The 56,137-nt window shown below is 66.5% G+C and carries 56 protein-coding genes, 1 tRNA gene and 1 pseudogene (1 of these 58 running past the window's edge); 14 read left to right on the forward strand and 44 right to left on the reverse strand.

The genetic code is table 11. The features are described from left to right. Positions 1 to 173: 173 nt before the first annotated feature. The 4 genes from panB to BACI71_RS11235 form a co-directional block, all read right to left on the reverse strand. Positions 174 to 1,052, reverse strand: coding sequence for a 3-methyl-2-oxobutanoate hydroxymethyltransferase (gene panB, locus BACI71_RS11220; RefSeq protein WP_159758640.1), 879 nt, complete (start codon positions 1,050 to 1,052; stop codon positions 174 to 176). A gap of 23 nt (positions 1,053 to 1,075) precedes the next feature. Next, positions 1,076 to 1,513, reverse strand: a complete 438-nt coding sequence (locus BACI71_RS11225; protein WP_159758642.1) for a hypothetical protein — start codon at positions 1,511 to 1,513, stop codon at positions 1,076 to 1,078. A 3-nt stretch (positions 1,514 to 1,516) separates the two neighbouring features. Further along, complete coding sequence (locus BACI71_RS11230; RefSeq protein WP_159758645.1) at positions 1,517 to 2,257, reverse strand: Crp/Fnr family transcriptional regulator; 741 nt, start codon at positions 2,255 to 2,257, stop codon at positions 1,517 to 1,519. A 185-nt stretch (positions 2,258 to 2,442) separates the two neighbouring features. Then, positions 2,443 to 2,519: transfer RNA gene (locus BACI71_RS11235), tRNA-Pro, on the reverse strand. Positions 2,520 to 2,659: 140 nt separating this feature from the next. Here BACI71_RS11235 and yajC point away from each other — a divergent pair. From yajC to BACI71_RS11255, 4 genes are all read left to right on the forward strand, one after another. After that, positions 2,660 to 2,998, forward strand: coding sequence for a preprotein translocase subunit YajC (gene yajC, locus BACI71_RS11240; protein ID WP_159758646.1), 339 nt, complete (start codon positions 2,660 to 2,662; stop codon positions 2,996 to 2,998). Between the two features lies 1 nt (position 2,999). Beyond that, a complete protein-coding gene (gene secD / locus BACI71_RS11245) occupies positions 3,000 to 4,601 on the forward strand; it encodes a protein translocase subunit SecD (RefSeq protein ID WP_159758648.1) in 1,602 nt (533 codons plus the stop codon). Positions 4,602 to 4,662: 61 nt separating this feature from the next. Continuing rightward, a complete protein-coding gene (gene secF / locus BACI71_RS11250) occupies positions 4,663 to 5,637 on the forward strand; it encodes a protein translocase subunit SecF (protein ID WP_159758650.1) in 975 nt (324 codons plus the stop codon). Positions 5,638 to 5,659: 22 nt separating this feature from the next. Next, positions 5,660 to 6,046 (forward strand): Mth938-like domain-containing protein, encoded by a 387-nt coding sequence (locus tag BACI71_RS11255; protein ID WP_159758652.1) that lies wholly within the window; start codon positions 5,660 to 5,662, stop codon positions 6,044 to 6,046. A 118-nt stretch (positions 6,047 to 6,164) separates the two neighbouring features. On the opposite strand, the gene BACI71_RS11260 is transcribed toward BACI71_RS11255, so the two are convergent. The 20 genes from BACI71_RS11260 to BACI71_RS11355 form a co-directional block, all read right to left on the reverse strand. Continuing rightward, entirely contained in the window at positions 6,165 to 6,578 is a 414-nt protein-coding gene (locus BACI71_RS11260) for a DUF983 domain-containing protein (protein ID WP_159758654.1), read from the reverse strand. Between the two features lie 44 nt (positions 6,579 to 6,622). After that, entirely contained in the window at positions 6,623 to 6,901 is a 279-nt protein-coding gene (locus tag BACI71_RS11265; RefSeq protein WP_159758656.1) for a DUF1467 family protein, read from the reverse strand. A 25-nt stretch (positions 6,902 to 6,926) separates the two neighbouring features. Then, positions 6,927 to 8,567 (reverse strand): ribonuclease J, encoded by a 1,641-nt coding sequence (locus BACI71_RS11270; RefSeq protein ID WP_159758658.1) that lies wholly within the window; start codon positions 8,565 to 8,567, stop codon positions 6,927 to 6,929. Between the two features lie 84 nt (positions 8,568 to 8,651). Continuing rightward, on the reverse strand, positions 8,652 to 9,440 hold the full coding sequence (locus BACI71_RS11275; protein WP_159758660.1) for a type III pantothenate kinase: 789 nt from the start codon (positions 9,438 to 9,440) through the stop codon (positions 8,652 to 8,654). A 13-nt stretch (positions 9,441 to 9,453) separates the two neighbouring features. Continuing rightward, positions 9,454 to 10,215, reverse strand: coding sequence for a biotin--[acetyl-CoA-carboxylase] ligase (locus BACI71_RS11280; protein WP_328804090.1), 762 nt, complete (start codon positions 10,213 to 10,215; stop codon positions 9,454 to 9,456). After that, a complete protein-coding gene (gene nuoN / locus BACI71_RS11285) occupies positions 10,178 to 11,638 on the reverse strand; it encodes an NADH-quinone oxidoreductase subunit NuoN (protein WP_159758662.1) in 1,461 nt (486 codons plus the stop codon). The genes BACI71_RS11280 and nuoN overlap by 38 nt, the downstream gene beginning before the upstream one ends. Beyond that, positions 11,638 to 13,191: an NADH-quinone oxidoreductase subunit M gene (locus BACI71_RS11290; RefSeq protein WP_159758664.1), complete on the reverse strand. Its 1,554-nt coding sequence runs from the start codon at positions 13,189 to 13,191 to the stop codon at positions 11,638 to 11,640. Before BACI71_RS11290 ends, nuoN begins: the two co-directional genes overlap by 1 nt. A gap of 16 nt (positions 13,192 to 13,207) precedes the next feature. Continuing rightward, on the reverse strand, positions 13,208 to 15,325 hold the full coding sequence (nuoL, locus tag BACI71_RS11295) for an NADH-quinone oxidoreductase subunit L (protein WP_159758666.1): 2,118 nt from the start codon (positions 15,323 to 15,325) through the stop codon (positions 13,208 to 13,210). A gap of 6 nt (positions 15,326 to 15,331) precedes the next feature. Beyond that, positions 15,332 to 15,646 carry an NADH-quinone oxidoreductase subunit NuoK gene (gene nuoK, locus BACI71_RS11300; protein WP_037489584.1) on the reverse strand — a complete coding sequence of 105 codons (315 nt, stop codon included), beginning with the start codon at positions 15,644 to 15,646 and terminating at the stop codon, positions 15,332 to 15,334. Between the two features lie 8 nt (positions 15,647 to 15,654). Further along, positions 15,655 to 16,266 carry an NADH-quinone oxidoreductase subunit J gene (locus BACI71_RS11305; protein ID WP_159758668.1) on the reverse strand — a complete coding sequence of 204 codons (612 nt, stop codon included), beginning with the start codon at positions 16,264 to 16,266 and terminating at the stop codon, positions 15,655 to 15,657. An 85-nt stretch (positions 16,267 to 16,351) separates the two neighbouring features. Further along, positions 16,352 to 16,837, reverse strand: coding sequence for an NADH-quinone oxidoreductase subunit NuoI (gene nuoI, locus BACI71_RS11310; RefSeq protein WP_159758670.1), 486 nt, complete (start codon positions 16,835 to 16,837; stop codon positions 16,352 to 16,354). A gap of 1 nt (position 16,838) precedes the next feature. Next, positions 16,839 to 17,885 carry an NADH-quinone oxidoreductase subunit NuoH gene (gene nuoH / locus BACI71_RS11315; protein ID WP_159758672.1) on the reverse strand — a complete coding sequence of 349 codons (1,047 nt, stop codon included), beginning with the start codon at positions 17,883 to 17,885 and terminating at the stop codon, positions 16,839 to 16,841. After that, complete coding sequence (gene nuoG / locus BACI71_RS11320) at positions 17,882 to 19,876, reverse strand: NADH-quinone oxidoreductase subunit NuoG (protein WP_159758674.1); 1,995 nt, start codon at positions 19,874 to 19,876, stop codon at positions 17,882 to 17,884. The genes nuoH and nuoG overlap by 4 nt, the downstream gene beginning before the upstream one ends. Beyond that, positions 19,876 to 21,180: an NADH-quinone oxidoreductase subunit NuoF gene (gene nuoF / locus BACI71_RS11325; protein ID WP_159758676.1), complete on the reverse strand. Its 1,305-nt coding sequence runs from the start codon at positions 21,178 to 21,180 to the stop codon at positions 19,876 to 19,878. Before nuoF ends, nuoG begins: the two co-directional genes overlap by 1 nt. After that, positions 21,177 to 21,872, reverse strand: a complete 696-nt coding sequence (locus tag BACI71_RS11330; protein ID WP_159758678.1) for a complex I 24 kDa subunit family protein — start codon at positions 21,870 to 21,872, stop codon at positions 21,177 to 21,179. Before BACI71_RS11330 ends, nuoF begins: the two co-directional genes overlap by 4 nt. Further along, positions 21,872 to 23,152, reverse strand: coding sequence for an NADH-quinone oxidoreductase subunit D (locus tag BACI71_RS11335; protein ID WP_159758680.1), 1,281 nt, complete (start codon positions 23,150 to 23,152; stop codon positions 21,872 to 21,874). The genes BACI71_RS11330 and BACI71_RS11335 overlap by 1 nt, the downstream gene beginning before the upstream one ends. Continuing rightward, positions 23,149 to 23,997, reverse strand: coding sequence for an NADH-quinone oxidoreductase subunit C (locus BACI71_RS11340; protein WP_159758682.1), 849 nt, complete (start codon positions 23,995 to 23,997; stop codon positions 23,149 to 23,151). Before BACI71_RS11340 ends, BACI71_RS11335 begins: the two co-directional genes overlap by 4 nt. Continuing rightward, positions 23,994 to 24,563, reverse strand: coding sequence for a NuoB/complex I 20 kDa subunit family protein (locus BACI71_RS11345; RefSeq protein WP_443018466.1), 570 nt, complete (start codon positions 24,561 to 24,563; stop codon positions 23,994 to 23,996). The genes BACI71_RS11340 and BACI71_RS11345 overlap by 4 nt, the downstream gene beginning before the upstream one ends. Then, a complete protein-coding gene (gene ndhC / locus BACI71_RS11350; RefSeq protein ID WP_159758684.1) occupies positions 24,554 to 24,928 on the reverse strand; it encodes an NADH-quinone oxidoreductase subunit A in 375 nt (124 codons plus the stop codon). The genes BACI71_RS11345 and ndhC overlap by 10 nt, the downstream gene beginning before the upstream one ends. 105 nt (positions 24,929 to 25,033) lie before the next feature. Then, positions 25,034 to 25,498, reverse strand: a complete 465-nt coding sequence (locus tag BACI71_RS11355; RefSeq protein ID WP_159758686.1) for an NUDIX domain-containing protein — start codon at positions 25,496 to 25,498, stop codon at positions 25,034 to 25,036. A gap of 109 nt (positions 25,499 to 25,607) precedes the next feature. Between BACI71_RS11355 and dcd the strand changes: the two genes are divergently transcribed. Beyond that, the gene (dcd, locus tag BACI71_RS11360) at positions 25,608 to 26,162 is read left to right on the forward strand and encodes a dCTP deaminase (protein ID WP_159758688.1); all 555 of its coding nucleotides are present in this window, start codon (positions 25,608 to 25,610) and stop codon (positions 26,160 to 26,162) included. Between the two features lie 153 nt (positions 26,163 to 26,315). Here the strand turns inward: dcd and BACI71_RS11365 are convergent, their stop codons facing one another. The 5 genes from BACI71_RS11365 to BACI71_RS11385 all read right to left on the reverse strand — a co-directional run bounded on the left by BACI71_RS11365 (position 26,316) and on the right by BACI71_RS11385 (position 29,363). Further along, on the reverse strand, positions 26,316 to 26,666 hold the full coding sequence (locus BACI71_RS11365; protein ID WP_236552960.1) for a tetratricopeptide repeat protein: 351 nt from the start codon (positions 26,664 to 26,666) through the stop codon (positions 26,316 to 26,318). A 183-nt stretch (positions 26,667 to 26,849) separates the two neighbouring features. Next, a complete protein-coding gene (locus BACI71_RS11370; protein WP_201297360.1) occupies positions 26,850 to 27,278 on the reverse strand; it encodes an ExbD/TolR family protein in 429 nt (142 codons plus the stop codon). 16 nt (positions 27,279 to 27,294) lie between these two features. Continuing rightward, positions 27,295 to 27,765, reverse strand: a complete 471-nt coding sequence (locus BACI71_RS11375; protein WP_159758690.1) for an ExbD/TolR family protein — start codon at positions 27,763 to 27,765, stop codon at positions 27,295 to 27,297. A 112-nt stretch (positions 27,766 to 27,877) separates the two neighbouring features. Then, entirely contained in the window at positions 27,878 to 28,675 is a 798-nt protein-coding gene (locus BACI71_RS11380; protein ID WP_159758692.1) for a MotA/TolQ/ExbB proton channel family protein, read from the reverse strand. Positions 28,676 to 28,745: 70 nt separating this feature from the next. Next, the gene (locus tag BACI71_RS11385) at positions 28,746 to 29,363 is read right to left on the reverse strand and encodes an energy transducer TonB (protein WP_443018506.1); all 618 of its coding nucleotides are present in this window, start codon (positions 29,361 to 29,363) and stop codon (positions 28,746 to 28,748) included. Here BACI71_RS11385 and BACI71_RS11390 point away from each other — a divergent pair. Continuing rightward, a pseudogene (locus tag BACI71_RS11390) lies at positions 29,247 to 30,116 on the forward strand (dihydrolipoamide acetyltransferase family protein); the annotation flags it as partial. The gene BACI71_RS11385 and the pseudogene BACI71_RS11390 overlap by 117 nt on opposite strands. A 108-nt stretch (positions 30,117 to 30,224) precedes the next feature. Continuing rightward, positions 30,225 to 31,049: a hypothetical protein gene (locus tag BACI71_RS11395; RefSeq protein WP_159758694.1), complete on the forward strand. Its 825-nt coding sequence runs from the start codon at positions 30,225 to 30,227 to the stop codon at positions 31,047 to 31,049. 252 nt (positions 31,050 to 31,301) lie between these two features. Here BACI71_RS11395 and BACI71_RS11400 read toward each other — a convergent pair whose 3' ends face one another. Together BACI71_RS11400 and BACI71_RS11405 are read right to left on the reverse strand one after the other, a co-directional pair. Next, positions 31,302 to 33,473: a primosomal protein N' gene (locus tag BACI71_RS11400; RefSeq protein WP_159758696.1), complete on the reverse strand. Its 2,172-nt coding sequence runs from the start codon at positions 33,471 to 33,473 to the stop codon at positions 31,302 to 31,304. Positions 33,474 to 33,632: 159 nt separating this feature from the next. Next, on the reverse strand, positions 33,633 to 35,078 hold the full coding sequence (locus tag BACI71_RS11405) for a diguanylate cyclase domain-containing protein (protein WP_159758698.1): 1,446 nt from the start codon (positions 35,076 to 35,078) through the stop codon (positions 33,633 to 33,635). A gap of 80 nt (positions 35,079 to 35,158) precedes the next feature. On the opposite strand from BACI71_RS11405, the gene BACI71_RS11410 reads away from it, so the two are divergent. Further along, entirely contained in the window at positions 35,159 to 36,052 is an 894-nt protein-coding gene (locus tag BACI71_RS11410; RefSeq protein WP_443018507.1) for a tyrosine recombinase XerC, read from the forward strand. A 90-nt stretch (positions 36,053 to 36,142) separates the two neighbouring features. On the opposite strand, the gene BACI71_RS11415 is transcribed toward BACI71_RS11410, so the two are convergent. Together BACI71_RS11415 and gshB are read right to left on the reverse strand one after the other, a co-directional pair. Continuing rightward, entirely contained in the window at positions 36,143 to 36,742 is a 600-nt protein-coding gene (locus tag BACI71_RS11415; RefSeq protein ID WP_201297361.1) for a DedA family protein, read from the reverse strand. A gap of 19 nt (positions 36,743 to 36,761) precedes the next feature. Further along, positions 36,762 to 37,733, reverse strand: a complete 972-nt coding sequence (gshB, locus tag BACI71_RS11420) for a glutathione synthase (RefSeq protein ID WP_159758702.1) — start codon at positions 37,731 to 37,733, stop codon at positions 36,762 to 36,764. A gap of 153 nt (positions 37,734 to 37,886) precedes the next feature. Here gshB and BACI71_RS11425 point away from each other — a divergent pair, with 153 nt between their 5' ends. Next, complete coding sequence (locus tag BACI71_RS11425; RefSeq protein WP_159758704.1) at positions 37,887 to 38,846, forward strand: hypothetical protein; 960 nt, start codon at positions 37,887 to 37,889, stop codon at positions 38,844 to 38,846. Between the two features lie 37 nt (positions 38,847 to 38,883). Here the strand turns inward: BACI71_RS11425 and BACI71_RS11430 are convergent, their stop codons facing one another. From BACI71_RS11430 to BACI71_RS11445, 4 genes are all read right to left on the reverse strand, one after another. Then, positions 38,884 to 39,264 (reverse strand): YraN family protein, encoded by a 381-nt coding sequence (locus BACI71_RS11430; protein ID WP_159758706.1) that lies wholly within the window; start codon positions 39,262 to 39,264, stop codon positions 38,884 to 38,886. Between the two features lie 110 nt (positions 39,265 to 39,374). Next, positions 39,375 to 40,439: a LacI family DNA-binding transcriptional regulator gene (locus BACI71_RS11435; protein WP_159758708.1), complete on the reverse strand. Its 1,065-nt coding sequence runs from the start codon at positions 40,437 to 40,439 to the stop codon at positions 39,375 to 39,377. A gap of 281 nt (positions 40,440 to 40,720) precedes the next feature. Continuing rightward, on the reverse strand, positions 40,721 to 41,158 hold the full coding sequence (locus BACI71_RS11440; protein WP_159758710.1) for a hypothetical protein: 438 nt from the start codon (positions 41,156 to 41,158) through the stop codon (positions 40,721 to 40,723). A gap of 596 nt (positions 41,159 to 41,754) precedes the next feature. Next, positions 41,755 to 42,708, reverse strand: a complete 954-nt coding sequence (locus tag BACI71_RS11445) for a ferritin-like domain-containing protein (protein ID WP_159758712.1) — start codon at positions 42,706 to 42,708, stop codon at positions 41,755 to 41,757. Positions 42,709 to 42,938: 230 nt separating this feature from the next. On the opposite strand from BACI71_RS11445, the gene BACI71_RS11450 reads away from it, so the two are divergent. Then, positions 42,939 to 45,770, forward strand: a complete 2,832-nt coding sequence (locus tag BACI71_RS11450) for a TonB-dependent receptor (RefSeq protein WP_159758714.1) — start codon at positions 42,939 to 42,941, stop codon at positions 45,768 to 45,770. An 87-nt stretch (positions 45,771 to 45,857) separates the two neighbouring features. Here BACI71_RS11450 and BACI71_RS11455 read toward each other — a convergent pair whose 3' ends face one another. Beyond that, on the reverse strand, positions 45,858 to 47,780 hold the full coding sequence (locus BACI71_RS11455; RefSeq protein ID WP_159758716.1) for a beta-N-acetylglucosaminidase domain-containing protein: 1,923 nt from the start codon (positions 47,778 to 47,780) through the stop codon (positions 45,858 to 45,860). Positions 47,781 to 47,945: 165 nt separating this feature from the next. Next, the gene (gene rsmI, locus BACI71_RS11460; RefSeq protein ID WP_159758718.1) at positions 47,946 to 48,800 is read right to left on the reverse strand and encodes a 16S rRNA (cytidine(1402)-2'-O)-methyltransferase; all 855 of its coding nucleotides are present in this window, start codon (positions 48,798 to 48,800) and stop codon (positions 47,946 to 47,948) included. Here rsmI and BACI71_RS11465 point away from each other — a divergent pair. Then, a complete protein-coding gene (locus BACI71_RS11465; protein WP_236552961.1) occupies positions 48,799 to 50,001 on the forward strand; it encodes a penicillin-binding protein activator in 1,203 nt (400 codons plus the stop codon). The two genes, rsmI and BACI71_RS11465, sit on opposite strands and share 2 nt — an antisense overlap. A 47-nt stretch (positions 50,002 to 50,048) precedes the next feature. Next, positions 50,049 to 50,567 (forward strand): phosphoribosyltransferase, encoded by a 519-nt coding sequence (locus BACI71_RS11470; protein WP_159758720.1) that lies wholly within the window; start codon positions 50,049 to 50,051, stop codon positions 50,565 to 50,567. 51 nt (positions 50,568 to 50,618) lie between these two features. On the opposite strand, the gene BACI71_RS11475 is transcribed toward BACI71_RS11470, so the two are convergent. Together BACI71_RS11475 and BACI71_RS11480 are read right to left on the reverse strand one after the other, a co-directional pair. Next, complete coding sequence (locus tag BACI71_RS11475) at positions 50,619 to 50,861, reverse strand: polymer-forming cytoskeletal protein (RefSeq protein ID WP_159758722.1); 243 nt, start codon at positions 50,859 to 50,861, stop codon at positions 50,619 to 50,621. Beyond that, the gene (locus tag BACI71_RS11480; RefSeq protein ID WP_159758724.1) at positions 50,858 to 51,826 is read right to left on the reverse strand and encodes an isopenicillin N synthase family dioxygenase; all 969 of its coding nucleotides are present in this window, start codon (positions 51,824 to 51,826) and stop codon (positions 50,858 to 50,860) included. The genes BACI71_RS11475 and BACI71_RS11480 overlap by 4 nt, the downstream gene beginning before the upstream one ends. Positions 51,827 to 51,946: 120 nt before the next feature. On the opposite strand from BACI71_RS11480, the gene BACI71_RS11485 reads away from it, so the two are divergent. Together BACI71_RS11485 and BACI71_RS11490 are read left to right on the forward strand one after the other, a co-directional pair. Next, the gene (locus BACI71_RS11485) at positions 51,947 to 52,285 is read left to right on the forward strand and encodes a DNA primase (RefSeq protein ID WP_201297362.1); all 339 of its coding nucleotides are present in this window, start codon (positions 51,947 to 51,949) and stop codon (positions 52,283 to 52,285) included. A 57-nt stretch (positions 52,286 to 52,342) separates the two neighbouring features. After that, positions 52,343 to 52,840: a hypothetical protein gene (locus BACI71_RS11490; protein ID WP_159758726.1), complete on the forward strand. Its 498-nt coding sequence runs from the start codon at positions 52,343 to 52,345 to the stop codon at positions 52,838 to 52,840. 128 nt (positions 52,841 to 52,968) lie between these two features. Here BACI71_RS11490 and BACI71_RS11495 read toward each other — a convergent pair whose 3' ends face one another. The 3 genes from BACI71_RS11495 to BACI71_RS11505 form a co-directional block, all read right to left on the reverse strand. Further along, positions 52,969 to 53,991: a LacI family DNA-binding transcriptional regulator gene (locus tag BACI71_RS11495; RefSeq protein ID WP_159758728.1), complete on the reverse strand. Its 1,023-nt coding sequence runs from the start codon at positions 53,989 to 53,991 to the stop codon at positions 52,969 to 52,971. Positions 53,992 to 54,083: 92 nt separating this feature from the next. Next, complete coding sequence (locus BACI71_RS11500) at positions 54,084 to 55,763, reverse strand: GMC family oxidoreductase (protein WP_159758731.1); 1,680 nt, start codon at positions 55,761 to 55,763, stop codon at positions 54,084 to 54,086. A 26-nt stretch (positions 55,764 to 55,789) separates the two neighbouring features. Beyond that, positions 55,790 to 56,137 carry the end of a sugar phosphate isomerase/epimerase family protein gene (locus BACI71_RS11505; protein ID WP_159758733.1) on the reverse strand. 489 nt of this gene lie beyond the right edge of the window, so 348 of the gene's 837 nt are visible here — the last part of the coding sequence; its start codon lies beyond the right edge, outside the window; its stop codon occupies positions 55,790 to 55,792.

A 56,137-nucleotide genomic window follows, 5' to 3' on the forward strand; every position in this document is an offset into this window, starting at 1 on the left:
GCTTCACGGAAAAACGCCCGGCGTGTAGCGGTTCGCCGGGATAAACGAAAGGGCTGGCTTCGGTTAAGGAATCGCTTGGTTCGTCGCCCCGGACTTAATCCGGGGCCTCGCTTCTTTGCAGCCGGGTGAGAAGCAGGATCCTGGATCAGGTCCGGGATGATGTCGATATGAGGTCAGTCCTTGGGCGGGTACAATTGCTCCGGTCCCGGGAAGGCACGCGCGCGAACCTCGGCGGCATATCGCTCCGCCCGCTCGGCAACGAAGGTCGCCATGTCGCCATACCGCTTGACGAAGCGCGGCGTGCGCTCGAACAGCCCCAGCATATCCTCGGTGACCAGCACCTGCCCGTCGCAGCTCGCCGAGGCGCCGATGCCGATCGTCGGGATGTCGATCGTGCGCGTGATCTCGACCGCGATCGGCTCGACGACGCCCTCGATCACCAGCGCGAAGGCGCCCGCCCCGGCGACCGCGCGGGCGTCGGCGACGATCTTGCGCGCCTCGGCCGGGCTGCGCCCGCGCGCGCCATAGCCGCCCAGCGCGTTCACCGCCTGTGGCGTGAGTCCGATATGCCCGACGACCGGGATGCCGCGCTCCGACAGGAATTGCACGGTCGGCGCCATGGCCATCCCGCCCTCCAGCTTCACCGCCGCCGCACCGGTTTGCTTCATCAACAGCGCCGCACTCTCGAATGCCTGCGCCGGCGACGCCTCGTAGCTGCCGAACGGCATGTCGATCACCACCGTCGCATGATGGCTGCCGCGCACCACCGCCGCGCCGTGCGCCGCCATCATCTCGAGCGTGACCGGCACCGTCGAGGGCAAGCCGTAGATCACTTGCCCGAGACTGTCGCCGACCAGCAGCAGATCGCAATACGGGTCCATCAGTTGCGCCATCCGCACCGTATAGGCGGTCAGCATGACAAGCGGCTCGCCCTTGCCGGCCGCGATCGCCGCCTTGCGCGCCCGGATCGCCGGGACGGTCAGCCGCTTCATCGGCGCGGCGACCGGAGTCGCGCGGCTGGTGGCGGTGTCGATGGTGAAGGTCGTGGACATCGCGCTTTGCTACGCCACGCGCGTCAAACGATCCAGCCGCGTCGGCGTGCGACATGCGCCAGTTGCAGCGCCAGCGCGCCGATCGCCATGATGAGCAAAGGGAAGTAGAGCGTGTACGGCCCCTTCACCGCCAGAATGTCGGTCATCGCGAACATCCAGCCGAACTGGATCAGCACCGCTACCAGCGACACCGTCAGCAGCGTGACCGCGTGGCGCGAGCGGATCAGCAACGCCACCGCCCCCGCAAGCATTGTGGCGGTCGCGATCGCATAATCGGCGCGGTACCAGAGCGGCAGACTCGCGAACAGCGCGCGGTCGTAATCGCTCGCCGCACCCATCGCGTCGGCACCCTGCGTTAACTGGCTGACGCAGGCCGCGACCCCCGTCATCCCCCACGCCATCAGCACCAGCGCCGCCAGACGGAACCAGCGCGGTGCACGCTTCCTTGCCGCGTCGTCCATCGCTCAGCGCATAGCGACCAAGGGAGCGGGCGGCGACGGATAATCCGCCATTCGCGCCAGCTCGCCCGGCGACAGCAGCGTCACCGCCCGCCCGGCCAGCTCGATCAGCTGTTGCTGGCGCATCATCTGCAGCGTGCGGTTCACATGCACGCTGGTCAGCCCCAGCGTGTCGGCGAGCATCTCCTGCGTCAGCGGCATCCGGAAATGGGTATCACTCGCCAGCCCGACCGCACGCAGCCGGTCGCGCAGCTCGAGCAAGAGATGCGCGAATCGCTCGATCGCCACCTGCCGCCCCAGCCGCGCAGTAGCGTCGAGCAGGTGATGGACCGTTGCCATCGTATGCCGCCGCAGCGCGAGGTCGAGCAGCGTCGCGTCCGCCAGCCACGGCCCTTCGACGTCGACCAGCGTCACCGGCGTCAGTGCCATGATCGTCGCGGGATAGGGCGAGTCGCGATCGAGCGGCAGGGGGTCGCCGGGCAGAAGCAGGTGCTCGATCTGGCGCCGGCCGTCTGCGAAGTGACGCATGAGCGCGGCCCAGCCAGCACGCAGCATCCAGACGCCGCTCACCGTTTCGCCATCGTGGACGATCTCCCGGCGGGAGCGGACGACGCGCGGCGTGAAGCGTCGGCTGTGCAATCCGATCGTCACGGCAAGGCCGGGGGCGAGCTGTTCCAGCCGGCGATGCACGGGATCGCTGCGGTCGATCGTCACCCGCGGCGGGGCGGGGCCGGACGGCGTGCTCATGGCGGCGGGCGCGCGTGATCCGCGCTGGGAGCGAGAACGGGTTCCGCGGCTGGCGCCATCTAACCTCCACGCGCCGGATGCGCGGGCGGCGGGGCAGGAGGCCCGGAGTCGCGCCGAACGGTGCAACACGGATCGTACCAGCCGCAGCGAGGCGACGGAACGAAAATCATGCGATTGTAAATGATTGGTCGGGGCGACAGGATTCGAACCTGCGACCCCCACACCCCCAGTGTGATGCGCTACCAGGCTGCGCTACGCCCCGACCGAGGGGGCGCCTCTACGCCCGGTCGCGGCGCGATGCAAGCGGGTTGGCCGCATGTTGCGTGCAAGGCGCCGCAATGATAGCGGCAGCGACTTCGCGCGGCCGTATCCCGGCCGCCCAACGGTCATGCACGGAAACCGATGCTCATCTCTCCCGCTTATGCGCAGACCGCCAGCGGCGCCGCCCAGGGCGGCGGCCTTGCCGGCTTCATCAGCTTCGCGCCGCTGCTCCTCGTCTTCGTCGTCTTCTATTTCCTGATGATCCGCCCGCAACAGCGCCGCATGAAGTCGCTCCAGACCGCGGTCGCCGGCGTGAAGAAGGGCGATTCGGTCGTCACCGCCGGCGGGCTGATCGGCAAGGTGACGCGCGTCGAGGATGATGCCGTTGAGGTCGAGATCGCGCCTAACACTCGCGTGCGCGTCGTCAAGGCGACGCTCGCCGAGGTCACGCCGCTCGGCGGCAAGCCGGCGAACGACTGACATGCTGGACTTTCCCCGCTGGAAGGTCGCCGGCATCTGGCTGCTGCTCGCGGCATTGGTGTCGCTGTCGATCCCGACCTTCATCCCCGAGAGCGTGACGCAGTCGTGGGGGATCAACCTTCCTCGCGTCAACAAGGGGCTGGATCTGGCCGGCGGCAGCTATCTGCTGCTCGAGGCCGATACCAACGACGTCGCCGCGACTCGCGTCGAGGCGATGCGCGAACAGGTGCAGACTGAAATGCGCCGCCAGAACCCGCGGATCGAGATCGGCGAAATCTCCAGCCGCGGCGGACAGCTGTCGTTCCTGCTGCGCGATCCCGCGCAAGTCGACGCCGCGCGCGAACGGCTGCTCCAGATCACCGGCACCGGCGCGGGAATGACCGGGCAGCGCCAGTGGGACATCCAGGTCGTCGACACCAGCCGCTTCGTGCTGACGCCGACCGCCGAGGGGCTGAAGCAGGCGGTCGAGACCGCGATGGGCGACGCGACCGAGGTCGTGCGCCGCCGCATCGACGAAATGGGCACGCGCGAGCCGACGATCGTCCGGCAGGGCAGCAACCGGATTGTCGTGCAGGTACCGGGTCTTCAGGACCCGCAGGCGCTCAAGGACCTGCTCGGCAAGACCGCCAAGCTCGAGTTCAAGCTGGTTGACGTCAACGCCGACCCGCAGGCGCTCGCCAAGGGTCAGGCGCCGGCTGGCGACCAGATCCTGCCCTATCCGAACAATCCCTCGGGCATCCCGCTGATCGCGGTGAAGCGGCAGGCGATCATCACCGGCGACATGCTGAGCGACGCGCGGCAGGAGTTTGAGCCACAGACCAATCAGCCACAGGTGTCGATGACCTTCGACAGCCAGGGTGGCCGCCGCTTTGCGCGCACGACGCAGGAAAACGTCGGCAAGCCGTTCGCGATCATCGTCGACAACAGCGTGATCTCGGCACCGAACATCAACGAACCGATCATCGGCGGTCGCGCGGCGATCAACGGCGGGTTCACGGTCGAGAGCGCCAACCAGCTCGCGATCGCGCTGCGCTCGGGCAAGCTGCCGGTCGATCTGAAGATCGTCGAGGAATCAACGGTCGGGCCGGACCTCGGCGCCGACTCGATCCGCGCCGGCATCCTCGCTTCCGCGGTTGCGGTCGCGCTGGTCGTCGCGTTCATGCTGGTCACCTACGGCCGGTTTGGCGTCTATGCGAACCTTGCAGTCGTCATCAACGTGTTCGTCATCCTCGGCGTGATGGCGCTGCTCAAGGGAACGCTGACGCTGCCCGGCATCGCGGGTTTCGTGCTGACGATCGGTACCGCCGTCGACGCCAACGTGCTGATCAACGAGCGCATCCGTGAGGAGCGCCATCGCGGGCGCAACGTGGTGCAGGCGGTCGAGCTGGGCTATAAGGAGGCCAGCCGCACGATCTTCGAGGCCAACGTGACGCACGCGATCTCGGGCATTATCATGTTCGTGCTCGGCTCCGGCCCGGTGAAGGGCTTTGCGGTCGTGCTGCTGATCGGCATCGCCACCAGTGTGTTCACCGCCGTCACCTTCACGCGGATGCTGGTCGCCGGCTGGCTGCGCCGCACCAAGCCGAAGACGATCAACATATGATCGCCCCGTCCCTTCTCTCCCCTAACCGGACCCCGGCCGCGGCCGGGGCGGCGAGGCCGTCATGAAACTGCTCAAGCTCGTCCCCGACGACACCAATATCGACTTCGTTCGGCTGCGCGGGCTCGCGTTCGGCCTGACCCTGCTGCTCAGCGTGCTCGCGGTGGGGCTGACCCTCTACAAGGGCCTGAACTTCGGCGTCGATTTCGAAGGCGGCCTGATGATCGAGGAGCGGTTCGCGCAGGCGCCCGACCTCGGCCGCGTCCGCGAAGTCGTCGATGCGCAAGGCGTCGGCGAGGCCGCGCTGCAGCCGTTCGGCGACAAGCGCAACATCACGATCCGCCTGCCCGTCCAGCAAGGCGGCGACGAGGGCGCGACCAACACCGCCGTCCGCAAGATCGAGGGTGCGCTCGCGAAGGCGTTCCCGGGCACCGAGTTCCGCCGCTACTCGACCGTGTCGGGCAAGGTGTCGGGCGAGCTGATCCGCAACGGCGTGCTCGCGGTGGTGCTTGCGATCCTCGGCATCGGCCTGTTCGCAATCTTCCGCTTCGAATGGCAGTTCGGCGTTTCGACGATCGTCGCGATCGTCCACGATCTGCTGATGACGCTCGGCTTCTTCGCGTTGACCCAGTTCGAGTTCGACCTGAACATCGTCGCCGCGGTGCTGACGATCATCGGATATTCAATCAACGACAAGATCGTGATCGACGATCGTATCCGCGAGAACATGCGCCGCTATCGAAAGATGGACATGCGCGAGATCATCAACCTGTCGGTCAACGAAACCCTTCCCCGGACGGTGATGACCTCGGTGACGATCCTACTCGCGCTGCTCGCCTTGCTGTTCCTCGGCGGGCACGTGCTGCGCGGCTTCACCGCCGCGATGACGCTGGGCATCATCGTCGGCACCTATTCGTCGATCTACGTCTCGTCATCGCTGCTCATTTCGCTCGGCCTGCGTGCGCAGCCCGAGAACGAGAAGCCGGCGCGCGGCAACAGCATCGCCGATAATGCGGAGCGCGTCGGGCCGCGCGCCTGACCCGCGCCGGGGAGCACGCACGATGAGGATGGACCGTGAGCGCGACGCCGCAGGCCCGCTGGTGCGCGGCTTCGGCCCGGCCGGGTTCAAGGTCGATGCGCCCGACGGGACGATGGGCGTCTATCCGGCGCTGTTGCTCACCGCGGCGCGCGCCGACGGCTGGACACCGCCGCCGTTCGACACACTTGATGAAGCCGCGCTGGCGCCCTTGCTGAGTGATTCGATCGAATTCGTGCTGCTCGGCACCGGCGCCGACCTTCGTCGTCCGCCGCGCGCGCTCGTCGCCGCGCTGGAGAAGCGCGGGATCGGAATCGAGGCGATGGACAGCCGCGCCGCGGCGCGCGCCTGGGGTGTGTTGCGCGCGGAGGAACGCCGCATCGCGGCGGCGCTCTACCCGCTGGAAGGGTGAGCGGGGCGGCGAAAGCTCCATCCTTGCGAGCGTAGCAAAGCAATTCAGCGCGTCCTGCTCCGTCCGTCACCGGGTCGCTTCGCGCTTCGCGCAATGATGAACCCGGCCGAGCCCGCGCTTATTCTTCCTTCACCAGCCGCCCTTCGCGTGCCTTGAAGTAGAATTGGCTGGCCACCAGCCAGCCCTTGATCGGCCGCAGCGGCAGCACGGTGCTGACCAGCAGCACCGGCAGGCTGACCAGCACATGCATCCACCACGGCGGATCGGCGAGGATCTGCAACATCAGCGTAAAGATCACGCCGGGCAGGCACGCGAACAATTGCACGAACACCGCCGGCCCGTCCGCCGGATCGGCATAGGAATAATCAAGCCCGCATACCGGGCAACACTCCCGGATCGACAGGAAGCCACGGAACAGCGGCCCCTTCCCACAGCGCGGGCAGCAGCCGCGTACGCCGGTTGCGAGCGGCGACAGCCGCGGCCAGACATGGCCGGCATCGTCGACGAGGCGCGGATCACTGGCGTCGGTCATCATCATCCCCTGCGCCGCCCCGCGCTGCGCCGCCACAACCCGCGTCAGTTGATTGCGTTCGCCACATCCATGACGTCGAGCGACTGCGCCGTGACCCAGCCGAATTCATAGTTGGCGACGAACAGCGCGAACAGCGCCGTGGCAACGATCGTCGTCCGCACGATGACCCGTTTCAGCGAGAATTCGTGCGGCGCGCTCTCGGCGGTGCCGGGCATGTGCGCCTCCCCCGCCTCGGCGGAAGTACGTACCCCGAACGGCAGCACCAGAAAGACCGAGAACGCCCAGAAAAGGATGTAGATCGCCAGCAGCGATGTCCAGCGCATCCCGGTCCTCCCTCTGTGCTGCCGGTCAGACCTGCACGATCACGACATCGACGATCGGCTTCTTGCCGGTCCATCGCGTCGCGACCTTGCGCACCGCCATCCGCACGTCCTCGCGCAGCCGCTCGCGATCGCGCGGACGCCCGGCCATCGCCTCGGCCGCTGCCTCGATCGCTTCGGCGAGGAACGGCTCGCGCTCCTCCTCGACCGGCACGCCCTGCACGCGCACCTCCGGGGTGCCACCCGCGCGACCGTTGCGATCGACCGCGATCCCGACCGAGATCTGGCCGTTGACCGCCACACGCCGCCGCTCGTTGATCGTGCTGCCATCCGCCGGCAGGATCACGTCACCGTCGAGCACCAGCCGACCGACCGGCACGTTGCCGATCTTCTTCGGAGCCCCCGGTGCCAGCCGCACCATGTCGCCGTTAGTCTGCACCACGGCGTTGGCGATCCCCTGCGACAGCCCGTAACGCGCATGCTCCATCAGGTGTCGCATCTCGCCATGTACCGGGATCAGCGAGGTCGGGCGCAGCCACCCGTACATCTTCGCGAGCTCCGGCCGTCCGGGGTGCCCCGAAACGTGCACGTGCGCCTGCTTTTCGGTCACCATCTCGACGCCCTTGGCAGCAAGCTGGTTCTGGATGCGCCCGATCGCGACCTCGTTGCCGGGGATCTGCTTCGCCGAGAAGATCACCATGTCGCCCATGTCGAGCGCGACCGGGTGATTGCCCGCTGCGATCCGCGCCAGCGCCGCGCGCTCCTCGCCCTGCCCGCCGGTCGCGACGATCAGCACACGGTTCTTCGGCAGCCGCATCGCCGCATCGACATCGATTGTCTGCGGAAAGTTCTTGAGATAGCCGGTCGCCTTGGCGACGCGGATGATCCGGTCGAGCGAGCGCCCGGTCACGCACAGCTTGCGCCCGGTCTCCTCGGCGACCTGCCCCAGCGTGTGGAGCCGCGCGGCATTCGACGCAAACGTCGTCACCACCACCCGACCGCGCGCGCGCGCGACGCTCTTGGCAAGCCCTTCGCGCACGCTGGCCTCGCTGGGCGAGGCTTCGGCATTGAACACATTGGTCGAATCGCAGACCAACACGTCGATGCCCTCCGCCCCGATCTCGGCGAGTTCCTCAGGGGTCGCCGGCTGGCCGATCACCGGGGTCGGATCGAGCTTCCAGTCGCCGGTGTGGAACACCTTGCCGGCCGGAGTGCCGATCACCAGCGCGTTCGCCTCGGGAATCGAGTGCGACAGCGGCACGACCTCGACCTCGAACGGGCCAACCTTGAAGGACTTGCGCGCCTCGACCAGCCGGATCTTGACGCGATCCTCGATCCGCTCCTCTTCCAGCTTGCCGCGCACCAGTCCGGCGGTGAACGGCGTGGCATAGATCGGGACGCCGAGGTCTTCGGCCAGATACGGCAGCGCGCCGATATGGTCCTCATGACCGTGGGTCAGCACGATCCCGACCAGATCGTCGATGCGCTCCTCGATGAAGCGCAGATCGGGCAGGATCACGTCGATCCCGGGATAATGCGCATCCGCAAAGGTCACGCCACAATCGACCATCAGCCATTTGCCGGCGTGGCCATAGAGGATGACGTTCATGCCGATTTCGCCGGACCCACCCAGCGCGCAGAAAAGCAGCTCGTTATTCTTCGGTGTCATTATATTCCCTTGAGTGCCGGCACCGCGGCCCGCCCGCATCACAGCGGCAGGCATGGAAGACGGACGATCGCGCCGGCAAAGCGGTCATGCGTCAATATGGGCGCGCGCGAACATGATCGCCAGACCCTGGATCGTCAGGTCGGGTTCGATCGCGTCGAACGCGTCGGTATGTTGCTCGAAAAGCGTGGCGAGGCCGCCGGTGGCGATCACCTTCACGGGCCGCGCGATCTCGCGCTTCATGCGCGCGACCAGCCCCTCGATCATCGCGATATAGCCCCAGTAGATGCCGATGTTCATCTGATCGACCGTGTTACGGCCGATCACGCTCTCGGTCGCGGGCGCCTCGATCGCGATCCGCGGCAACTTGGCGGCAGCCATCACCAGCGCGTCGAGCGACAGATTGATCCCCGGTGCGATGATCCCGCCCTTGTAGGCACCGTCGAAATCCGAATGGTCGAAGGTCGTCGCCGTCCCAAAGTCAATCACGATCAGGTCGCCGGCATGAAGCGCATGCGCCGCAATCGTGTTGACGGCGCGGTCGGCACCGAGGCTGCGCGGCTCGTCGACGTCGACCGATAGTTGCCAATCGACCGGCGCGCGGCCGGCGATCAGTGCGTCGGTGCGGAAATATTTGCTGGCGAGCACTTCGAGATTGTGGAGCGCACGTGGCACGACCGTGGAGATGATCACCGCGCTGACGTCCTCGCGCGTATACCCCTCCAGCTGGAGCAACTGACTGAGCCACACCGCATATTCGTCGGCGGTGCGCCGCGGGTCGGTCGCGATCCGCCAGCGTGCGCGAATCTCGCGCGTCGCCGGCTGGATCAGCGCGAAGACGATATTGGTGTTGCCGGCATCGACCGCGAGCAGCATCGCCTTCCTCTCCCTAGACCACGAACACGTCGCCGGCATGGATGACATGCCGCGCACCGTCCGCCAAGCCGAGCAGCAACGCGCCGCTGGCGTCGAGCCCGATAAACTGCCCTTCCAATGTGGTCTGGTCGGGCAGCCGAACGCTCAGCATAGTACCGACCGGGTGCGCACGCTCACTCCAGCGCGCGGCCACTGGTCCCATCCCCTGCCCGCGCCAGACCGACAGCCACTCAGCGAACCGCCTGGCGAGCTGGTCGAGCAACGTCGCGGCATCAATTGTGGCACCGGCCGCGCGCAGGCTCGTGGTGGCGCGGTCGCCGAGCACCGGATGATGCGCGACGTTGACCCCGATCCCGACCACGACATGCGCCGCGCCGCGCTCGAGGAGGATGCCCGAGAGCTTCGCGCCGTCCAGCAAGAGGTCGTTTGGCCATTTCAGCCGCAAGGCTGTGGCGACGGGCAGCACGCCGCGCACCGCCCCCTCCAGCGCGACCGCGGCGACCAACGCCAGCCCCGCGGCCGGCGGATCGTCAGGACGGATCGCGACCAGCGTGCTCGCGGAGAGATTACCGGCCGGCGAGTTCCAGACACGCCCCTGCCGCCCGCGCCCGGCGGTCTGCTGCTCGGCGCGCAGCCACGTCCCCTCGTCGACCACCCGATCTTCCGCGAGCGCCAGCAGGTCGGCGTTGGTCGACCCGGTCGCCGGTACCGTTACGATCCGGGGCAGCGCCGCCGCCTTAGAAGAGGCTGTTGGCAGCAGCGAGCGTCCAGGCAGACAGCGCCGGGATGGCGAGATAGCCGAGCGGCGAGACGAACACCGCCGCAACCGCGATCAACCCGCCCTCGAGCTTGTCGCCCTCGCCAAATGCCCCCGTCGGCTCGTCGAAGTACATCGTCTTGACGAGACGCAGGTAATAATAGGCACCGATTACGCTAAACACGACGCCGACCACCGCCAGCGGGAACAGCCCCGCCTGCACCGCGGCGTAGAAGACCGCAAACTTGGCGTAGAAACCGAACAGCGGCGGGATGCCGGCGAGCGAGAACATGAAGATCGCCAGCGCCGCCGCCAGCCCCGGCCGCGTCCGCGACAGGCCGGCGAGGCTGTCGATCGTCTCGATTGGCTGCCCGTCGGCGTCGCGCATCTGCAGCACGACGAGGAAGCTACCCAGCGTCATCGCCAGATAGATCGTCATATAGGTCATCACCGACGCCACGCCTTCCGGCGTCCCGGCGGCGAGACCGATCAGCGCGAAGCCGACGTTGTTGATCGACGAATAAGCGAGCAGGCGCTTGACGTTCTGCTGCCCGATCGCTGCGACCGCGCCGAGCAGGATCGAGGCGAGCGACGCGAAGATCACGATCTGCCGCCACTGGACCTCGGCCGGCCCCATTGCCTCGATCGCGACGCGCACCGCGAGCGCGATCGCCGCCACCTTGGGGGCGGAGGCGAAGAAAGCGGTCACCGGAGTCGGCGCGCCTTCGTAAACGTCGGGGGTCCACATGTGGAACGGCACTGCCGAGATCTTGAACGCCAGCCCTGCGAACACGAACACCAGCCCGAACAGCAACCCCAGCGAACGCCCGCTGCCCGTCAGCGGCGCGGCGGCATAGGCCCCCGCGATCTCGTTGAACAGCGTCGAGCCCGTAAAGCCATAGACGAGGCTGATCCCGTACAGCAGGATGCCGCTCGCCAGTGCGCCGAGCACGAAATACTTGAGACCCGCCTCCGCCGAGCGCGTATCCTGCCGCATGAAGCTCGCCAGCACATAGGCGGCGAGGCTCTGCAGCTCGAGCCCGACATACAGCGTCAGCAGGTCGCCCGCCGACACCATCATCCCCATGCCGCACGCCGACAGCAGGATCAGCACCGGATATTCCGGGCGCAGGTCCGCACCCGCCGTGCGCCGGAAGAAGTCGGGCGCCATCAGGATCGCAACCGCGGCGCCGACGTAGATCAGCACCTTGGCAAAAGCCGCGAACGCATCTGCGCGGTACAGGCCATAGAAGGCATCGCCGCCGGACGAGGCCGGGCCGGTCAGCGCGATCAGCGCCCCGCCCAGCACCGCGACCGACACCCACGACACCGCTTTGGTCGAGGTCGGACCGCCCCAGGCGGCGACCAGCATCAACGCGATCGCTCCGACCGCGAGCACCAGCTCGGGCAGCGTCATCGCCAGATTGGCGGCGTAATCCATCAGTGCGCGCTCCCATGCGCAGAAGTTTCGGCATGTGCGGCCGGTACGATCCCGGTGGCCCCACGACCCTTTCCGGCGGTCGGCAGCGAGTCACCCGCCGGCTTCGCGCGGTCGATGCGCGCCAGCAGGATCTGCGTATCCTTGCGCATCGGCGCGAGGAAGCTTTCGGGATAGACGCCCATCCACAGCACCGCTGCCGCGATCGGCACCAGCAGCCACAGCTCGCGCGGGGTCAGGTCCGACATCGCGCGGACCTCCTCAGACTTGATCTCGCCGAACACCACGCGACGGTAGAGGTACAGCATGTACGCGGCACCGAGGATGATGCCGGTGGTGCACAGCAACGCGACCGTCGTCGAAACCTGATAGGTGCCCATCAGGCTCAGCAATTCGCCGACGAAGTTGCTCGTGCCCGGCAGGCCGATCGACGCCATCGTGAACAGCAGGAACAGGATCGCATAGCGCGGCATGTTGATCGCCAGCCCGCCGTAACGGCTGATCTCCCGCGTGTGCAGCCGGTCGTAGATCACGCCGACGCACAGGAACAGCGCGCCCGACACCAGGCCGTGGCCCAGCATCACCATCATCGCGCCCTCGATCCCCTGCGCGTTGAACGCGAACAGACCGATCGTCACGATCGCCATATGCGCGACCGACGAATAGGCGATCAGCTTCTTCATGTCGGACTGCACCAGCGCGACGAGGCTGGTGTAGATCACCGCGACCGCGCTCAGCCCGAACACCAGCCACACGAGGCTCGCCGAGGCTTCGGGGAACATCGGCAGGCTGAAGCGCAGGAAGCCATAGCCGCCGAGCTTGAGCAGCACGCCCGCGAGGATCACCGACCCGGCGGTCGGCGCCTGCACGTGCGCATCGGGCAGCCAGGTGTGGACCGGCCACATCGGCATCTTGACTGCGAACGACGCGAAAAACGCCAGCCACAGCCATGTCTGCACACTCGCCGGGAAGTCGTAGTTGAGCAGCACCGGGATGCTGGTCGTTTCCGCGGTGATGCTCATGTAGAGCATCGCGATGAACATCAGCAGCGAGCCGAGCAGCGTGTACAGGAAGAACTTGTACGACGCGTAGATGCGGTTCGCCCCGCCCCAGATGCCGATAATCAGGAACATCGGGATCAGGCCGGCTTCAAAGAAGATATAGAAAAGGAACAGGTCCTGCGCGGCGAAGGTGCCGATCATCAGCACCTCCGTGAACAGGAACGCCGCCATATATTCCGGCACGCGCTTTTCGATCGCTTGCCAGCTCGCCCCGATGCAGATCGGCATCAGGAACACCGACAGCACGATCAGCAGCAGCGCATAGCCGTCGATGCCGAGCGCCCAGCCGAAACGGCCGAACAGCGGGGCATATTCGACGAACTGCCACTGCGCGCCACCGACATCGAACGACGTCCACAGCACCACGCCGAGCGCGAGATCGATCAGCGTCGCGACCAGCGCGGTGAGGCGCGCCGCGGGAGCGGAGAGGAACAGACACGCAATGGCGGCGACCGCGGGGACCGCCAGCATCAGCGAAAGGATCGGGAACGACATCTTCCTTCTCCCCCGCTCAGCCCGCGATCGCCCAGGTGATCGCGGCGGTAAGCCCGATCAGCATGACGAAAGCATAAGTATAGACATATCCGGTCTGGAGACGAACCGCCGCGCGGCTTCCTACCTGCACCAGCCACGCCGAGCCGTTCGGCCCGAAGCGGTCGATCGTCCCCTCGTCGCCACGGTGCCACAGCAGGCGACCGATCGCGAACGCCGGGCGCACGAACAGGAAGTGGTAGAGCTGGTCGAAATACCATTTGTTGAGCAGGAAGCGGTACAGCGGCTGGAACGTGTCCGCGAACTTCGCGGGCGCGTCCGGCGAGCGGATGTAGGTCAGGTAGGCGATCAGCAGCCCCGACAACATCACGATCGTTGCCGCCAGCTGCACCAGCAGCGGGACCTGATGCATTTCGTGCATCAGATGCTCGTTGAAGAACAACGCACCCTTCCAGAACCCGCCGGCGCTCTCCGGATCGATGAACCAGCGATGGAACACGAACCCGGCCGCGACCGCGCCGACCGACAGCACGATCAGCGGGATCAGCATGACGATTGGACTTTCGTGCGGATGATAGCCGCCGGTGCCCTTCGGAATCTCGTTGAACCCGCGCGATTCGACGAGCGGCGCATGGCCGGCGTCCTCGCCCGCGGGATCGGGATGATGCGCGTCGTCATGACCGTGCGCATGCGCGTCGCCATGGTCGTGCGCGTGATCGTCATGGCCGTGCCCGTGCGCGTCATGGAGCGCGTGCTGGATATGCTCCGACGCCGCCCAGCGCGGTTCCCCCCAGAAAGTGAGGAACATCAGCCGCCATGAATAGAAACTCGTCAGCAGCGCCGCGAACACCCCGACCATCGACGCGACCGGCGAGCCGGCGGCCCACGCCACCTCGATGATCGCATCCTTCGAGTGATAGCCGGCGAATCCGCCGATGCCGTAGATGCCCACGCCGGTGATCGCGAGCGTCCCCAGCAACATCGCCCAGAAGGTGACCGGGATCGCCTTCCGCAGACCGCCGTAGAAACGCATGTCCTGCTCATGGTGCATCGCATGGATCACCGAGCCAGCCCCGAGGAACAGCAGCGCCTTGAAGAACGCGTGCGTGAAAAGGTGGAACATCGCCGCGCCATAGGCGCCGACACCCGCCGCGAAAAACATATAGCCGAGCTGCGAACAGGTCGAATAGGCGATCACGCGCTTGATGTCGGTCTGCGTCGTGCCGATCGTCGCCGCGAACAGACAGGTCGCGGCACCGATGAAGGTCACGAAGCCCATCGCGGTCGGCGAGGTCTCGAACATCGGCGACAGGCGGCACACCATGAACACGCCCGCGGTCACCATCGTCGCGGCGTGGATCAGCGCCGACACCGGGGTCGGGCCTTCCATCGCGTCCGGCAGCCAGGTGTGCAGCCCGAGCTGTGCCGACTTGCCCATCGCGCCGACGAACAGCAGCAGGCACAGCACCGTCATCGTGTCGGCGCGGAACCAGAGGAAGCCGATCGTCGACCCCGCCATCGACGGCGCCGCGGCGAGGATCGCCGGGATCGAGACGGTGTTGAAGACCAGGTAGGTGCCGAAGATCCCGAGCATGAAGCCGAGATCGCCGACGCGGTTGACGACGAAGGCCTTGATCGCCGCGGCATTGGCGCTCGGCTTGCGGAACCAGAAACCGATCAGCAGATAGCTGGCGAGGCCGACGCCTTCCCAGCCGAAGAACATCTGGATCAGATTGTCGGCGGTCACCAGCATCAGCATCGCGAAGGTGAACAGCGACAGATAGGCGAAGAAGCGCGGCTGGTCCGGGTCCTCGCTCATATAGCCCCAGCTATAGAGGTGGACGAGCGCCGAGACGCTGGTGATCACCACCAGCATCACCGCGGTCAGCGCATCGACGCGCAGCGCCCAAGAGACGTCGAACGTGCCCGAGGTCATGAAGTGCAGCACCGGCGTCACCGACGCCTCGCTGCTGCCCATCAGGAAGCCAATGAACACCGGCCATGACAAGGCGCTCGACAGGAAAAGCCCGCCGGTCGTGATCGCCTTGGGGAAAGTCGCGCCGAACGACTTGTTCGCGAACCCGGCGACGATCGCCGCGACGAGCGGGACGAAGACGATGAAGAGGATCGAATGCACCGGAATTTATCCCTTCATCCGGCTGGGATCGTCGACCGAGATCGAGCCGCGGCCGCGGAAGAAGATGACGAGAATGGCGAGCCCGATCGCCGCCTCACCGGCGGCGACGGTCAACACGAACATCGCGAACACCTGCCCGACGAGATCCTGCAGCGCCGCCGAGAAGGCGACTAGGTTGATGTTCACCGCCAGCAGGATCAGCTCGATCGCCATCAGGATGACGATGATGTTCTTGCGGTTGAGGAAGATCCCCAGCACGCCCATCGTGAATAGGATCGCCGCGACGACCAGATAGTGGACGAGGCCGACGCCCCCCGACATGGCCGCGTTCACAGCTGTACCCCCTGACCGATCTCCGGCCGCACGTTGCGCGTCGCGTCCTGTGGTCGGCGCGCATTCTGCCGCGCGATATTCTGGTAGCGCGACCCCGACCGCTCGCGGTGGGTCAGCACGATCGCGCCAATCATCGCGACCAGCAGCACCAGCCCCGCGCCCTCGAAGATGAACAGATAGCGCGTGTAGAGCAGGTTGCCGATCTGGACGATGTTCGGGACGACATGGTCGGTCGGCGCCGCGCGACGCGCGAGGTCGATCCCGCCCGCGCTCCATGCGCCAACGCCAATGAGGATTTCGGCGACCAGTGCCACCGCGAGCACCAGCCCGATCCCGAAATAACGGACGAACCCGGCACGCAGCTCGGCAAAGTCGATGTCGAGCATCATGACCACAAACAGGAACAGCACCGCGACCGCGCCGACATAGACGATGACAAGCAGCATCGCGATGAACTCGGCACCGACCAGCACCATCAGCCCGGCGGCGTTGAAGAACGCGAGGATCAGCCACAGCACCGAATGCACCGGATTGCGCGAAGAGATCGTCATCGCGCCGGACAGCAGCACGACGAGCGCGAACAGATAGAAGGCGATGGCCTGGATCATAGCGCCTTCCCCGCGTCCGCACGCCCGCGGCGCGCGCTGAATGAAACCGTCAAAATCATCTCGACCCCTGATGTCACGCGAGCGCCTACCGGTATGGCGCGTCGGCGGCAAGGTTCGCGGCGATCGCGCGCTCCCACCGGTCGCCGTTGTCGAGCAGCTTGGCCTTGTCGTAGATCAGTTCCTCGCGGGTCTCGGTCGAGAAATCGAGGTTCGGCCCCTCGACCACCGCGTCGACCGGGCAGGCTTCCTGACACAGGCCGCAATAGATGCACTTGGTCATGTCGATGTCGTAGCGCGTCGTGCGGCGGCTGCCGTCATCGCGCGGCTCGGCCTCGATCGTGATCGCCTGCGCCGGGCACACCGCCTCGCACAGCTTGCACGCGATGCAGCGCTCTTCGCCGTTCGGATAGCGGCGCAGCGCATGTTCGCCGCGGAAGCGCGGGCTCAGCGGGTTCTTCTCGTACGGATAGTTGATCGTCGCCTTCGGCTTGAAGAAATACTTCAGCGTCAGCGCATGTGCCTTCACGAACTCGTAAAGCGTGAACGCCTTGATCGTCTGCGCGATACCCATCTTACACTCCCACGCGCATGAACATCAGCACGCCCGACACCAGGAATACCCAGAACAGCGACAGCGGCAGGAACACCTTCCAGCCCAGCCGCATCAGCTGGTCGTACCGGTAGCGCGGCACCGTCGCCTTGATCCACGAGAAGACGAAGAAGAAGAACAGGATCTTGGCAAACAGCCAGATGATCCCCGGCACGACATACAGCGGCGCCCAGTCGAACGGCGGCAGATAGCCACCCCAGAACAGCGTCGCATTCAGCGTGCACATCAGCAACACGTTGGCATATTCACCGAGCCAGTAGAGCGCGAACGCCATCGACGAATATTCGGTTTGATACCCCGCGACCAGCTCGCTCTCCGCCTCCGTCAGATCGAACGGCGCGCGCTGCGTCTCCGCGAGCGACGAGATCAGGAACACGACGCTCATCGGGAACAGCAGGGGATTGAACCCGAAGCCGTTGATGAAGCCGTACAGCCCCTTCTGCGCCTCGACGATCGTCGTCAGGTTGAACGACCCGGCCCACATCACCACCGAGATCAGCACGAAGCCGATCGCGACTTCATAGCTGACCATCTGCGCCGCGGCGCGGATCGCCGAGAAGAACGGATATTTGGAGTTCGACGACCAGCCGGCAAGGATGATCCCGTACACGCCCAGCGACGATGCCGCGAGCACGTAGAGCAGCCCGACGTTGATGTTCGCGAGCACCACGCCCGGCTGGAACGGCACCACCGCCCAGACGATCAGCGCGACCGTGAAGGTGATGATCGGCGCGAGCAGGAACAGCCCGCGGTTCGCCGCCGACGGAACGATCGTCTCCTGAAGGAAGACCTTCAGCCCGTCCGCGAACGACTGCAACAGCCCGAACGGGCCGACCACGTTCGGCCCGCGGCGCAACGCCATCGCCGCCCAGATCTTGCGGTCGGCATAGATGATCATCGCCACCGACAGCATCAGCGGCAAGGCGATCGCCAGGATCCCGACGATCGTCGCAAGGAACCACGCCCAGCCATAAGGAAGGCCGATCGTATGATTGAAGAAGTCGGTCACTCCGCCGCCTCCGCGAAGCTTTCGCCATGCACCAGCTCCGCCGAGCAGCGCTGCATCGTCGGTGACGCCCGGCAAATAGCGTTGGTGAGATAGAAGTCCTTGATCGGATAACCCTCGAGCACGCCCTCCGCAGTCGTGCCGAGCGCGGGCGCGTGCCACGCGAACGTCTTGAGCCCCGGCGTTGCCAGCTCCGGACAGTCGAGCGCCATCGCCGCGCGCAGCTCATCGAGCGTGTCGAACGGCAGCGTCTGGCCGATGCGCTCGCTCAACGCGCGGAAGATCGTCCAGTCCTCGCGCGCGTCACCCGGCGGGAACACCGCGCGCTCGCCACGCTGGACGCGGCCTTCGAGGTTGACGAACGTCCCCGACTTTTCGGCATAGCTCGCCCCCGGCAGGATCACGTCGGCATGATGCGCGCCGCGATCGCCATGGTGACCGACATAGACCTTGAAGCCGGTGAAGCGCGCATGGTCGCACTCGTCGGCCCCGAGGAAGAAGGTCAGCTTCGCGTCATACAGTGAGGAAATACCGGCCTTTTGCGCATAGCCGAGCATCAGCCCGCCCATCCGCGACGCCGCCATGTGGACGACGTTGAAGCCGTTCCAGCCATCCTTGACCAGCCCCAGCGTTTCGACCAGCCCGAGCGCCGCACCATGCGCGCCCTTGAGAGCCGCACCCCCGACGATCACCATCGGCTTGCTCGCCTTGCCGAACGCCTCGGTCACGCGCTCCGGCAGCTTGCCGAGCACCGACAGGTCCGCGCCCAGCCACTCGACCTTGTAGGTCAGCTCGGTCTCCGGCCCGATCGCAAAGACCTTCGCGCCCTTCTTGATCGCCTTGCGGATGCGCGTGTTCACCAGCGGCGCCTCCCAGCGCAGGTTGGTGCCGACCAGCAGGATCGCATCCGCCTCTTCGGTGCCCGCGATCGTGGTGTTAAAGTTCACCGCGGCGAGGCTGGACGTATCATAGTCCATGCCCGTCTGCCTCCCTTCGAGCAGCGACGAGCCGAGCCCCTTGAGCAGCGCCTTGGCCGCGAACATCGTCTCGCAATCGACCAGATCGCCCGCGACCGCCGCGACCGAGCCACCGTGATCGATCGCCGCGATCGCCGCGAACGCCTCGTCCCACGTCACCGCGTGCAGCTTGCCGTCGCGGCGCACATACGGCCGGTCGAGCCGCTTGCGCACCAGCCCGTCGACCGCATGGCGGGTCTTGTCGCTCGCCCACTCCTCGTTGACATCGTCGTTGACGCGCGGAACCGCGCGCAGCACCTGCCGGCCACGGCTGTCGAGACGAATGTTGGTGCCGACCGCGTCCATAACGTCGATCGTCAGCGTCTTGCGCAGCTCCCACGGGCGCGCCTCGAACGCGTAGGGCTTGCTGGTCAGCGCACCTACCGGACACAGGTCGACGACGTTGCCCGATAGTTCGGACGTGACCGCTTCCTCCAGATAGGAGGTAATCTGCATGTTCTCGCCGCGATAGATCGCGCCGATTTCCTCAACGCCCGCGACTTCCTCGGCAAAGCGGATGCAGCGCGTGCACTGGATGCAGCGGGTCATGACCGTCTTGACGATCGGCCCCATATATTTCTCGGTGACCGCGCGCTTGTTCTCGTCGAAGCGCGAATGGCCGCGGCCATAGGCGATCGACTGATCCTGCAGATCGCACTCGCCGCCCTGATCGCAGATCGGGCAATCGAGCGGGTGGTTGATGAGCAGAAACTCCATGATGCCTTCGCGGGCATGCTTCACCATCGGCGTGTTGGTGAAGATCTCCTGATTTTCCGCGGCCGGCAGCGCGCAGCTCGCCTGCGGCTTGGGCGGCCCCGGCTTCACCTCGACCAGACACATCCGGCAATTGCCGGCGATCGACAGCCGTTCGTGGTAGCAGAAGCGCGGGATCTCCTTGCCGGAAAGCTCGCACGCCTGCAGCACGGTGGCGCCCTGCGGCACCTCGATCTCGACTCCGTCGACTTTGACCTTGGGCATTATTCAGCAGCTTCCTGCATCGGGGCGACGTTGCCGCCACGCTCGTTGATGCGGCGTTCCAGCTCGGGGCGGAAATGCTTGATGAGCCCCTGGATCGGCCACGCCGCCGCGTCACCCAGCGCGCAGATCGAATGGCCCTCGACCTGCTTGGTCACCTGCTGGAGCATGTCGATCTCGCCCAGCTCGGCGTCGCCGGTACGCAGCCGTTCCATCACGCGCCACATCCAGCCGGTGCCCTCCCGGCACGGCGTGCACTGGCCGCAGCTCTCGTGCTTGTAGAAGTACGACAGCCGCGCGATCGCCCGGACCACGTCGGTCGACTTGTCCATGACGATCACCGCCGCGGTACCGAGCCCCGAACCGACCGCCTTGAGGCCGTCGAAGTCCATCGGCGCGTCCATGATGTCCTTCGCCGGCACCAACGGCACCGACGACCCGCCCGGGATCACCGCGAGCAGATTGTCCCAGCCGCCACGGATCCCGCCGCAATGCTTCTCGATCAGTTCGCGGAACGGGATGCTCATCGCCTCTTCGACGACGCACGGCGTGTTCACATGGCCCGAGATCTGAAAGAGCTTGGTGCCCTTGTTGTTCTCCGCGCCGAAGCTGGAGAACCACGCCGCCCCGCGCCGCAGGATCGTCGGCGCGACCGCAATCGACTCGACATTGTTGACGGTCGTCGGGCAACCATACAGACCCGCGCCGGCCGGGAACGGCGGCTTGAGACGCGGCTGGCCCTTCTTGCCTTCGAGGCTTTCGAGCATCGCGGTTTCTTCGCCGCAAATGTACGCGCCCGCGCCGCGGTGGACGAAGACGTCGAAGTCATAGCCCGAGCCGCAGGCGTTCTTGCCGACGAGTCCCTTGTCGTATGCCTCGGCAACCGCTGCGAACAGCACCTCGGCCTCGCGGATATATTCGCCGCGAATGTAGATATATGCCGCGCGCGCGCGCATCGCGAAGCCCGCGACCAGCGCACCCTCGATCAGCTTGTGCGGATCGTGGCGGATGATCTCGCGGTCCTTGCACGACCCCGGCTCGGATTCGTCGGCGTTGATGACGAGGAAGTTCGGCCGGTCCGGCTTCGGCTCCTTGGGCATGAACGACCATTTGGTGCCGGTCGGGAAGCCGGCCCCGCCACGCCCGCGCAACCCCGACGCCTTGACGACGTCGATGATCTTGTCCTGACCAAGCTCCAGCAGCGCCTTGGTATTGTCCCAGTCGCCGCGCGCCATCGCCGCATCCAGCCGCCACGACTGATAGCCGTAAAGGTTGGTGAAGATCCGGTCCTTGTCGAGCAGGCTCATGCGTCCGCTCCCTGTGTCGCGACGGTCCATTCGTCGCGATAATCATGGTTCTCGGTCACCATCGCGGTCAGCGAGGTCGGTCCGCCCTTCGGCTCGACCGTGTGGCGGCCCGGCTCCTGCGTGCCCGGCTTGGGCGCGCCGCCGTTCGCCAGCGTCTCGATGATCGCGATCGTGCGATCGTAGTCGAGGTCCTCGAAATTGTCGTCGTTGATCTGCACCATCGGCGCCGACGAGCAATTACCCATGCACTCGACCTCGGTCAGCGTGAACAGGCCATCGGGCGTGGTCTTGCCCTTGATGAGGCCCTTGTTCTTGCACGCCGCCAAGACGTCGTCCGACCCGCGCAACATGCAGGGCGTCGTGCCGCACACCTGCACGTGGAAGCGCCCGACCGGTGCGAGGTTGAACATCGTGTAGAAAGTCGCGACCTCGTACACGCGCATATAGGGCACGCCAATCTCGCGCGCGACGAACTCGATCACGGGGACCGGTAGCCACCCCTGTGTCTGCGTCTCAGCCCCGACCTGGCGCTGCGCCAGATCGAGCAGCGGGATCGACGCCGATTGCTCGCGCCCGGCGGGATAACGCGACAGGATCGCGTCACGCTTCGCCTTGCTCTCGCCGTTCCACTGGAACGCGCCCCAGCGCGCGCGGACCTCGGCCTCGTCGGGGATGATAGGTGCGTCAGCCATCAGCGGTCACATTCGCCAAAAACAATATCCATCGCGCCCAGAATGGCGGTGGTGTCCGCCAGCATGTGCCCGCGGCTCATGAAATCCATCGCCTGCAGGTGCGAGAAAGCGGTCGGGCGTATCTTGCAGCGATACGGCTTGTTGCTGCCGTCGCTCACCAGATACACGCCGAACTCACCCTTCGGGCTTTCGGTCGCGACATACACTTCGCCCGCCGGGACATGATAGCCTTCGGTGTACAGCTTGAAGTGGTGGATCAGCGCTTCCATCGAGCGCTTCATCTCGGCGCGCTTCGGCGGCACCACCTTGCGGTCGAGCGAGGCGATCGGCCCCTCCGGCATTTCGGCGAGGCACTGCTTCATGATCCGCGCCGACTGGCGAACCTCCTCGACGCGCACCATGAAGCGGTCGTAGCAATCGCCGCGCGTGCCGACCGGCACGTCGAAGTCCATCTTCGCATAAACATCGTACGGCTGCGACTTGCGAAGATCCCACGGGATCCCCGCCGCGCGAATCATCGGGCCGGAGAAGCCCCATTTGATCGCATCCTCGCGGCTCACCGTCGCGATATCGACGTTGCGCTGCTTGAAGATGCGGTTGTCGGCGACAAGGCTGATCGCATCCTCGAACAGGCGCGGGAGCCGTGTGTCGAGCCAGTCGGCGATGTCGGTCAGCAGCTTGAGCGGTACGTCCTGATGGACGCCGCCGGGGCGGAAATAATTATGGTGCATCCGCGCGCCGGTCGCGCGCTCGAGGAAGCCGTAGCAATCCTCGCGAATCTCGAACATCCACAGGTTCGGCGTCATCGCGCCGACGTCCATGACGTGCGACCCGAGATTGAGCATGTGGTTCGAGATGCGCGTCAACTCGGCGAAGAACACCCGCAGATATTGCGCGCGGATCGGTACTTCGAGATCGAGCAGCTTCTCGATCGCGAGCACAAAGGTGTGCTCCATGCACGCGGGCGAGCAATAATCGAGCCGGTCGAAATACGGGATCGCCTGCGCGTAGGTCTTGTATTCGATCAGCTTTTCGGTGCCGCGATGCAGCAACCCGACGTGCGGATCGATCCGCTCGATGATTTCGCCGTTCAGCTCCATGACGAGCCGCAGCACGCCGTGCGCCGCGGGATGCTGCGGGCCGAAATTGATCGTGTAATTCTGGATCGCCACGTCGCCCTCGGTCGGGTGCGCGGCGTCGGTGGCGTGCAGGATCTTCTCGATCGCGGGATCGACCTCGCGATCGACCGCCTGCTCCTTCTGGACGTACGTGTCGGTCATTGGTTCTGCCCTCCGCCCTTCGACGGCACGACATCGGGGTCGACCGGCTTCGGCACGGCATCGCTTTCGGACCGGCCCGCGCCGGTCTCGGCGGTGCTCGTCGTGTCCTTCTTGGCGTACGGCTGGCTCGGCGCCGGTGCGTCCTGCTTCGGCGTCTGTGCGGCGCCGGCTTTCTGCGCCTCGGTCGCGGTCACTGGAGTCGGCGCGCCCTTGGCCTCGGGCAGCTTCGCCTTCTCGTCGCCCGGCAGCACATATTGCGCGCCTTCCCACGGGCTCTCGAAATCGAACGTGCGGAAGTCCTGCGCCAGCTTCACCGGCTCATAGACTACGCGCTTCTGCTCCTCGGAATAGCGCAGCTCGACGAACCCCGTCAGAGGGAAGTCCTTACGGAAGGGATGCCCGCGGAAGCCATAATCAGTCAGGATACGGCGCAGGTCACGGTTGCCCGAGAACAGCACACCGTACATGTCGTAGATCTCGCGCTCCAGCCAGCCCGCGACCGGCCAGATATCAGTCACCGACGGCACCGGCGTGTCTTCGGTCGCGCCGACGTGGACGTGCAGCCGATGATTGCGCGTCAGCGACAGCAAGCAATAAACAACCTCAAAACGCTCTGGGCGCTCGGGATAGTCGACGCCCGCGATTTCCATCAATTGCTGGTATTCGAGCCCCGGCGTGTCGCGCAGCGCGATCAGCGCGGCAACGAGGCCGTCACGCGTGACGTGCAACTGCACCTCACCCGCGATCTCGACCGCGTCGATCAACGCACCACCGATCGCTGCACGCGCCGCGTCGATCGTCGCATCGTTGAGCTGCGCCGCCCAGGCAGGAGCCGGCGCCCTCACCGTTCGATACTCCCGGCGCGGCGGATCTTCCGCTGCAACTGCATCACACCATACAACAACGCCTCGGCGGTCGGCGGGCAGCCGGGAACATAGATGTCGACGGGCACCACGCGATCGCAGCCGCGCACAACGCTGTAGCTATAGTGATAATAGCCGCCGCCGTTGGCACATGACCCCATCGAGATGACGTACTTCGGCTCCGACATCTGGTCATAGACCTTGCGAAGTGCCGGCGCCATCTTGTTGCAGAGCGTGCCCGCGACGATCATCACGTCCGACTGGCGCGGCGACGCACGCGGTGCGGCACCGAACCGCTCCATGTCGTAGCGCGGCATGTTGACGTGGATCATCTCGACCGCGCAGCACGCGAGCCCAAACGTCATCCACCACAGCGAGCCGGTGCGCGCCCATTGGAACAGGTCCTCGGTCGAGGTGACCAGGAAACCCTTGTCGTTCAGCTCGCCGTTCAGGCCATCGAAAAAGCCCTGATCGGGCGCGATCACGCCCTGACCCGGCTCCGGATTGTTGACGAGCCCGACCGGCCCGGAGTGTGCTTCTACTCCCACTCCAGCGCTCCCTTCTTCCACGCGTAGACAAGGCCGAGCGCGAGTTCGGCGATAAAGATCATCATCGAGAACCATGCGGTCCAGCCGAGCGAGAAAACGCTGACCGCCCAAGGATATAGGAACGCCGCTTCGAGATCGAAGATGATGAACAGGATGGCGACCAGATAAAAGCGCACGTCGAACTGCGAACGGCTGTCCTCGAACGCGGGGAAACCGCATTCATATTCAGCCAGCTTTTCGGGCGTGGGTTCGGCCACGCCGGTCAGCTTGGCGACCGCCATCGGAAGAAAAACGAACGCGCTCGACAGAGCGAGCGCCACCCCCAGGAACAGGAGGATCGGTAGGTATTGCGACAGATCGACCACTATGTCTCTCTCGCCTCTCTCGCAGGTGCGAACGGAACCGGCACGCTCTAGACCCCCGCCTCCGGAGGGGCAAGGCCATGGGGAGTGAGAATGAATCGCAAGCAGCTACCAGTCGGGGCTGCGCTCGCGGTGACCCTGCCATTCGTCGATCCGGCGCCGCGTGGCCGGTGACAGGGTATCTGGAAGATCGTCGAGCGGATGAAAGGCGGCCTCTTCCAGTTCGCGGCCATCCGGCACCGGCACCTCGTCACTCCGCGCGGCGAACAGAAAGACGGTGTCGCGACGCCCCTCGGTGCGGGACTCATGCCGCGCGAGCAGCGCCAGCTCGCGCGCGATGCAGCCGGTCTCCTCCCGCAATTCGCGTGCCGCTGCCTCGACCGGCGCCTCGCCGCGTGCAATCCCGCCACCCGGCAGCATGTGCAGCTCGGTGCGGCCGTAGCGATGCCGAACCAGCAACACCCGGCCGGCCCGATCGGTGACCAGCAGCTTCACGCCGCGCGTCCGCAAGCCGAGCAGCGACATGGTGCGACGGCGCAGGCGGTACGCAAGCGGCATGAGCAGGCGAAGCATCACGATTGATGATAGCGCCCGGCCGCGGGTGCAGATAGCGGGACGACGATCCGCCTTGCGCCGCAGGCCTTCAGCCGCGAAAGCGCATCCAGCCGAGGGGATTCGCTCTATGTCCGTCATGTCCGACCGCTGGATCCGCGAGCGCGCGCTCGCCGACGGGATGATCGAGCCGTTCGTCGAATCGCAGCGTCGTGATGGTTGCATCAGCTACGGGCTATCGAGCTATGGCTATGATGCGCGCGTCGCCGACGAGTTCAAGATTTTCACCAACGTCGACAACGCGTTGGTCGACCCGAAGGATTTTGCGGCCAACAGCTTCGTCGACCGCAAGACCGACGTCTGCATCATCCCGCCGAACAGCTTCGCGCTGGCGCGGACGGTCGAGTACTTCCGGGTGCCACGTGACGTTCTGGTGATCTGCCTCGGCAAGTCGACCTATGCGCGCTGCGGGATCATCGTCAACGTCACGCCGCTTGAACCCGGCTGGGAGGGGCATGTGACGCTCGAATTCTCGAATACGACACCGTTGCCTGCCAAGATCTACGCCAATGAAGGCGCTTGCCAGTTCCTGTTCCTGTCCGGCAACGAACCGTGCGAGACGAGCTACGCGGATCGGGCCGGCAAATATATGGGCCAGCGCGGGGTGACCCTGCCACGGTTGTGACCAAAGCCGACATACGAGCCGAGCATCGACCAGATCGCCAGGCACGCGGCGGACCGCGGTAAAAGGTCGGAATGTCGCTGGCAAGCCAGCGCCACTGACCTACGAACAGTACCCAGCCGATCACACCTGTGACATGCAAGGCACGCCGATTGCTTAGCGCGTGGCCATCGTGGTGGTGAGGCGCGCCATCCCGGCGCGGGCCAATTCGTGCGAGGTTCGCACGCTGCCATCCGCCAGATCCATCGCCACCGGTTCGCGATCGAGCACGTCGCCGTAGAGCGCGCGCGCCTGTGTCTCACGTCCGGTGCGAGCGTATACCGCAGCCAGATTGAGCATCAGCTCAGGGCGATCCGGGAAGATCGCGCGCTCGGCGGCGATCGTCTGTTCGGCCTTGCCGAGGCTGCCGGCGGCGATCGCTTGGTAACCGACCCGATCCTTCGCGATGGCCGGAGTCATGGTCAGCGCGACGAGCGCGATCGCCGGGATCATCAGCTTGCGGTTCATTTCGCCCTCCTGTGCTGCCAACGCGACTACTAGTCGCGTTACGTTTTTATGACATCAAGATGTCACTTATTTGACAAATGGGCAAGCATGATTGGCGGTGTCAAGCGAGCAGCAGCGCAACGAAAAACGGGCGGCCCAGCAGGACCGCCCGTCGTCATTCATCAAGGCCAATCGCTGAGGCGATCAGAAATCCTTGTAATATTGCTCGTTGCCGACGAAGCCGAGCTTCGTGACGTTCGAACGCTTGATGTCGGCCAGCGTCTGGTCGACCACGTCGTACTTGGTCGCCGGATCGGGCTGGAACTGCAGTTCCGGCTCGGGGCTCATCGCCGCCGACTGGTCAAGGTATTGACGCAGCACCGTCGAATTGACCGGGGTGCCGTTCCAGGTGATCCCGCCCGCGGCGTCGATCGCGATCTTGTTCTTGATCGGGTCGACGGGCGGCTTCTGCGCTTTCGGATCGTTGACCGGCAGGTCGACCTTCACCGCATGCGTCGGAACCGGAAGGGTGATGATGAACATGATGAGGAGCACGAGCATGACGTCGATCAACGGCGTCGTGTTCATCTCCATCATCGGCTCGCCGTCATCGCGGCCTGCACTCATTGCCATGTCAGCTTCTCCTCGCTCAGGCGCCGCCGCCCTTGGGCTGCGAAATGAACCCGACCTTGGCGAAGCCGGCCATCTGCATGTTGTAGATCGTCCCCGCGACACACCGCCACGGCGTGTTGATGTCCGCACGGACGTGTGCTTCGGGAAGCTCGAGGTCGGGGTTGCCGGGGCCGCCCTGACGATCGATCTCGGTCTTCAGCTTGGCAACGGCACGGTCCAGCAGTTCCTGGTGGGTCACCGGAGTGGTCCCCCAGTACACCTGGCACGTGCCGCCAGCGCCGGCGACCGAGAGCGAGACGTTCTCGGGCTTGGTCGTGGTGGGATCGAAGACGACGCTGGGCAGCTTGATGCCCTTCACCGTCTGGATGGCGACCGGCACCGCGATCAGGAAGATGATGAGGAGCACCAGCATGACGTCCACGAGGGGCGTCGTGTTGATGTCCGACATCGGTTTTTCAGCGGAGTCACCGCCAACGCTCATCGCCATCAGGCTATCCTATTCTCTCGTTCCGCCGCGACATCCCGCGTGATGCGGACCGGCGCGGCGGCCGGTGATCGTCGGGGCCGCCGAACGCGACGGCCCCGCTTGACCCAGTGCCTTACGGGCGGGTCTGCACGCCACCGGTCTGGCCGGCGGTCGTGGTCGCCGTGGTCGGCTTGACCGGTGCCTTGGCGGTGGTGGTCGTCGCGCCGATCGACGGACGAACCGCGCCGTTCGATGCCAGGAAGCCCAGCACGTCGTTCGAGAAGGCCGACAGGTCTTCCGAGATCGACTTGTTGCGGCGCTGCAGCCAGTTGTACGCCAGCACCGCCGGAACCGCGACGACGAGGCCGAGTGCGGTCATGATGAGCGCCTCACCGACCGGACCCGCGACCTTGTCGATCGACGGATCGCCCGACGCACCGATCTTGATCAGCGCGCGGTAGATGCCGACGACGGTACCGAACAGACCGATGAACGGCGAGGTCGCGCCGACGGTCGCCAGGAACGCCAGACCACCGCCGAGCTTCGAGTTGATCGCGGCTTCCGAACGCGCCAGCGACCCGTGGAGCCAGTCATGCGCCTCGATCGGATCGGTCAGCTTCGAATGCTGCTCCTGCGCGGCCAGGCCGTCGTCAACCAGCTGCTTGTAGGCCGAGTTCTTCTCCAGCTTCGCCGAGCCTTCGCGCAGCGACGTGCTGTTCCAGAACTGCGAGCGAACGCGCTTCGCCTGGTTGATGATCTTCTGCTGCTCGAAGAGCTTCGAGAAGAGGATGTAGAAGGACACAACCGACATCACCACCAGGATGGTGAAAACCGACTGCGAGATGATGCCGCCTTCCTTCAGCGCCTGCTGCAGGCCGAACTGGTTCTCGGCTGCCGCGGTCCCACCCGCGGCGAGGATGTTGATGATCATTCGGTGTCTTCCTTAAGCCAGATATGTTGTCGGCCGGCGATTTTGGTCCGCGCGGCCAGGGTCACGCGGATCAATTGGTTGGCAGCACCCATCGCACCGGCAGCGTATAGCTGGAGACGATCGGGTTCCCGGTCGCATCCTGTGCCGGCGAGAACCGCACGCGGCTCTTGGCGATACGGCAGGTCGCCTGGTCGAGCGCCGAGGAGTTGCTCGACGTGGTGACCACGCAATCGGTGACCCGTCCGTCGGTGCCCACCGTCAGCTTCGCGACGACACGTCCCTGCTCTTCGGCGCGGATGGCCGAGGGCGGGTAATTGTCGGCACCGAAGAACTGGCCGGGGTTACCCTTCAGACCGGCAGCCTTGCTAACCGCAGGCGGCGCCGGCGGGGCCGGCGGCGCTGGCGGAGCGGGCGGAGCGACCGTCGGCGTGGCCACGTAGACCGGCGGCGGGGTCGGCACCGTCGCGACCGTCACGGGCGGCGGATTCGGATTGCGCACGATCGGCGGCGGCGACACCACCGGCGGCGGCGTCATCGGCGTGTCGGGCGGCGGGGGCGGCGGCCCCTTCCAGGGAGGGGAGTTGTCCTCGCGTCCCCCGCGGTTCGTGCCCGCGCGAAGGACCTCAACGTCGACCTCGCCGCGATTCGCGTCCCCGAGGGCGAGCGCATTCGCCACACCGACCTTGATGCCTATCTCCGCTACAATGCCGGGCAAGGCTATCACGCCCCGCACGCAGCGCGCGCCCGCGACGACGAGCAGGTGCGCGTGATCGGGATGCGGCGCCGCATCGCCGAGAATATGGCGGCGGCGAAGCGCCACATCCCGCACTTCACCTATGTCGACGAGATCGACGTCACCGCGCTGGAGGCGATGCGCGCCGACCTCAACGCGCATCGCGGCGAGCGGCCCAAGCTGACGCTGCTGCCGCTGCTGATCGTCGCGATGTGCCGGACCTTGCCCGACTTCCCGATGCTCAACGCGCGTTACGACGACGAGGCGGGCGTGGTGACGCGCGCAGGGCGCGTGCATGTCGGGATGGCGACGCAGACCGATGCCGGGCTGACCGTGCCGGTGATCCGCGACGCGCAGGACCGGAACGTCTGGCAACTCGCGACCGAGATCGCGCGGCTGGCGGGCGCGGCGCGCGCCAGCAAGCTGACGCCGCAGGAACTGGGCGGGGGGACGATCACGGTCACCTCGCTCGGGCCGCTTGGCGGCATCGCCACGACCCCGGTCATCAACCGGCCGGAGGTGGCAATCATCGGCCCGAACAAGATCGTCGAGCGCCCCGTGTTCCGGGGCGACGACATCGTGCGTGCCAAGCTGATGAACCTGTCGATCAGCTGCGACCATCGCGTCGTCGATGGCTGGGACGCGGCGAGCTATGTGCAGGCGCTCAAGACCTATCTCGAAACGCCGGTGCTGCTGTTCGCGGATTGATGGCGAAGTGACCTGATCCGCGGATCGGCGTAGCGCTGGCAGAAGCATCAGCGCTTCCGGGTCAGTTGGTCATCGAACCGTCGTACGGGATGCTCTAGGCAGCCGGCCATGCATCTCGATCTGATCCAGTCGCTCAGCCTGTGCGGCGACCTTTCCACGCCCAATGACGATCGTGCGGGGAGCGGCGCGCGGCACGCCTGGGTGATCGACGGCGCGACCGATCTGTCGGCGCCGGGACTGCTCGGCGCGCAGGGCGGCGCGGCGTGGCTGGCGGCGACCGCCGCTGCGGCGTTCGCGATGGCGGCAGCGGACGATCTGCGCGGCACCTGCGCGCAGGTCTTCGCGGCGGTCGAGGCGCGCTATGCGGCGGAACGCCAGCGGGAGCCTGAGGGCGCGTGGGAATGGCCGCGGGCGTCGTTCGCGGCGGTGCAATTGGTCGACGACACGCTCGAGGTCGCGTGGGCGGCGGATTGTGCCGTGCTGCATGCGTCCGGGCCGACAGTCGCGTGGTGCACGCCCGCACCCGATCGCGCGCGCGAGAGCGCGCAGGCGGCGGCGCTGGGGGCGGGGGTCGGCGCGACCAAGCTGCGCACCCCGGCGGTGCTGGCGGACCGGCGCGCGGCGCGGTCGCTGCCGGGACAAAGGGTGCTGGGCGTCGACGCCGGGGAGAGCGCGGGAGCGATGGAGATGGTGCGCATGGCGGTGGAGCCGGGCGACGATCTGCTGCTGATGAGCGACGGAATGGCGGCGCTGGTCGACTCTTACGCCGCTTACGATGCGGCGGGTCTGGTGGCGGCGATGCGGTCGCGGGGGCTGGCGGCGTTGGGCGGCGAACTCCGCGCCATCGAACGCAGCGACGCCACCTGCACCCGCTACCCGCGCTTCAAGTCGAGCGACGATGCGACTGCCTTGTGGGTGCGGGTGGGGGGCTGATCGTCATTGCGATCGTGGCGGAGCCATCCGGTGCCGGATCAGGGCGCCCTGGCTTGCTTCGCTACGCTCGCGATGACGGCGGGGCCGGGGGAGCGATCCCCGTTACTTCCCCTGGTTCGTCATCCCGGACTTGATCCGCGATCCCGCTTCTTTCCAACGCCGCAGAAGGAGCGGGGCTCTGGATCAGGTCCGGGGTGACTCAGAGAGCAGGGGGTCAGACGATCCGTCATGCCTCCTCGGAGGCGACGGGCCCTAAAGGAAGCTATACGGATCGACGTCGACTGCGACGCGCACCTTCGCGGGCCATTCGAGCCCGCCGAGCCAGTCGCGGATCACGTCCTGCACGTCGAGCGCGCGGCGCGCATGGACCAGCAACCGGAAGCGGCGCCGTCCGCGCAGCATCGCCAGCGGCGCGGGTGCGGGGCCATAGACCTCCATCCCGTCGACGCGCGGCGCGGCGCGGCCGATCGTGCGCGCGATGTCATGTGCTGCGCCCTGATCCTCGCTCGACACGATGATCGCGGCATAGCGGCCAAACGGTGGCGCGCCGGCATCCTCGCGCGCTTCGGTCTCGGCGGCGTAGAAGGTCTCGGCGTCGCCGGTGATCAACGCCTGCATCACCTGCGCCTTGGGGCTGTGCGTCTGGATATAGACATGGCCGGGCTTCGCGCCGCGCCCGGCCCGCCCCGACACTTGTCGGATCTGCTGGAAGGTCCGCTCGGCCGCGCGCAGGTCGCCGCCATCGAGCCCGAGATCGGCGTCGATCACCCCCACCAGCGTGAGATTGGGGAAGTGATAGCCCTTGGTCACCAATTGCGTGCCGACGACGATGTCGATGTCGCCCGCCTCCATCCGCGCGACGAACTCGGCGGCCTTGGCGGGGCTCCAGATCGTATCGGAGGTGACGACAGCGGTGCGCGCCTCCGGGAACAGTGCTGCAACCTCGTCGGCAATCCGCTCGACGCCCGGGCCGCACGCGACCAACGTATCCTCGTTCTGGCATTCGGGGCATAGCCGCGGCACCGGCTCGATATGCCCGCAATGATGGCAGGCGAGCCGCCGCGTGAGGCGATGCTCGACCATCCACGCAGTGCAGTTCGGGCATTGGAAGCGATGCCCGCACGTCCGGCACAAGGTCAGCGGGGCGTAGCCGCGACGGTTGAGGAACAGCAAAGACTGCTCGCGGCGTTCCAGTGCTTCCTCCATCGCCTTCACCAGCCGCGGGCTCATCCAGCGGCCGCGCTCGGGCGGTTCGGCGATCAGGTCGATTGCCTCGATCGTCGGCATCTGCGCGACGCCAAAGCGACCAGGCAACTTCACCTCGGCGTACTTGCCCAGCGCGACCTGATGCCGCGTCTCGATCGCCGGGGTAGCGCTGGCGAGGATCACCGGGCATGCCTCGAACAGCCCGCGCATCACCGCGACGTCACGCGCATGATAATGGACGCCGTCCTCCTGCTTGAAGCTGGTCTCGTGCGCCTCGTCGACGACGATCAGCCCCAGGTTCGCGTAGGGAAGGAACAAGGCCGAGCGTGCGCCGACCGTCACCCGCGCCTCGCCGCTGGCGATCGCGCGCCACGCGCGGCGGCGCTGCGTGGCGCGCAAGCCGCTGTGCCACGCCACCGGCTCGCAGCCGAAGCGGTCGTGGAAGCGCTTGAGGAACGGTTCGGTCAGCGCGATTTCGGGGAGCAGTACCAGCACTTGCCTGCCCGAACGGAGCGCGGCGGCGACCGCCTCGAAATAGACTTCGGTCTTGCCAGACCCGGTCACGCCGTCGAGCAAGGTCGGGCGGAAGGCGGCGGCGGTGACGCCATCGACCAGCGTAGCGGCGGCGGCGCGCTGGTCGTCGGACAAAGTCGGCGGTGCGTGATCGGGGTCGGGGACCGGATAGGGGCTGTCGATGTCGACCGGTACGCCTTCAAGCGCGCCGACCTTGACCAGCCCGCGGATCACCGCGTCGCTGACGTCGGCGATCGTCGCCAGCTCGCGGGTCAGCCCCTGCCGGTCGCCGATCCGTTCGAGCGCCTGTTCGCGTTGGGCGGTCATACGCTCCGGGACATGGCCGGTGGCCCGATATTCGACGACGCTGCGCCCGCCTTCCAGCGCGGCGGTCGAGGATAGCGCCATCCGCACCACCGCGGCGGGCGGGGCGAGATAATAATCGGCGGTCCATTCGATCAGCCGTCGCAGCGGGGCGCGCAGCGGCGGCACGTCGGCGACCGCGAGCAGGTTGCGGAGGCGATTGTCGCCGACCTCGGCATCGGAGGGCATCCGCTCCGCCTCCCATGCGACGCCGAGCAATTGGCGCGGGCCGAGCGGCGCGACCACCACCGATCCCGGCTCGACCGTCATGCCGTGCGGCACCCGGTAATCGAGCGGGCCAAGGGCGGAGTTCAGGACGATGACGCGCGCGCGGGAGGACATTGCCGCCCATATGGGGCCGCGGCGAGTCGGAGGGAAGCGGCGGGACCAGATCGGCCTTCACCGCGCGCCCTGCCTTTTTGCCGTCATCCCGGATCACGTCCGGGGTGACGATAGATCACCGGATCGACAACGACGACGATCCGCAGAAACGCTCCGGCGCTACGCGACCCGGCGGATATTGCGCGTGCCGACGCGGGCGCGCTTGGCGGTGTAGAGGATCGTGTCGGCGCGTCGCGCGAAGTCGCGCAGCGAGTGGCACTCATGGTCGAAGGTGGCGATTCCGACCGAGCCCGCGCTGGTCATCGTGACCCCGCCGACCTCGACCGGCACGCGCAACGTATCCTCCAGCCGCTCGCGGAGCCCCGCAACGTCACCGGCGAGCGACGGATGCTCGACGATCACCGCAAACTCATCGCCGCCGATCCGTGCCGCGACGCTGCCCATCAGCCACGGCTCGGACAGGGCGCGACCGGTCAGCCGCAAAACATCGTCGCCCGCGCCGTGCCCGAGCGTGTCGTTGATCGCCTTGAAACCGTCGAGATCGATCAGCGCGAGGTGAAGCGGCGTGTCACCGAGCCGGGCCCGCTCCATCGCGGCCTGCAACTCGCGATCGAAGGCGGCACGATTGGCGATGCCGGTCAGTGCGTCGGTATCGGCGGAATGGCGCAATTGCTGTTCGAGCGCATAACGCTGCGTTACGTCCTGGAACACGCCGACCATCGCCACGACGCGGCCGTCGACGATCTCGGGATCGGCCATCGCGCGCACCCGTCGTTGCCGCCGGTCGGCGGTGATGAAGTCGGTCTCGATCGAGAAAGGGTGGCCACGCCGGATCGCGTCGTCGAGCGACGCCTGCACGAGCGCGCGGCTGTGCTCCGGATAGAAGCGCATCGCATCGCGCAGCCGCGGCTTCTGCCCGATCGGCAGGCCATAGATGCGGTAGACGTTGTCCGACCAGTCGAGCGTGCCGTCGTCAATCGACAGCCGCCACGATCCGATCTCGGCGATCTGCTCGGCCTGACGGAAGATCTGGTCCTGCCGCCCCAGCCGCGTCACCAGTTCCTCGCCGGTGGTGGCGATGTGGATCGCCTTCAGCGCGGTGCGTCGTGCCTCCAGCAGCGCTTCGGCCAGCGTGGCGAGATGCGCCAGTGCCGCCAGCGCGCGCGGATCGGCGGAGCGCGGGGCGGTGTCGACGACGCACAATGTGCCGACGGCGCGGCGAATACCGTCGGGATCGGCAACCCGCAGCGGCGCGCCGGCGTAGAACCGGACGCCGGCATCGGTGACGAGCGGGCTGTGACGGAACCGCTCGTCGGACAGCGTGTCATCGATCACGGTGAGGCGGTCGTCAATCACGGTGCGGTCGCAAAAAGCCGTGCCGCGATCGAAGGTCATCGCGCCCGGCATGGTGCGCGCCTTGACGAACAACCGGTCGTTGTCGACCAGATTGAGCAGCGCCGTCGGGCAACCGAGCAGTTCCGCCGCGAGCGCGACCAGCGCGTCGAACTCGCGTTCCGGCGCGGTGCCAAGCAGTGCCAGCGCCTGCAGCGCCGCGGCGCGCGCCGCTTCGCCATGGCGATCGTAGCCGGAGGGATCGGTCGTCATGAGGCTCACTTAGTCGCAACAACGTTAATTTTCATTTGCCAACCCCCTTCACGCGCGGGAGATGCGACAGGGTGAGCGATTTGTCGGCCCCGTTACCGCTGCCCGTCCTGTGGTCGATCCATCTGGCGCGGAATCGTCGCCGTTCGGAGCATACCGTGCGCGCCTATCGCGCGACTGCCGAGCGCTTGTTGCTGTTTTTAAACGAGCATTGGGGCGAGATGGTCGACCGGGCGGCGTTGTCGCGCGTCACGGCGGGCGACCTGCGTGCCTATCTGACACAGCGGCGCGCGGCCGGATTGTCGAACGCTTCCGCTGCACGCGAGCTGTCGGCAGTGCGCGGATTTCTCGACTGGGCGGGCGGCGTTGGCGCGGCACCGCGGATGAAGGGGCCGCGCGTCAAGAAGGGCGTGCCGCGCCCGATCTCGCCCGATGAGGCGGTCGCGCTCGCAACCGACGTGATGGAGGAAAGCGACGAGCCGTGGGTGGCGGCGCGCGACTGGGCGGTGCTGCTGCTGCTGTACGGCGCGGGGCTGCGGATCGGCGAGGCGCTCGCGCTGACGGGCGCGGTGCTGCCGCTCGGCGAGACGCTGCGCGTCACCGGCAAGCGCGACCGGACGCGGATCGTGCCGCTGTTGCCGCCGGTGCGCGCCGCGATCGAGGACTATGCGGCGCGCGTGCCGTGGCCGATGTCGCGCGACGCGCCGCTGTTCCGCGGGGTGCGCGGCGGTGCGCTGGACGGCGGGATCGTGCGGACGCGGGTGCGCGCGGCGCGCACGCGGCTGGGGTTGTCGGAGCGGACGACGCCGCACGCGTTGCGTCATAGCTTCGCGACGCATCTGCTCGGGCGCGGCGCGGACCTGCGCGCCTTGCAGGAACTGCTCGGGCACGCGAGCCTGAGTTCGACGCAGGTCTATACCGGGGTGGATGCGGCGCATCTTCTCGACGTCTATCGTTCGGCGCATCCTCGGGGGTAGGTTCTCTCCGTCATTGCGAGCGTAGCGAAGCAATCCAGGCCCGGATCAGGACGCCCTGGATTGTCGCGCTTCGCTCGCACTGACGGCGGGTCAGCCGCGCGGTTTCCACGTCGCCACCCGCCACGCGTACCAGCCGAGCGCGAGCACCGTCAGCGCGATCCCGACCGGGCCGACATAGCGATCCAGCTCGGCGAAGCGGCTGCCGAGGTAGAAGCCGGCCCCCGCCAGCACGCCGTTCCAGATGATGCTGCCTGCAAAGGTCATCAGCAGAAAGCGCGGCATCGGCATCGCCGCCATGCCAGCGGGCAGCGAGATCATCGTGCGGAACGTCGGCATGAACCGGAACACGAAGATCACCCGGCCGCCGTGATCGTGGAGGAAGCCGCGCACGCGCTCGACGTCGCTCCATTCCATCGTCAGCCAGCGGCCGTGCCGCTCGACGAACGGGCGGAAGCGCGCATAGCCGATCCAACGCCCGATCGCATACCAGAAGACGTTGCCCGCGGTGGTGCCGGCGGTGCCCCATAGCAGCAAGGGCACGATGTCCATCTGCCCGCGCGCGACCGCGATCCCGCCCAGCCCCATGATGACCTCGGACGGAATCGGCGGGACGATATTCTCCAGCGCCATCAGCAGGAAGATGCCGAGATAGCCGCCCGCGACGATCCAGTGGATGATGAAGTCGGTCACACCCGCGCAAACGGCTCCGTCAGCGCGCGCGTTCCTTCAGCCGGCGATCGACCGCATCCCAGATTAGCCCGGCGACATCGGTGCCGTCGAACTTCTCGATCGCGACGATCCCGGTCGGCGAGGTGACGTTGATCTCGGTGAGCCATTCGCCGCCGATCACGTCGATCCCTACGAAGATCAGCCCGCGTTTCTTCAGCTCCGGGCCGAGCGCGTCGCAGATCTCGCGCTCGCGCGGGGTCAGTTCGGTCTTCTGCGCCGAGCCGCCGACCGCGAGGTTCGAGCGGATCTCGCCCTCGCCGGGCAGGCGGTTGATTGCGCCCGCCACCTCGCCGTCGACCAGCACGATGCGCTTGTCGCCCTTCGCCACGGCGGGGAGGAATGCCTGCACCATATGCGGCTCGCGCCACGTCTGGTTGAACACCTCGATCAGCGCCGACAGGTTCTCCCCCGCAGCGCGGACGTGGAAGATCGCCTTGCCGCCGTTGCCGTGCAGCGGCTTGACGACGATCTCGCCATGTTCGGCGAGAAACGCGCGCGCCTCGTCGAGCGAGCGCGTCACTAGCGTCGGTGGCATGAAGCGCGCGTAATCGAGCACGAACACCTTCTCGGGCGCGTTGCGGACGCTGACCGGATCGTTGACGATCAGCGTGCGGTCGGCGATCCGCTCCAGCAGATGCGTGGCGGTGATGTAGCCGAGGTCGAACGGCGGATCCTGCCGCATCAGCACCACATCGGCCTGCTCGCCGAGGTCGAGCGCGACCGGATCGCCGAACGCGAAGTGATCGCCCGCCCCCGCTTTTTCCGGCCGCCGCACCGTCACTGGATGGGCCTTCGCCCACACCCGCCCGTCGCGATAGTTTAGCGCATCGGCGGTGTAGTGGAACAGTCGGTGTCCGCGGGCCTGTGCGGAGAGCATCAGCGCGAACGTACTGTCCCCCGCGATGTTGATCTGGTCGAGCGGGTCCATCTGAACGGCGACGGTGAGGGGCATGGGTCCTCCAGAAACGTTGATCCGTCAACTAGGCGCCGGTGGCGCGCTTGTCAGCAGCGGATGCGCGGCGGGTCGGCCACAAGCGTCTATAATGAAGCGTTCAACCGCCAGCGCGCTTCGCCGCGACGCATAATTCCTGCGAGGTCTTCCACCATGTATGCTGCCGAGACGGCGGAGCGTGAATTCGTCGCCGAACTGACGGGGGAAGCAGGGCGGCGGCTGACCAGCCCCGAGCTTCACCGGATCGCGCTGCAGCTGTTCCTCGATCATTGCGCCGAGGACGAGCCCAATGCGACCGGGCAGATGTTGCTGCGGATCGCGATCAAGGCATGTCCCTACGTCGCCAATATCGAGGACATTCTTGCGGCCGGTCGCGAGATCGCGCGTGGCCGCATCGCGCGCGAGCTGCCCGGGCTGACTGAGTGGGCCGCCGCGGTCGAGGCGCGGCAATTGCCGCTGCCAATCGTGATGTCGTGCGAGGCCTATCTCGACAAGGCGCGCGAGACTGCGCGCGCGGTGACCGACCGCTATTTCGGTGTACAGCCGGTCATCGTCACCGGCGGTGATGGGCTGGTGTTCGAGCATGATGCGCGCGGGGCGGTGCTGCGGCTGCCGGTCAGCGATGTGTATGAGGATCTGCCCGCAAAGGTTTTCGAGACCTGGGTGCTGTTCGAGGCGCTTGGGGCGCGACATGGCGTGCTCAAGATCGACGACGACACGCGTGTGTTGCCCGACATCACGGCGGACATCGACGAAGCGCGCGCGGTCTTCGCGCAGGCCGACTACATGGGCGTCGCGATCAGCAGCCCGCTTCACGACCGATGTTGGCATCATGGCAAATGCGCGACCCTGGTCAGTCCGTTCTATGGCAAACCCTTCGTCGCGCCCTGGGCGCGCGGCGCCCTTTACTTCCTCTCCAAGGGTGCGCTGACCGCCCTCACATCACATTATCTGCGTTTCCCCGCGTGCCTGAGCGGCGAGTTGTACGAGGACAAGGCAACCGCCGACATCTTGCATGCCCTAGGCGTGTCGACCTTCGACTTCGCGATCGAGTCGGTGTTCGGCCTCGACACCGACGCGCCGGAACGCGGAGTGGCGGCGGTGGAGCACTGACGCGACGGGCGCTGGCCCAACCGCTCGGCCGCCTCCGTCAATACCCGATCCACGCATTCTCGATGTGGCGCGGGCGGGTGCCGGGAGCGAGCAGGATCACGTCGATGCGGATATCCTCTCCCGCAGTGGCGCAGCGAGTCATCAGCAGCTCGGCGGCGGCGGCGACACGCGCGAGCCGACGCTCGTCGATCGCGGCGTCCAGCTCGGCGGAGGAGCGGCGGGTCTTCACCTCGACGAACGCGATCAACGCACCGCGTCTGGCGATCAGATCGACCTCGCCGACTGGCGTGCGCACGCGTCGGTCGATGATCTGCCAGCCCTTCAGTCGCAGCCACCACCCTGCCAGCCGCTCGCCGCGCCGCCCGGCTTCCTCCGCGACGCGGCGGGTGGCGGTGGTGCGAGGGCGGGGCGGGCGCATCGTGAGGCAACATGACGCCGGGCGCGGGTTGCGGCAAGCGGCGTATGGGCCATGACTCGCCGGTGCGGGGCAGCGGCGGTCGGTGTTGCGCCGACTGACGGGCGTATCGGCTACGCCCCCGGTGCCGCATCGGACTGGCGGACGACCAGCTCGTGCGGCAGCCGCAGATGGCGTAACGGCCGATCATCGTTCTCGTCGGCCTGCACCATTTCGGACAGCAACGTGACGCCGCGTTTCGCCATCTCGGCGATCGGCTGGCGGATTGTCGTCAGCTCCGGATAGATGGCGGTGGCGATCCAGCTGTCGTCAAATCCGCATATGGTGAGCTGCGACGGCACGTCGAGGCCGTGTTGTCGCGCGGTCATGGTCGCCGCGGCCGCCATGTCGTCGTTGCTGGCGAAGATTGCGGTCGGCCGCTCCGCAAGCCCGAGCAACTGTTCGGCAGCGCGACGTCCGGAGGGATAGGTGAAGTCGCCCTGCACGATGAGCGCCGGGTCGAGCGCGATCCCGGCCGCTTCCAGCGCGGCGAGAAAGCCGGCCTTCCGTGCGTGACTGGCGGCGAGCACCGGCTCGCCGGTGACGAAGCCGATGCGGCGATGGCCGAGCGCGAGCAGATGCTGGGTCATTTGTCGCGCGGCGGCGGACTCGTCGATCGAGATCGACGAGAGATCGGTGGCGCTGCCGTCGGTCGATATCAGCAAACCCGGGATGCCCGAATTGCCCACCAGCTCGAGCAGCGCGGGTGAGTCACATAGCGGCGGGTTGAGGATGATCGCGTCGATCCCGCTGCTGATGAGGCTGTCGAGGATGACCGCATCGTCCTCGCCGAGCTGGCAGCCGCGCGCGATCAGCTGGACATCGGTCAGCGACGCCTGATCGATCGCCGCCATCAGGAAGTCGATGACGTAGGAGCTGCGCGGATTGTTGTAGAGCAACCCGAAGCGCAGCTGACGCGCGCCGGACAGCATTCGTGCCGAGCGGTTCGGCGTATAATGCAGTTCGGCGATGATGCGTGCGACGCGTTCGCGGGTCTCTTCGCGAACGGTGGCCGGTGCGCTGATGACCCGCGACACCGTCATTTTCGAGACGCCGGCCAGTTGCGCGATGTCGGCGATCGTTACCGCTCCGCGATGCCGGGCGCTCGTTTTCTTGGGTTTGCGTGCCGTGCCAGCCATGCGGCCGCATTGGCCACTCGCCCAAAAGGGGTCAACCAACATCCACTGGTCATGATGGGTATGATAATACCGGTAACGGCGGCTGCCGGGCCGGGGCAGACATCCACGACCTGTGGCGCGATCGACCGGATGCGCCGTCGGGAAAACGGTCAGCCGTCGCGGCGAGCACCGACGTGACGGCCGACGCACAACGAGCAATCTGTCCCGCACGACGTCGTGCCGTGCGTCGTCGCGGACGATGCGAATGTCCGGCCGCCACCGTCCGCAACGACCATTGCGGGCTAGCTGTTCAGACCGCTGTAACGGATCGTGCCATTCACCCCTGCCGGGAAAAAGGCACCGGACGCGGCGACTGAGGCAGTGGCATAGAGAATGCCCAACGCCTGCTCGGGCGTGCGCCGGACGGCGACGGAATTGCCGTCCACGATGGTGATGTTGGCGCTGACGCTCTTGGCTGATCCCGACCCGATCGACTGGTCACGTTCACCGGGACCATCGAACTGGTCGCGACCCTTGCTCATCGCCGCCGCGCGCCCGAAGAGCGAGAGCGCGGTGGAGGTGCTGGACAATGCATCCTGCGAGGCCATGACGAACAGCGCGTTGCGCAGCACGGCGTTGCCAGCTGCCACACCTGCCGCCAACGCCCCCATCGTGCCGCGGAGACCGGTCGCGTACAGCGGTGCCAGCTGGGCAGCCGAACTGGTCGCGATGGCGAACAACGCGACCGAGGCCAGCAGGAAATCGGCTTCCGACGCGTAGGGGTCGAAAAACGTTGTCGGCGCCGCCGCCGTGGAGAGTTGCGCGATCTTCTGAAATGGGCCGTCCTGTCCACCGGCGATGTTGATCGCCGGTTGCGCCGTCGCCGCGCTGCCGAGTGTTCGTCGCAGCAGTACGATCCGCGATGGTGGCCGTGGTGACTTCGCGGACCGCCGCCGTCAGCGCGGGCGTGGTGAAGAGGACGGCGCGGCCGCCGCTCACCTGCCCCGGCGTTCCCGCCCCGCCCGTCAGGTTCGCCGGCAAGCCGCTGCCGGTCAGCGCGCTCTGCAGGAAGCCCGCCAGCAGATAATGGATCTGAAGGGTGAAATTGGTGAGGTCGCTGTCGGTCGCTTCATAGGCGACCGGCGGCGTCGGCGTGGCTGTCGGTGTCGGTTCCGGCACCGCCTCGGCCCCCACGATGTCATCGTTGCAGCCCGCCAGCAACGTTACCCCTACGCCGGTCACTCCCGCGCCGACCGCCGTCAGAAAGGATCGGCGCGATGCGCGCCCGGCCAGTTCGATCGATTGCTTCTTCATCACGTCTCCCCCCTTTGCCCGCTCAGTTCGCCGCACTGCTGACGATCGCCCCGTTGATCCCGGTCGGGAAAAAGCCGCCCTGCGCCACCGATGCCGCTGTCATGAACAGCACGTTCAATGCCTGTTGCGGCGTCCGGCTGAGCAACAGCCCGTCCGCATCGGTAAACGTCAGGCGAGTGGCGGTTTGTCCCGACGGGTCGGTGACCGGGCTGAGTCCCACGTCGGTCGTCGGCGTACCGTCGATGCGGTCGCGCCAAGCCGCGAGCCGATCGATGACGGTCAGGAGAGCCGGGTCGTCGACGGCGAGGCCGGACAGCATGGACCGGACAGTGACGAGGTCGGTGGCCGTCGCCGCCGCCATCGACGACATCGCCGGTGTCGCGATCTCGTCGGTCATGCTGGGCAGGATCCCGGCGTAGACCGAGGCCGTGACGCTGAGCAGCGTTTCCAGTGCCAGCAGACAGTTCGCCGGTGCGGCATAGGGATCGAAGGCTGCGTCCGGCGCGATCGCCCCCGAGAGGCGGAACATCGTCGAGAAGGTGCCCGGCGAATAGTCGATCGCCTTCTGCGCGGGCGCGTCGCCACGCAGGAAGCTGCGGATCAGGGACAGGCGGTTCTTGTGCTCGTCCGCCATCTCGCGCAGCCGCGGCCGGAGCGTTCGGTCGGTCGTGGAAAAGTCCACGACTTGCAGGCCAGTAGCGGCAATACCCGGCTTATCGGACAGTTCGCCGCCTTTAATATCCTGGGGCGCAAGCAGGCTTTTGTTCCCATAGGTCACCACCTGAAGATAGTTGGTGGTAAGATACTGTAGATTAAGGGCGAACTGGAGCGGAATGGTGTCGACCGACGAGACGACGTCCGCGCGCGCCGTTGCGGCACTGATCGTCGCCAGTGCTCCGCCGAAAAGCGCAACAAAGGCGACGCGGCGATTGAAGCCACCAACCGTACCTAAGACAAAATCCCGATCTCTTTCCATCGGCCTCCCCTTCCATCAGTTATAAACAGTTGATGAAAAATGCTATTATCTTAAACACTACAAGAAAAAGGGTTAACTTGGTGAAAGCTCACCTGTCCCACAGATAAAGCTATAACCCCGATCTTTTTTCATGGACAAGTGCAAAACGTATAATATTATTTGTGGCGCTGATCGTCAGGTCGGCGGGGGAATGCGCGCAACGATGCGCAATAAAATCGTGGGGAGGTTTGATGATGTCGCCAAAGGGGAGCTTTATCGTCGGGGTCGGAATGGTGGCGCTGGCGTCGACAATGACGACGAGCGAGGCCCTCGCACAGCAGGCGCAAGCCGCGAACACTGCATCCGGCAAGGCTCCGAAAAAGGCTGGGCGCTTGGCCAGGGCAAGAAAGGATGCGGAGGCGTCTGCGCCGACGCAAACGAATATCGCCGCCGGATCAGGGGCCGCGACGTCGCAGCCCGAGGTCAACAACACGGACGGTCGCCTGTCGGGTGATATCGTCGTCACCGGTCTGCGCGAGAATGTGAAGTCCGCGCGTAGCGCGAAACGGCGCGCGCATCAGATCGTCGACGTCGTGCTGGCGCAGGATATCGGCAAGCTTCCCGACAAGAACGTGCCCGAGGCGCTGGCACGCGTGCCCGGCGTACAATTGGAGCGCGACCGCGGCGAGGGTGGCAAAGTACTGATCCGCGGACTTTCCGGCGCGATGACGACCGTCAATGGCTCGCCGACGTTTTCGGCGGGCGACCGGACGACGTATCTCAACGACATTTCATCAGATCTCGTCGCGGGCATCGAGGTCTACAAGACCCGGACCCCCGATCAGGTGGAGGGTAGCCAGACCGGCGTCATCAACATCACGATGCGCCGACCGACCGATTTCAAAGAGGGTGCAACCTACGCCTTCAATGCGCGCGGCGACTATTCGGACCGGATCAAGAAGTTCAATCCCTATGTCAGTGCGATGATCGCGTACAATCACGACACCGACATCGGCAAACTTGGATTCATGGTTAACGGCACCTTCAACAGGGTGGCCTATAACGAGGGTATTCGCTTCAACGAGGCGCCTACGCGGCTGACGAGAATTCAGCAGTCGATCTCACCAAGTACCACTCCGGCCAACGTCTATGTGCCGTCCCGGGTCGGCTTCTCCGGCACCGACGGATGGTCCAAGCGCGCCGCCTTTCAGAGTTCGGCGCAATGGAAGCCCGACGATCATTGGACGGTGACGCTCGAGGGCGGCTTCAGCGACCAGAAGATGTTGTGGGCAGACAGCTCGATCTGGATTCCGGTTAGCTATTCTGAGAGCGCGTCGCCGCCGCCGTCGATCTCGAACCTCAAGCTCGCGGCGGACGGGCGGCTGGCGCAGTCACTCTCGCTCTACGGCACCGACCCGATCGGGCCGGGACGCGATTCGTGGAAGCACAATACCAAAAACTATAACGGTCGCTTCCAGACCCAGTACGTAGACGATCGCATCGAGTTCAATGGCTGGATCAACTATCAACGCTCCAACAACTTTTCCAACGACCTACGACATTGGACGCGGTTTAGCCAGCAGCCGAAGGTCGACGTCGTCTTCAATGACCCGCATGATCCGCTGGGTGGCCCGAGTATTAATTTCAAGAACGTCGATCTGCTCGACCCGAAGAACTATATTTATGTCGATGGATTCAGCCAAGGCCGGATCTATACCAAAAGCGCCGAGCGGGAGATCAAGGGGGATCTCAAGCTGAATACCTTCGCCGACTTCATCGACTATCTGAAGATCGGCTATCGCTTCGCGGTTCGCAGTTACAAGATGGAGCAGGGGTGGCGCGACCATGGCGGGTTGCGTGTGCCGATCAGTATGTTGCCGGATTACAAGCTCGAAGCGATCGGCGCGAACTATCAGAAGGGATCGAACGCAAATTGGCTGATTGGCGATAGCGATTCGATCCGCAAGAGCTTCCCGCTGATGCGGAGCCTGCTGGTCGCCAACTATCCGGACCTGATAAATCCCTACCCGGAATATAGTCCCTTCAGTTCCTTCCACGGCCGCGACGGCAGCGTCGCGGCCTATGGCATGTTCCACTATAATGCGAAGCTGCTGTTCCCGATCGAGGGCGATATCGGCGCACGCCTCGTCAATTCTTTCTTCAGGCTGGGCGGACTGCAGCGGACCTATGTCGACGATGATACGTTCGACGAGAACCTGACCAGCAAGGGCAATTATCTCGACGTTCTGCCGAGCGCCAACGCGATCACGCACTTCACGCCGAAGCTGCAACTTCGTCTTGCCTGGACCTACGACGTCGGCCGCCCGAGCGTCCAGACCATGAACCCGGTGCTTCAGGTCGATCTGAACAATCCGAGTTCCCCCTACGCGGTAGGAGGCAACGCCAAACTCGGGCCGACGACGACCAGCAAATATGATGCATCGCTCGAATGGTATTTCGGCACGACTGGCACCGCGAGCCTAGCGGCCTGGCAGTGGAACCAGGACGGGCTGGTCGGTTGGAGCTGGGAAGATGAGTATCTGAAGCAGTCATCCGAAACACCGGTGTCGGTCCAGCGGCCACGCAATCTCGGGCGCGGGAAATACAAGGGGATCGAAGCGCAGGCGACAACGTTCTTTACCTTCCTGCCCGGGATCCTGAAATCGTTCGGCGGAACCGCTAACGGTACGTTGAACTTTACTCGTCAGGCGTTCCCGGGTCTAGACAAGGACGGAAATAAGACCTTTGTCTTCGGTCCGTACAGTCGGGTATCCAAGTACATCTACAATCTGACCGGCTTCTTCGAGCGGGACGGTCTCAACATCCGGGTTGCCTACAACTGGCAATCGCGGCAGCAATGGGACAGAAATCTGTCGAACCCGTACTATAACCGCTTCCGTGATCCGGTTGAGCGCCTGGATGCCGCGATCAACTACGACATTAACAAGAGCCTGACGATCGGGCTGGAAGGATCGAACCTGACCCGATCCGGCAACCGATCCTATTGGGGATCGTACGACGTGCCGAACGAGGTGCGGTACTTCTCGCGCAACATCACCTTGTCGGCGCGTGCCCGCTTCTGATGACCCCGCCGGCCGGCCGCCGTGGTGGCCGGTCATCAAAGCAGGCTGCTTGCGCCCACGCGGGAGCCTCGCCCGTTTCCCGCGACATCATCGCGCGATCGTTGTCCCGATCAGGCCCGGCGCGTCGGCAATGAAGCGGTCGAGGACGCCGTCGGCAATGCGGATCGGGCCATCGAAGCGCGTTGCGCCCGGGATCGTTCTCACCGCCGCAGCGTCGCCGGCCAGCCGGCGGGCGTCGGCGAAATAGCGCGCGGCGGCCGAGCTTGCCGCATCGGCGGCGGCGAGCCCGGCGGCGGTCTGTTGCAGCGCGCGGCCCCATAGCGCCAGCGCGTCGAACCACGGGCGCGCCTGTTCGACGAAGGTCGCGTCGGCCGCCCCGGCGCGGATCGTGTCGGGTGCGGCGGCAAGATCGTCGGCGACGCGGGTCAGCTCGGCGATTGCCTGCGTGCGGGTGGCGGCATCGCCGTTCGCCACTGCCTCACGAACCCGCGTCAGCACGGCATGGAGCCGCGGCGCCTGTTCCTGCCACGGCTGGCTGCCGAAGGTCGGCGCCATGTGCTGGGTGTCGAAGAAGGTCAGCAACGCGGCGGTCGCGCGTGCGTCGCCGCCGGCCAGCTCCCGCGCCGACCAATGCCACGTCTGTTGCGCATCATAGGCTGTATCGTTCCACGCGAAGGCCAGCACGCCGGTGACCGCGACGCGGCTCGGCGCCTCCTGGTTCATCGGGTTCGACAGGATGCCGGTCAGCTCGCCCGCCAGCCCGGCTTCGCGGCGCGTGTAGGGTGCCATCAGCAACCGGCCGGTGGTCTGCGCATAATCGTTGACCGGATAATTGTCCCACAACAGTGTCTTGCGCCCGAACGCCCGCGTCGCGGCCCTGGCGTCCGGGATCGAGATCGCAGGCGGCACGACATCGGTGCCGGTCCATTGCACCACCACCTTGGGATCAAGATCGTCGCGTAGCGCCGCCTTGTACGGCGTGTCCTTGGCGTCGTAATATTCGGTCGGCACCATGATGAGCGGTGGCGCCTTCGGGTCGCGGCGCGTCAAATCGGCCTGTACCGCGTTGAGCAACTGCGCCTGCGCCTTGCCGGCAGCGGCAGCGCCCGAGGGTCCAAACGCGGCCTGATCGGCGTCGCAATTCCATTTCTTGTACTCGATATCGTCGAGCGCGACGTAGAAGCGGTGGATGCCGATCCCGCGCAGTGCGTCGAACTTGGTGCGCAACGCCTGCAGGTCGGCGGGTGCGGAGAAGCAGATCGTCGGCCCCGGCGAGATCGCATAGACGAAGTCGACATGGTTGCGTGCCGCCGCCGCCGCCAGCGTGCCGAGCTGCGTCAGCGTCGCCGCGGGATAGGCTTCGCGCCAGCGATCCCGCGCATAGGGATCGTCCTTGGGACTGTAGACATAGGTGTTGGCCTTCACCGTCGCGAGGAAGTCGAGATGGCGGGTGCGTTCGGCCATGGTCCACGGCTTGCCATAGAACCCCTCGATCGTGCCGCGCACCGGCATGGCGGGATGATCGCGGATCATCAGCGCCGGGAGCGCGGGGCGCTGGACGAGCTGACGGAGCGTCTGCACCGCGTGGAACAGCCCGTCGCCGTCGCTGCCGGCCAGCGTGATCGTGTTCACTGTCGGGGCAATGGTGATCGTGTAGCCTTCGCGCGCCGTGTCCGGCGTCTTGTCACCCAAAGCCGTCCGGACGAGTGTGGCATCGGCGAGGCCGAGGACGATCTGGACCCTTGCCGGTACACGGTCGAGGCGGCGTGCGGCGGTGATCGTCTCGACGCCGGCGGCGCGAAGCACCTGCTCCGCGCGGGCGGCGGTGGCCGGGTCGGTGCCGGGCGCAGCGATCAGCACGACGTGGCGGCCGAGCGTCATCGTGCCGGCGCCGAGCGTCAGCTCGGCGGGCGCGGGGAAGATCGCCGGGCGCGTCGCGACCTGCGCGGCGAGCGGAGTGGGCGACAGGAGCGTGGCGGCCAGCAGGGGCAGGCCGATGCGGCGGGGCATGTCGTTCTCCGGTACGCTATTGGTATTAAGTGATGTCGTAGGAGGTTGCTCTCGCGGAGGCAATCGGGCCCGTTGCCGCGGTCATCCGGACTCGATCGAGGGCTCCGCTTCTTGCGTCTGTCGCCGGGAAGGTGCCCGGATCAAGTCCGGCGCGGCGGGGCGTGATTACGCGTCTGTCTCGCCCTTCATTTCCAGCGCGCGGGCGTAGAGCGCTTTGCGGTCGACGCCGAATGCCTTGGCGACCTCGCCTGCCGCCTTGGAGGCGGGGAGGCGGGTGAGTGCTTCGGCGAGCGCCGCATCGGCGTCCTCGATCGCGGCGGGGGCGGGGGGCTCGGGCGGGGCGACGACGATGACGATCTCGCCCCTGGGCGGCGCATCGGCGTAGCGGGTGGCGAGCGTCGAGAGCGTGCCGGTGACCGCCTCCTCGAACCTCTTGGTGATCTCACGCGCCACGGCTGCCTCGCGGTCGCCGAGTCCGGCGGCGAGGGCCGCGAGGCAGGCAGACAGCCGCGGGCCGGATTCGTAGATTACCAGGGTCGCGCGGATCGCCGCGACTTCGGCAATCGCGGTGGCGCGCGCCTGTTCCTTCGACGGCAGGAAACCGAGGAAGAAGAAGCGATCGGTGGGCAGCCCGGCGAGCGTCAGCGCGGCGATGGCGGCGCACGGGCCGGGGATCGTCACGACCTGATGCCCCGCCGCGCGCGCATCGCGCACCAGCTTGTAGCCGGGATCGGAGATCAGCGGCGTGCCCGCGTCCGACACCAGCGCGATCACCTCGCTCGCCATCCGCGCGATCAGCTGCGGGCGGACATGCTCGGCATTATGGTCGTGATAGGGGGTCATCGGACGTTTGGTGCCGATGTGGCGGAGCAATCCGGCGGTCACGCGCGTATCCTCCACGGCGACCACGTCCGCGCCCGCGAGCACCTCGGCCGCGCGGGGGGAGAGATCGCCGAGATTGCCGATCGGGGTGGCGACGATGTACAGGCCGGGGGTCAACGGGTTCACGGGAGTAGTCATGGCAGAGGCGATCGGGCGTTCGCAATGGTCGAGCGCAATGTCGCGCGTCATCACGGTCGCGGGGGCGTTGTTGCTGGCGGCCTGTTCGACGGTGGTGCCGCGCGGGCCGGTGCAGCAGGCGCCGACCGCCCAACCGGCGCCGCCGCCGCGCGAAACCGCGCCGGAGGTGGTGACCGGGCTGCCACAGGACGCCGCGCGCAACCGCGTCGCATTGCTGGTGCCGCTGACCGGCAGCAACGGCGGGGTCGGGCGCAGCCTTGCCAACGCCACGCAGCTCGCGCTGCTCGATACGCGCAACCAGCAGGTGCGGATCACCAGCTACGACACCGCGACCGGCGCGGGCGCTGCGGCGAGCCGCGCGATCCGCGAGGGCGCGCAATTGATTCTGGGGCCGTTGCTGGCCGAGGACGTCCGCGCGGTCGCGCCGATCGCGCGCGCCGCGAAGGTGCCGGTGCTGTCGTTCTCGAACGATACCGGCGTGGCGGGCAACGGTGCTTACGTGCTGGGCTATGCGCCCGCGCAGGCGATCGAGCGCGTCGTCGAATATGCGCGCGGGCGCGGGATCGACAATTTCGGCGGGATCGTCCCCAATGCGCTGTACGGCAGCCGCGCGTCGACCGCGTTCCTGCGCGCGGTCGAGCAGGCCGGCGGGCGCGTCGTGGCGCTCCAGACCTATGACCGCGGGAGCGGTGCGCTGGGCAGTGCGGTGCAGCGGATGGCCAAGGATGCGCCGTTCGGCGCGGTGCTGGTCGCCGATAGCGCGGCGACCGCGACCGCGGCGGTGCCGCTGATCCGGCGCAACAGCCCGTCGACGCAGATCCTCGGGACCGAGCTGTGGAATTCAGACGGCGCGTCGCGGTCGTCGGCGGTGCTGAACGGCGCGTGGTTCGCGAGCGTGCCGGACACCTTGTACCGCCAATATGCGCGCAATTATCGCACGCGCTTCAACGCCGCGCCGTACCGGCTGTCGAGCCTTGGGTACGACTCGGTGTTGCTGGTGGTGCGGATCGCGCGGGAGTGGCGTCCGGGCGCGCCGTTCCCCGAGAACCGGCTGCGCGACGCCGACGGCTTCGCCGGGATCGACGGCGCGTTCCGCTTCGGGCGCGACAATGTCGCCGAGCGCGCGCTGGAGGTGCAGGAAATCCGCGGCGGCGAGACGGTGACGGTGTCGCCGGCTCCGACCGGCTTCACCGGAAAATAGGCCGCGCGGGCTATGGCATGGCGGCGGTGGTCGTGTAGAGGATCGTGATGCCGATCCTTACCGCCGTCACCCATGCCGATCTGATTGCCGATGTCCGGACGCTCGCCGCGAAGATCGCGCGCGATACGACGTGGCGCCCCGACTGGCTCGTGGGGGTCGGACGCGGCGGGCTGGTCCCGGCGGTGTATCTGAGCCACGCGGCGGGGCTGCCGATGCAGTCGGTCGACTATTCGGCGCAGGACGACACCCGCGCCGCACCGGCGATCGAGCGGCTCGCAACGCTGACCCGCGAGGGGCAGAAGCTGTTGTTCATCGACGATATCAACGATTCGGGGCGGACGATCGCCAAGCTGCGCGGGCTGCTGGAGCAGGCAGGCGCGGTCGCCGGGGCGATGCGCTTTGCGACGCTGATCGACAATCGCGGCTCGGCGGCGAAGGTCGACCTTGCCGCACGGACGATCGACCGTTCGGTGACCAAGGACTGGTTCGTGTTCCCGTGGGAGGCGCTGGCGCCGGCGACCTCGATCGCGGCGGACGCCGCGGCGGTGCCGGAGCGGACGGCTTAGGCGTTTGACGTCATTGCGAGCGTAGCTACGCCCGCAATGACGGACGCTCTTTCAGGGCAGCGTCACGATCCCCGTCACGTGCACGGTTGCGCCCTCGGCATGGACCGCGCCGTTGACGATGCCGGTGATCGTCACCTCCGCGCCCGGCTCGGCGGTGACGTCGCCGCGCACCATGCCCGAGATCGTCACGCGGCAACCCGTCGCCACCGTGATATCCCCGCTGACGATCCCCGATACGTCTGCATCGCTGTCGAGCCGGATCGCGCCGCTGATGATCCCCGCCAGATCCTTCACGGCTTGATGAGCCCGATCTCGACCAGCCGCTGGTGCAGATAGCCATTGGCGGTGATCGGATCGGGATAGTGGTTCGGGTTCGCGGCGGTGATCGTCTGCGGCAGCGTCTCGATCAGGAAATCGGGCGCGGGGTGAAGGAAGAACGGCATCGAATAACGGGAATGGCCGCGGCGCTCGGGCGGCGGGTTGACGACGCGGTGCGTGGTCGAGGGCAGGACGTGGTTGGTCAGCCGTTGCAGCATGTCACCGACGTTGACGACCATCGCGCCCTCTGGCGGCTTGACCGCCAGCCACTGACCGGTGGCGCGGTCGAGCAGTTCGAGCCCGGCCTCTTCAGCGCCGAGCAGCAGGGTGATGAGGTTGATATCCTCATGCGCGCCGGCGCGCACGCCCTCCGCATCCGCCGGGATCGGCGGATAGTGGAGCAGGCGCAGCACCGAATTGCCGTCCTTCACCGCCGGGTCGAACCAGTCGGGCGCCAGGCCGAGATGCCGTGCGATCGCCGACAGCAGCCGGTCGCCGGCACGGTCGAAGGCGGCGAACAGCTCGATGAAGGTGTCACGAAACCCTTCGGGGCGCTCGGGCCAGATGTTCGGCGCCATCTCGCCCGCGTAGCGATGACCCTCCGGCAACTCGCGGCCGACGTGCCAGAATTCCTTGAGGTCGACGTGGCGCGCATCCTTGGCGATCTCGGTCTTGAACGGCGTATAGCCGCGCGCGCCGCCGCCGCCGGGCGTGTGATAGCGGCGCTTCTCTTCCTCGGGCAGCGCGAACAGCGCGGCGGTTTCCGCCCAGGCGCGGTCGATCAGCGGTTGCGGAACACCATGATCGGCGACAATCGCGAAGCCGAACCGCTCGAACGAGCCGCCCAGCGCGGCGGCGAAGGCGTCGGGATCGCGCGCCTGATCGGCCAGGCTGAGCGTCGGGACGTCGGCGGTATCGGGGGCGGCAGGGGTGTCGAGCATGGGCAATCGTCCGTGATTCTGAACGTCATAGGTAAGCGTTACCGGCTCGGGACGCCAGCCGCCGGAACCGGCGGGGTGAGTCTGCCGTTCGTTCGCCGTAACGATGGGAGGAGCTGCGCGATGGGCGGGCATCAGGTGTACGGTCAAGGCTCGGGCGACGACGGTTATGACGAGGAGGGTTATGACGAGAGTCAGCGCGCCGAAATCCTCGAGGCGACGCGCGACGGGCCGGGCGACGGGACGATCATCGTCGATCTCGATCCCGACATCGGCAGCGACGATGACGCTGAGGACGAAGACGAGCTGGTGATGACCGACGGTGAGGTCGCACGGCAGGACGGCGACGTCGACGCCGACGACGGCGATGTCGCCGAGGACGAGGTGCAGGCCGACTTCGACGACGGCAATGTCGCTGAGGACGATCTCGACGACCGCGACGATACCGCGCTGCGTCCCTGACACAAAACGGGAGCGGCCGATTGACCGCTCCCGTCCGGCCAGGCAGGATGGGCGGTAATGCTGATCCTTGCAATTCTGCTTCAGGTCGCCGCTCCTGACGTGCCCGAACGGCGTTCGATCCTCGCACCGGTCGGCGACCAGCCTTGCGTCCGCACGACCGAGCGGAACGAAGTGGTGGTGTGCGCCGATCCCCTGCCGGCGCAGGCATTGCCCTTGCCAAACGAAGCGGAGTCGATCGGGCCGCGGCCGGTCAATCGCGATATGACCGGGATCGGTGCGCTACGGGCGGAGAGTGCGCCCTGTGCGGCACGGCTCGAAGGATGTCAGGTCGGCTTCAACATTCTCGGGCCGGCGGTAGCGCTCGTGCGTGGCGTCCAGAAGGCGGTCGCGCCAAGCAGCTGTTGCGAGCGGCCGGGCGAGGCGACCGATCCGTTGATGCTGATCGGCGACGCGGTGAAAGGCGTCGTGAAGGCCGGAAAACACAAGCCCGACTGGATGAGGCGCGTCGCGATCGACCTCGACGATCCAGTGCTCGCGGGGCGGGTGCATCCCTGATGGAGAAAATTGTGCGTCACGATCCCGCGTCGCGTCGGGCCTGACACGGGGCCCTACTTCTCACGCAGGCGCAAAGAATAGATGCGATATCCCGATCAAGTCGGGACGGGGGCAAAGGATAGACCACCTCAGCGCAGTGGCGTCGACTCGCGCTCGACGATCGCGTGCGGCACGATCATGTCGCTTGCCGCCTCGTCGCCGTCGCCGGTGCCGATCAGCCGTTCGGCGGCGCGGAACGCCATTTCCTCCGCGGGTTGTCGGACGGTCGTGAGCGGCGGCCAGATCCGCGCCGCCAGCGTGGTGTCGTCGAACCCGGTCACTGCGAGGTCGCGCGGCAGCACCAGCCCGTGGCGGTGCGCTTCGGCGATGACGCCGGCCGCCATATCGTCGTTGCTGCACATGATCGCATCAGGCCGGGTCGTGCCGGTCAGCAGCGCATGCGCGGCTTCCTCGCCCGAGCGGCGGTCGAATCGGCCCGCGATCACCAGCGCGGGATCCGCGGCGATCCCGTGTGCGGCGAGCGCGTCGTAATAGCCCTGCATCCGCGGCGCGCTGTCGGAATGGCGGGGGTGGCCGGCGATCAGCGCGATCCGTCGATAGCGGCGCGCGATCAGCAGCGCGGTCAGCTCGGCCATGGCGGCGCGGTTGTCGATCCGCACCGTGGCGACGCCGGGCATGACATGGCCGGTCGCGATCGCGGCAACCGGTAGCGCGAGGTCGCGAAGTACGGGAGAGTCGCTCAGCAGCTCGGCAAAGGGCGGGACCAGCAACAGCGCGTCCGCACCGCCGCGTGCGAGCGAGCGCACGGCGGCCGCGGCGGCGTCGGGCGTACCCGGCGCTTCCTCATGGAGCAGCAATTGCAGCCCGCGCGCATTGGTGGCGCGTAGCGCGCCGACCAGAATCGCATCAAGGAACGGCGCGCGCGCGCCGCTGTAGAGCAGCCCGACGGTGGTGGCGCGGGCGCGCGCGAGCCGGCGCGCGACGACGTTGGGGACATAACCGAGTTCGGCGACCGCCGCATGGACCGCGGCGACCGTTGCAGGGCTGGCGCGTCCTGCCCGATTGATCACGTTGGAGACGGTCATCGCCGACACGCCGGCGCGCTCGGCGACCGCGCGGATCGTGACGCCCTGCCGGCGACGCTCGCTCATCGCGAAGCCCCGCGCCGTCCGTCACCACGCCTTTCGCGGGTGGAGCACCTCCACCCGCCCGGGTGCGATGACGGCGGCGGCAAGGCGCGGCCCTAGATGGTGCCGGCCTTCATCAGCTTGACCGCATTGTCGCAGGCACGCGCGGTCATTGCCATGAAGGTCAACGACGGGTTGACGCACGCCACCGATGCCATCTGCGCACCATCGGTGACGAACAGGTTCGGCGCGTCGTGCGCCTGGTTCCACTTGTTGAGCACCGAGGTACGCGGATCGGCACCCATCCGCGCGCCGCCCATCTCGTGGATCGCATCGCCCGGGACATGCTCGCCTTCGTTGCTCTTCACGTCGGTCAGCCCGGCGCCGCGCAGCATCGCCTCGCCCTGTTCGCGCGCGTCGGCCATCATCTTCAGCTCGTTATCGCGGAAGGTGACGTTGAACACCATCAGCGGTACGCCGAAGCGATCGACCTTGGTCGGGTGCAGCGAGACACGATTGTCCTCGTACGGCAGACATTCGCCGAACGCGGTCATCCCGAACTGCCAGCCGTTATACTTGCGCATCCCGTCCTTCATCGACTTGCCGAAGCCGACCGGACCGGCGGGCGAGCGATAGGCCGAGCCCTGATAGCCATAGCCGCGCTTGAACCCTACGCCCTCGTCGCCGCCGACGTTGCGGAAGCGCGGGATGTAGACGCCACCCGGACGACGACCGTATTCGATGTACTCGGTCATACCCGGGATGTTGCCGCCGATGCTGACGCGGAAGATGTGGTCCATCACATACTTGCCGAGCGTGTTGCTGCTGTCGAACCAGCTGCGCCCGTCGGGACGCTTCGAGTTCATCATGATCTGCACCGAGGCCAGCGCCGAGGCGCACAGGAACACCATCCGCGCCTTGACGACCTGCGCCTGCCCGGTCTTGGCATCGATGTAGCGCACGCCCGTGACGCGCTTCTTGGTGGCATCATATTCGAGGTTGGTGACGACCGCGTCGGAGCGGAGCGTCAGCCGTCCGGTCGCGCGCGCCGCCGGCAGCGTCACCGCCTGCGTCGAGAAATACGCGCCGAACGAGCAGCCGTTACCGCATTGGTTGCGATACTGGCACTTCGTGCGGTTCTGGTCGGGCTTGTCCTCGGTCATGTTGGTGAGGCGCGTGTTGATGAGCTTGCGCCCCGGGAACTTGGACTCGAGCCGCGGCTTCACCCACTTTTCCGCGATGTTCATCTGCATCGGCGGCTGGAAGTCGCTGTCGGGCAGCTGCGGCAGATTCTCGCGCGAGCCCGAGACGCCGATATAATTCTCGACGTATTTGTACCAGGGCTCGACGTCCTCGTAGCGGATCGGCCAGTCGATCGCGACATTGTCGCGCTTGTTGGCCTCGAAGTCCTCCGGCGCCCAGCGGAACGTCCAGCGGCCCCAGATCAGCGACTTGCCGCCGACCGCGGCCGGGCGAATCCAGTAGAACTTGCTGCCCTCGTCATAGGCATAGGGGTTCAGCCGGTCGTCGTTGTAGAACTTGCGGTTGCTGGGCGTGACATAGCCGTGCTTGGTGATGAAGTAATCGCTCTCCATCACCGCGGGCGGCATCGAGTTGCGCGCTGGCACCTCGTAAGCGGGCTTGCCGTCGTAGGGGTAGCCCTCGCCATGCTCGACCATGATGCCGCGGTCGAGCATCAGGACGCGCAGGCCCTTTTCGGTCAGCTCCTTTGCGGCGAAACCGCCGCTGACGCCGGAGCCGATGACGATCGCGTCGAAAGTATCGGTCGCTGCCATAAGTAAAATCCTCTCCGTCGGCGCGATCAGAACGTCAGCTTGCGCAACGTGTTGAAGCTGGTGGTGATGTCGGGCAAATAGGGTGCCGGGCACTCGTCGTTCTCGACGTAGAAGTGCTTGACGCCCGCGACGCGGTTCATCTTGAAGATCGCGCCGAAGTCGATCTTGCCCTCGCCGACCGCGCACATACTGCCGTCGGCGCGCTTGTCCTTGACGTGATAGGCGTAGATGCGCCCCGCCAGCCGCCGGATCAGCGCCGCCGGATCCTGCCCGGCGGTGATCGCCCAGAACAGGTCGAGCTCGATCTTCACCAGCGCGGGGTCGGTTTCCTTGAGCAGGCGATCGTAGAGCGACACGCCGCCGGGCTTCACGGT

Origin of the sequence: Sphingomonas sp. 8AM (assembly GCF_902506455.1) — a bacterium.
GTDB lineage: Bacteria > Pseudomonadota > Alphaproteobacteria > Sphingomonadales > Sphingomonadaceae > Sphingomonas.

Bases quoted from the DNA above. Each gene is read 5' to 3' on its own strand.
- BACI71_RS11425 (WP_159758704.1), top strand. From the start codon at position 37,887: ATGTATGCTGCCGAGACGGCGGAGCGTGAATTCGTCGCCGAACTGACG.
- secD (WP_159758648.1), top strand. From the start codon at position 3,000: ATGCTGGACTTTCCCCGCTGGAAGGTCGCCGGCATCTGGCTGCTGCTC.
- BACI71_RS11265 (WP_159758656.1), bottom strand. From the start codon at position 6,901: ATGCGCTGGACATCGCTGCTGGCGATCTACATCCTTTTCTGGGCGTTC.
- BACI71_RS11455 (WP_159758716.1), bottom strand. From the start codon at position 47,780: ATGCCCCGCCGCATCGGCCTGCCCCTGCTGGCCGCCACGCTCCTGTCG.
- BACI71_RS11480 (WP_159758724.1), bottom strand. From the start codon at position 51,826: ATGCTCGACACCCCTGCCGCCCCCGATACCGCCGACGTCCCGACGCTC.
- BACI71_RS11365 (WP_236552960.1), bottom strand. From the start codon at position 26,666: ATGAACCGCAAGCTGATGATCCCGGCGATCGCGCTCGTCGCGCTGACC.
- BACI71_RS11290 (WP_159758664.1), bottom strand. From the start codon at position 13,191: ATGTCGTTCCCGATCCTTTCGCTGATGCTGGCGGTCCCCGCGGTCGCC.
- gshB (WP_159758702.1), bottom strand. From the start codon at position 37,733: ATGCCCCTCACCGTCGCCGTTCAGATGGACCCGCTCGACCAGATCAAC.
- BACI71_RS11465 (WP_236552961.1), top strand. From the start codon at position 48,799: ATGGCAGAGGCGATCGGGCGTTCGCAATGGTCGAGCGCAATGTCGCGC.
- nuoG (WP_159758674.1), bottom strand. From the start codon at position 19,876: ATGCCCAAGGTCAAAGTCGACGGAGTCGAGATCGAGGTGCCGCAGGGC.
- BACI71_RS11450 (WP_159758714.1), top strand. From the start codon at position 42,939: ATGATGTCGCCAAAGGGGAGCTTTATCGTCGGGGTCGGAATGGTGGCG.
- nuoI (WP_159758670.1), bottom strand. From the start codon at position 16,837: ATGGGTATCGCGCAGACGATCAAGGCGTTCACGCTTTACGAGTTCGTG.
- BACI71_RS11435 (WP_159758708.1), bottom strand. From the start codon at position 40,439: ATGGCTGGCACGGCACGCAAACCCAAGAAAACGAGCGCCCGGCATCGC.
- BACI71_RS11470 (WP_159758720.1), top strand. From the start codon at position 50,049: ATGCCGATCCTTACCGCCGTCACCCATGCCGATCTGATTGCCGATGTC.
- BACI71_RS11335 (WP_159758680.1), bottom strand. From the start codon at position 23,152: ATGACCGACACGTACGTCCAGAAGGAGCAGGCGGTCGATCGCGAGGTC.
- BACI71_RS11375 (WP_159758690.1), bottom strand. From the start codon at position 27,765: ATGGCGATGAGCGTTGGCGGTGACTCCGCTGAAAAACCGATGTCGGAC.
- BACI71_RS11355 (WP_159758686.1), bottom strand. From the start codon at position 25,498: ATGCTTCGCCTGCTCATGCCGCTTGCGTACCGCCTGCGCCGTCGCACC.
- BACI71_RS11380 (WP_159758692.1), bottom strand. From the start codon at position 28,675: ATGATCATCAACATCCTCGCCGCGGGTGGGACCGCGGCAGCCGAGAAC.
- panB (WP_159758640.1), bottom strand. From the start codon at position 1,052: ATGTCCACGACCTTCACCATCGACACCGCCACCAGCCGCGCGACTCCG.
- BACI71_RS11270 (WP_159758658.1), bottom strand. From the start codon at position 8,567: ATGACACCGAAGAATAACGAGCTGCTTTTCTGCGCGCTGGGTGGGTCC.
- BACI71_RS11495 (WP_159758728.1), bottom strand. From the start codon at position 53,991: ATGAGCGAGCGTCGCCGGCAGGGCGTCACGATCCGCGCGGTCGCCGAG.
- BACI71_RS11330 (WP_159758678.1), bottom strand. From the start codon at position 21,872: ATGGCTGACGCACCTATCATCCCCGACGAGGCCGAGGTCCGCGCGCGC.
- BACI71_RS11430 (WP_159758706.1), bottom strand. From the start codon at position 39,264: ATGCGCCCGCCCCGCCCTCGCACCACCGCCACCCGCCGCGTCGCGGAG.
- nuoK (WP_037489584.1), bottom strand. From the start codon at position 15,646: ATGTCGGGGGGCGTCGGCCTCGTCCACTATCTGGTCGTCGCGGCGATC.
- BACI71_RS11370 (WP_201297360.1), bottom strand. From the start codon at position 27,278: ATGGCAATGAGTGCAGGCCGCGATGACGGCGAGCCGATGATGGAGATG.
- BACI71_RS11260 (WP_159758654.1), bottom strand. From the start codon at position 6,578: ATGACCGACGCCAGTGATCCGCGCCTCGTCGACGATGCCGGCCATGTC.
- BACI71_RS11395 (WP_159758694.1), top strand. From the start codon at position 30,225: ATGCATCTCGATCTGATCCAGTCGCTCAGCCTGTGCGGCGACCTTTCC.
- BACI71_RS11275 (WP_159758660.1), bottom strand. From the start codon at position 9,440: ATGCTGCTCGCGGTCGATGCCGGCAACACCAATATCGTCTTCGCGCTG.
- BACI71_RS11405 (WP_159758698.1), bottom strand. From the start codon at position 35,078: ATGACGACCGATCCCTCCGGCTACGATCGCCATGGCGAAGCGGCGCGC.
- BACI71_RS11445 (WP_159758712.1), bottom strand. From the start codon at position 42,708: ATGGAAAGAGATCGGGATTTTGTCTTAGGTACGGTTGGTGGCTTCAAT.
- BACI71_RS11230 (WP_159758645.1), bottom strand. From the start codon at position 2,257: ATGAGCACGCCGTCCGGCCCCGCCCCGCCGCGGGTGACGATCGACCGC.
- BACI71_RS11255 (WP_159758652.1), top strand. From the start codon at position 5,660: ATGAGGATGGACCGTGAGCGCGACGCCGCAGGCCCGCTGGTGCGCGGC.
- nuoN (WP_159758662.1), bottom strand. From the start codon at position 11,638: ATGGATTACGCCGCCAATCTGGCGATGACGCTGCCCGAGCTGGTGCTC.
- BACI71_RS11500 (WP_159758731.1), bottom strand. From the start codon at position 55,763: ATGGCAGCGACCGATACTTTCGACGCGATCGTCATCGGCTCCGGCGTC.
- yajC (WP_159758646.1), top strand. From the start codon at position 2,660: ATGCTCATCTCTCCCGCTTATGCGCAGACCGCCAGCGGCGCCGCCCAG.
- dcd (WP_159758688.1), top strand. From the start codon at position 25,608: ATGTCCGTCATGTCCGACCGCTGGATCCGCGAGCGCGCGCTCGCCGAC.
- BACI71_RS11485 (WP_201297362.1), top strand. From the start codon at position 51,947: ATGGGCGGGCATCAGGTGTACGGTCAAGGCTCGGGCGACGACGGTTAT.
- secF (WP_159758650.1), top strand. From the start codon at position 4,663: ATGAAACTGCTCAAGCTCGTCCCCGACGACACCAATATCGACTTCGTT.
- BACI71_RS11305 (WP_159758668.1), bottom strand. From the start codon at position 16,266: ATGATCCAGGCCATCGCCTTCTATCTGTTCGCGCTCGTCGTGCTGCTG.
- BACI71_RS11225 (WP_159758642.1), bottom strand. From the start codon at position 1,513: ATGGACGACGCGGCAAGGAAGCGTGCACCGCGCTGGTTCCGTCTGGCG.
- rsmI (WP_159758718.1), bottom strand. From the start codon at position 48,800: ATGACTACTCCCGTGAACCCGTTGACCCCCGGCCTGTACATCGTCGCC.
- nuoF (WP_159758676.1), bottom strand. From the start codon at position 21,180: ATGAGCCTGCTCGACAAGGACCGGATCTTCACCAACCTTTACGGCTAT.
- BACI71_RS11400 (WP_159758696.1), bottom strand. From the start codon at position 33,473: ATGTCCTCCCGCGCGCGCGTCATCGTCCTGAACTCCGCCCTTGGCCCG.
- BACI71_RS11490 (WP_159758726.1), top strand. From the start codon at position 52,343: ATGCTGATCCTTGCAATTCTGCTTCAGGTCGCCGCTCCTGACGTGCCC.